Annotated in this window: 44 protein-coding genes and 5 tRNA genes; 18 read left to right on the forward strand and 31 right to left on the reverse strand. The window is 48.6% G+C overall.

What is annotated here, in order from left to right; genetic code table 11:
- The 6 genes from EBS36_03980 to EBS36_04005 form a co-directional block, all read right to left on the reverse strand.
- On the reverse strand, window positions 1-903 hold a 903-nt coding region (locus EBS36_03980; protein ID NBU32314.1), incomplete at its 3' end, for a 5-(carboxyamino)imidazole ribonucleotide synthase.
- Window positions 904-958: 55 nt separating this feature from the next.
- The gene (locus tag EBS36_03985; protein ID NBU32315.1) at window positions 959-1,702 is read right to left on the reverse strand and encodes a CPBP family intramembrane metalloprotease; all 744 of its coding nucleotides are present in this window, start codon (window positions 1,700-1,702) and stop codon (window positions 959-961) included.
- Between the two features lie 59 nt (window positions 1,703-1,761).
- Window positions 1,762-3,207, reverse strand: coding sequence for an adenosylhomocysteinase (locus EBS36_03990; protein ID NBU32316.1), 1,446 nt, complete (start codon window positions 3,205-3,207; stop codon window positions 1,762-1,764).
- 119 nt (window positions 3,208-3,326) lie between these two features.
- Window positions 3,327-4,460, reverse strand: coding sequence for an SIS domain-containing protein (locus tag EBS36_03995; GenBank protein NBU32317.1), 1,134 nt, complete (start codon window positions 4,458-4,460; stop codon window positions 3,327-3,329).
- A 1-nt stretch (window position 4,461) separates the two neighbouring features.
- A complete protein-coding gene (locus tag EBS36_04000; protein NBU32318.1) occupies window positions 4,462-5,856 on the reverse strand; it encodes a phosphomannomutase/phosphoglucomutase in 1,395 nt (464 codons plus the stop codon).
- 77 nt (window positions 5,857-5,933) lie between these two features.
- Entirely contained in the window at window positions 5,934-6,290 is a 357-nt protein-coding gene (locus tag EBS36_04005; GenBank protein NBU32319.1) for a DUF3499 domain-containing protein, read from the reverse strand.
- Window positions 6,291-6,322: 32 nt separating this feature from the next.
- Between EBS36_04005 and EBS36_04010 the strand changes: the two genes are divergently transcribed.
- On the forward strand, window positions 6,323-6,754 hold the full coding sequence (locus EBS36_04010; GenBank protein NBU32320.1) for a hypothetical protein: 432 nt from the start codon (window positions 6,323-6,325) through the stop codon (window positions 6,752-6,754).
- Window positions 6,755-6,757: 3 nt separating this feature from the next.
- Here the strand turns inward: EBS36_04010 and EBS36_04015 are convergent, their stop codons facing one another.
- On the reverse strand, window positions 6,758-7,018 hold the full coding sequence (locus EBS36_04015; protein NBU32321.1) for a WhiB family transcriptional regulator: 261 nt from the start codon (window positions 7,016-7,018) through the stop codon (window positions 6,758-6,760).
- Window positions 7,019-7,210: 192 nt separating this feature from the next.
- On the opposite strand from EBS36_04015, the gene EBS36_04020 reads away from it, so the two are divergent.
- Window positions 7,211-10,075: a hypothetical protein gene (locus EBS36_04020; GenBank protein NBU32322.1), complete on the forward strand. Its 2,865-nt coding sequence runs from the start codon at window positions 7,211-7,213 to the stop codon at window positions 10,073-10,075.
- A gap of 18 nt (window positions 10,076-10,093) precedes the next feature.
- Window positions 10,094-10,669, forward strand: coding sequence for a class E sortase (locus EBS36_04025; GenBank protein ID NBU32323.1), 576 nt, complete (start codon window positions 10,094-10,096; stop codon window positions 10,667-10,669).
- A 153-nt stretch (window positions 10,670-10,822) separates the two neighbouring features.
- On the opposite strand, the gene EBS36_04030 is transcribed toward EBS36_04025, so the two are convergent.
- The 3 genes from EBS36_04030 to EBS36_04040 all read right to left on the reverse strand — a co-directional run bounded on the left by EBS36_04030 (window position 10,823) and on the right by EBS36_04040 (window position 11,137).
- Window positions 10,823-10,896: transfer RNA gene (locus EBS36_04030), tRNA-Phe, on the reverse strand.
- Window positions 10,897-10,923: 27 nt separating this feature from the next.
- Window positions 10,924-10,997: transfer RNA gene (locus EBS36_04035), tRNA-Asp, on the reverse strand.
- A gap of 67 nt (window positions 10,998-11,064) precedes the next feature.
- Window positions 11,065-11,137 (reverse strand) — tRNA-Glu (locus EBS36_04040).
- A gap of 207 nt (window positions 11,138-11,344) precedes the next feature.
- Between EBS36_04040 and EBS36_04045 the strand changes: the two genes are divergently transcribed.
- Window positions 11,345-11,596 (forward strand): DUF3073 domain-containing protein, encoded by a 252-nt coding sequence (locus EBS36_04045; protein ID NBU32324.1) that lies wholly within the window; start codon window positions 11,345-11,347, stop codon window positions 11,594-11,596.
- Here EBS36_04045 and EBS36_04050 read toward each other — a convergent pair.
- Both EBS36_04050 and EBS36_04055 read right to left on the reverse strand, forming a co-directional pair.
- On the reverse strand, window positions 11,593-12,687 hold the full coding sequence (locus tag EBS36_04050) for a phosphoribosylformylglycinamidine cyclo-ligase (GenBank protein NBU32325.1): 1,095 nt from the start codon (window positions 12,685-12,687) through the stop codon (window positions 11,593-11,595). The two genes, EBS36_04045 and EBS36_04050, sit on opposite strands and share 4 nt — an antisense overlap.
- Window positions 12,684-14,201, reverse strand: coding sequence for an amidophosphoribosyltransferase (locus EBS36_04055; protein ID NBU32326.1), 1,518 nt, complete (start codon window positions 14,199-14,201; stop codon window positions 12,684-12,686). Before EBS36_04055 ends, EBS36_04050 begins: the two co-directional genes overlap by 4 nt.
- A 74-nt stretch (window positions 14,202-14,275) precedes the next feature.
- On the opposite strand from EBS36_04055, the gene EBS36_04060 reads away from it, so the two are divergent.
- On the forward strand, window positions 14,276-14,608 hold the full coding sequence (locus tag EBS36_04060; protein ID NBU32327.1) for a hypothetical protein: 333 nt from the start codon (window positions 14,276-14,278) through the stop codon (window positions 14,606-14,608).
- A 9-nt stretch (window positions 14,609-14,617) separates the two neighbouring features.
- Here the strand turns inward: EBS36_04060 and purL are convergent, their stop codons facing one another.
- The 6 genes from purL to EBS36_04090 all read right to left on the reverse strand — a co-directional run bounded on the left by purL (window position 14,618) and on the right by EBS36_04090 (window position 23,084).
- Window positions 14,618-16,915, reverse strand: a complete 2,298-nt coding sequence (purL, locus tag EBS36_04065) for a phosphoribosylformylglycinamidine synthase subunit PurL (protein ID NBU32328.1) — start codon at window positions 16,913-16,915, stop codon at window positions 14,618-14,620.
- On the reverse strand, window positions 16,912-17,604 hold the full coding sequence (purQ, locus tag EBS36_04070) for a phosphoribosylformylglycinamidine synthase subunit PurQ (protein NBU32329.1): 693 nt from the start codon (window positions 17,602-17,604) through the stop codon (window positions 16,912-16,914). The genes purL and purQ overlap by 4 nt, the downstream gene beginning before the upstream one ends.
- Window positions 17,601-17,846, reverse strand: a complete 246-nt coding sequence (gene purS, locus EBS36_04075; protein ID NBU32330.1) for a phosphoribosylformylglycinamidine synthase subunit PurS — start codon at window positions 17,844-17,846, stop codon at window positions 17,601-17,603. Before purS ends, purQ begins: the two co-directional genes overlap by 4 nt.
- A gap of 79 nt (window positions 17,847-17,925) precedes the next feature.
- Window positions 17,926-20,019 (reverse strand): acyltransferase, encoded by a 2,094-nt coding sequence (locus EBS36_04080; GenBank protein ID NBU32331.1) that lies wholly within the window; start codon window positions 20,017-20,019, stop codon window positions 17,926-17,928.
- A 26-nt stretch (window positions 20,020-20,045) separates the two neighbouring features.
- Window positions 20,046-21,332: a nucleotide sugar dehydrogenase gene (locus tag EBS36_04085; protein NBU32332.1), complete on the reverse strand. Its 1,287-nt coding sequence runs from the start codon at window positions 21,330-21,332 to the stop codon at window positions 20,046-20,048.
- Between the two features lie 36 nt (window positions 21,333-21,368).
- Entirely contained in the window at window positions 21,369-23,084 is a 1,716-nt protein-coding gene (locus tag EBS36_04090) for a glycosyltransferase (GenBank protein NBU32333.1), read from the reverse strand.
- A 126-nt stretch (window positions 23,085-23,210) separates the two neighbouring features.
- Here EBS36_04090 and EBS36_04095 point away from each other — a divergent pair, with 126 nt between their 5' ends.
- The 7 genes from EBS36_04095 (at window position 23,211) to galE (ending at window position 29,553) form a co-directional block, all read left to right on the forward strand.
- Window positions 23,211-24,293, forward strand: a complete 1,083-nt coding sequence (locus EBS36_04095; protein ID NBU32334.1) for a UDP-N-acetylglucosamine 2-epimerase (non-hydrolyzing) — start codon at window positions 23,211-23,213, stop codon at window positions 24,291-24,293.
- 41 nt (window positions 24,294-24,334) lie between these two features.
- On the forward strand, window positions 24,335-26,392 hold the full coding sequence (locus EBS36_04100; GenBank protein ID NBU32335.1) for a glycosyltransferase: 2,058 nt from the start codon (window positions 24,335-24,337) through the stop codon (window positions 26,390-26,392).
- A gap of 19 nt (window positions 26,393-26,411) precedes the next feature.
- Complete coding sequence (locus EBS36_04105) at window positions 26,412-27,278, forward strand: ABC transporter permease (protein ID NBU32336.1); 867 nt, start codon at window positions 26,412-26,414, stop codon at window positions 27,276-27,278.
- 13 nt (window positions 27,279-27,291) lie between these two features.
- Window positions 27,292-28,131 (forward strand): ABC transporter ATP-binding protein, encoded by an 840-nt coding sequence (locus tag EBS36_04110; GenBank protein ID NBU32337.1) that lies wholly within the window; start codon window positions 27,292-27,294, stop codon window positions 28,129-28,131.
- A tRNA-Arg gene (locus tag EBS36_04115) sits at window positions 28,131-28,203 on the forward strand. Before EBS36_04110 ends, EBS36_04115 begins: the two co-directional genes overlap by 1 nt.
- A 95-nt stretch (window positions 28,204-28,298) precedes the next feature.
- A complete protein-coding gene (locus tag EBS36_04120; protein ID NBU32338.1) occupies window positions 28,299-28,526 on the forward strand; it encodes a hypothetical protein in 228 nt (75 codons plus the stop codon).
- 40 nt (window positions 28,527-28,566) lie between these two features.
- Window positions 28,567-29,553, forward strand: coding sequence for a UDP-glucose 4-epimerase GalE (gene galE / locus EBS36_04125; protein ID NBU32339.1), 987 nt, complete (start codon window positions 28,567-28,569; stop codon window positions 29,551-29,553).
- Here the strand turns inward: galE and EBS36_04130 are convergent.
- Entirely contained in the window at window positions 29,534-31,807 is a 2,274-nt protein-coding gene (locus EBS36_04130; GenBank protein NBU32340.1) for a DUF11 domain-containing protein, read from the reverse strand. The genes galE and EBS36_04130 overlap by 20 nt on opposite strands.
- A 98-nt stretch (window positions 31,808-31,905) precedes the next feature.
- Complete coding sequence (locus EBS36_04135; GenBank protein NBU32341.1) at window positions 31,906-32,628, reverse strand: NlpC/P60 family protein; 723 nt, start codon at window positions 32,626-32,628, stop codon at window positions 31,906-31,908.
- 403 nt (window positions 32,629-33,031) lie between these two features.
- Here EBS36_04135 and EBS36_04140 point away from each other — a divergent pair, with 403 nt between their 5' ends.
- Together EBS36_04140 and pdxH are read left to right on the forward strand one after the other, a co-directional pair.
- Window positions 33,032-34,459 (forward strand): deoxyribodipyrimidine photo-lyase, encoded by a 1,428-nt coding sequence (locus EBS36_04140; protein NBU32342.1) that lies wholly within the window; start codon window positions 33,032-33,034, stop codon window positions 34,457-34,459.
- A gap of 62 nt (window positions 34,460-34,521) precedes the next feature.
- Window positions 34,522-35,178, forward strand: coding sequence for a pyridoxamine 5'-phosphate oxidase (pdxH, locus tag EBS36_04145; GenBank protein NBU32343.1), 657 nt, complete (start codon window positions 34,522-34,524; stop codon window positions 35,176-35,178).
- Between the two features lies 1 nt (window position 35,179).
- Here the strand turns inward: pdxH and EBS36_04150 are convergent, their stop codons facing one another.
- Window positions 35,180-44,233, reverse strand: coding sequence for a hypothetical protein (locus EBS36_04150; GenBank protein ID NBU32344.1), 9,054 nt, complete (start codon window positions 44,231-44,233; stop codon window positions 35,180-35,182).
- 167 nt (window positions 44,234-44,400) lie between these two features.
- Between EBS36_04150 and EBS36_04155 the strand changes: the two genes are divergently transcribed.
- The gene (locus EBS36_04155; GenBank protein ID NBU32345.1) at window positions 44,401-45,537 is read left to right on the forward strand and encodes a phosphoserine transaminase; all 1,137 of its coding nucleotides are present in this window, start codon (window positions 44,401-44,403) and stop codon (window positions 45,535-45,537) included.
- A 145-nt stretch (window positions 45,538-45,682) separates the two neighbouring features.
- Window positions 45,683-45,943 carry a DUF2530 domain-containing protein gene (locus EBS36_04160; protein NBU32346.1) on the forward strand — a complete coding sequence of 87 codons (261 nt, stop codon included), beginning with the start codon at window positions 45,683-45,685 and terminating at the stop codon, window positions 45,941-45,943.
- Here the strand turns inward: EBS36_04160 and EBS36_04165 are convergent.
- Together EBS36_04165 and EBS36_04170 are read right to left on the reverse strand one after the other, a co-directional pair.
- On the reverse strand, window positions 45,851-46,666 hold the full coding sequence (locus EBS36_04165) for a DUF3027 domain-containing protein (GenBank protein ID NBU32347.1): 816 nt from the start codon (window positions 46,664-46,666) through the stop codon (window positions 45,851-45,853). The two genes, EBS36_04160 and EBS36_04165, sit on opposite strands and share 93 nt — an antisense overlap.
- 15 nt (window positions 46,667-46,681) lie before the next feature.
- Window positions 46,682-47,065: a cold-shock protein gene (locus EBS36_04170; protein ID NBU32348.1), complete on the reverse strand. Its 384-nt coding sequence runs from the start codon at window positions 47,063-47,065 to the stop codon at window positions 46,682-46,684.
- 110 nt (window positions 47,066-47,175) lie between these two features.
- On the opposite strand from EBS36_04170, the gene EBS36_04175 reads away from it, so the two are divergent.
- On the forward strand, window positions 47,176-47,394 hold the full coding sequence (locus tag EBS36_04175; protein NBU32349.1) for a hypothetical protein: 219 nt from the start codon (window positions 47,176-47,178) through the stop codon (window positions 47,392-47,394).
- Between the two features lie 35 nt (window positions 47,395-47,429).
- Here the strand turns inward: EBS36_04175 and EBS36_04180 are convergent, their stop codons facing one another.
- The 6 genes from EBS36_04180 to EBS36_04205 all read right to left on the reverse strand — a co-directional run bounded on the left by EBS36_04180 (window position 47,430) and on the right by EBS36_04205 (window position 51,868).
- Window positions 47,430-48,494: a hypothetical protein gene (locus tag EBS36_04180; protein NBU32350.1), complete on the reverse strand. Its 1,065-nt coding sequence runs from the start codon at window positions 48,492-48,494 to the stop codon at window positions 47,430-47,432.
- Window positions 48,495-48,745: 251 nt separating this feature from the next.
- Window positions 48,746-50,362, reverse strand: coding sequence for a chaperonin GroEL (groL, locus tag EBS36_04185; GenBank protein ID NBU32351.1), 1,617 nt, complete (start codon window positions 50,360-50,362; stop codon window positions 48,746-48,748).
- Window positions 50,363-50,541: 179 nt separating this feature from the next.
- Window positions 50,542-50,748: a cold-shock protein gene (locus EBS36_04190; protein NBU32352.1), complete on the reverse strand. Its 207-nt coding sequence runs from the start codon at window positions 50,746-50,748 to the stop codon at window positions 50,542-50,544.
- A gap of 238 nt (window positions 50,749-50,986) precedes the next feature.
- Window positions 50,987-51,358 (reverse strand): LytR family transcriptional regulator, encoded by a 372-nt coding sequence (locus EBS36_04195; GenBank protein ID NBU32353.1) that lies wholly within the window; start codon window positions 51,356-51,358, stop codon window positions 50,987-50,989.
- A gap of 59 nt (window positions 51,359-51,417) precedes the next feature.
- The gene (locus EBS36_04200) at window positions 51,418-51,711 is read right to left on the reverse strand and encodes a DUF3263 domain-containing protein (GenBank protein ID NBU32354.1); all 294 of its coding nucleotides are present in this window, start codon (window positions 51,709-51,711) and stop codon (window positions 51,418-51,420) included.
- A gap of 81 nt (window positions 51,712-51,792) precedes the next feature.
- Window positions 51,793-51,868 (reverse strand) — tRNA-Thr (locus EBS36_04205).
- 224 nt (window positions 51,869-52,092) lie between these two features.
- Here EBS36_04205 and ugpC point away from each other — a divergent pair.
- Window positions 52,093-53,181, forward strand: coding sequence for a sn-glycerol-3-phosphate ABC transporter ATP-binding protein UgpC (ugpC, locus tag EBS36_04210; GenBank protein NBU32355.1), 1,089 nt, complete (start codon window positions 52,093-52,095; stop codon window positions 53,179-53,181).
- Window positions 53,182-53,235: 54 nt separating this feature from the next.
- On the opposite strand, the gene rlmB is transcribed toward ugpC, so the two are convergent.
- Both rlmB and EBS36_04220 read right to left on the reverse strand, forming a co-directional pair.
- Window positions 53,236-54,213 carry a 23S rRNA (guanosine(2251)-2'-O)-methyltransferase RlmB gene (rlmB, locus tag EBS36_04215; GenBank protein ID NBU32356.1) on the reverse strand — a complete coding sequence of 326 codons (978 nt, stop codon included), beginning with the start codon at window positions 54,211-54,213 and terminating at the stop codon, window positions 53,236-53,238.
- Window positions 54,213-55,274, reverse strand: a 1,062-nt coding sequence (locus tag EBS36_04220) for a cysteine--tRNA ligase (protein NBU32357.1), incomplete at its 5' end; no start/stop codon positions are given. The genes rlmB and EBS36_04220, both read right to left, overlap by 1 nt.

Raw genomic sequence — 55,274 nt, forward strand, 5'->3', positions numbered from 1 at the left:
GTGGGGTGCGATTGCCGCAGGCGAGCCCAGAGGCCAATTAAGCACCGCTCTCAGATGGTTTTCAAATTGGCTAGTTACTGCGCCATCCATTGACCAGTGCCCAGAGTTGTGCGGACGCATGGCAAGTTCGTTAACCAGTAATTCAGTACCGGTATCAAATAGTTCCACTGCTAGCATCCCAGTTACATCCAGTAACGCTGCAATCTTTAGCGCCAACTCTTGGGCCGCAACGGCACGCGCATCGGTTAGTTCGGGACAAGGGGCGATAACTTCATGACATATGCCATCCGTCTGTGTAGATTTAACAATCGGATACGCCACGCTTTGCCCATGTGGACTGCGAGCCACCTGGGCTGCGAGTTCTTGGACAAAGTCCACACATTGTTCAGCTAATACTTCCTGGTTGTGTGCATGAATGTCGGCCATTACTGACAGAGCTTCTATTTCATTCTCGACAAACCAAACGCCTTTGCCGTCATAACCGCCCTTTGCGGATTTCAAAATAATTGGCCAGCCTGCTTGCTGCACAAAGTCTTGGAGTCCTGCAACATCTTTGATGTGCGCCCAAAGCGGGCAGGAAATTCCAGCTTCGCTCAGGGCCGCCCGCATTATTAACTTATCCTGGGCAAATTTCAGTGCCTGGGGATTCGGTTGCAGATTTGCTCCACTGGCAACCAAGGCATCCAGGACAACTGGCGGTACGTGTTCGTGATCAAAAGTGATTACATCACAGTCCCGCGCAAATTCCAGAACTGCAGAAACATCGTCATGGCTACCGAAAACCGAGTCGGGGATTACCTGAGCCGCAGATTCCGTTGGGCTAGAACACAGCACTCTAAGTTTTATGTCCAAATTTATGGCGGCTGGTTGCATCATGCGGGCTAGCTGTCCACCGCCAACAATGCCAACTCGAGGAGCACTCACTTAGGTAAGCCTACCTTGCTGTATTGAGGCTGGGCTAATTCAAGAAGCCAAACATTAGCGCTACTGCCCCGGGTGCGTTGTTAACCATGTGCGCTACTGCACAGACAGCGGTGCTTCCTGAACGTCGGCGCAACTCGCCTAAAATTAAACCTGCAGCAAACAAAATTAGTAAGCGTTTTGGCTCAAAATGAAATAGCGCAAAAGTTCCCGCCGAAACCAAAACGGCAAAGCCCGATGCCATTTCGCGTTTAAGCAAGGAGCCTAGCAGTAGTCCACGAAAGACAATTTCTTCAACAATTGGCGCGCCAAACAATACGAGTAGGGCAAAGACCACTCTGACCAATCCGTGTTCTTTACTACCGATCTCACCCGCGAGTGAATTTATCGGACCGAAAATTCTTGTCGTTACTAATCCAACAAGTAGAGTCACGCCCAAGCAAACCGCGCCTGCAAGCAAGGAAAGCCGCAGTTTCGCTTTTGACAGTGTCAAACCGAAGTCAGCCCGAAGTCCATTGCCTTTGTATTTGGAGCTAACGAATGGATATAAAACCATAGGCAGCCAAGGCAAAGTTAGTGTGAGAATCAGTGGCCAACCATGTTTCGGGTCTACTCGACCAACAACCATGATGACACTTGCAAAGGCACTTACTACAACAGCGGCAACCAAGGTTCCAGCAAAGTCGCCGAGCCCCCAATTCGGGTACTTGAGTTTTACGCCTCGCAATACTTGCGCACGGTACAAGTCGCTCGCCCCCGGAAAGAGCAGGCCATCCTCCACAACCGCAGGTGGGACTTCTGGTTGCTGTGCCTGAGGAAATGAATCAGAAATCTTAAATCCTAATAACGGTATTGTTCTGACTTAAATGGGCCATTTACATCTACACCTAAATAATCAGCTTGTGGCTTGGTTAGTTCAGTCAAACGAACACCCAGTGCATCAAGATGTAGCCGAGCTACTTTCTCATCCAGATGCTTTGGCAACACATGGACACCGAGTTCATACTCATCACCTTTAGTGAAAAGTTCAATTTGTGCCAAGACCTGATTTGTGAATGAGTTACTCATGACAAAAGATGGATGGCCAGTAGCGTTGCCGAGGTTAAGAAGTCGTCCCTCGCTTAGCACAATGATTGAGTGTCCGTCTGGGAAGATCCATTCGTCTACCTGCGGCTTAATATTTCTGCGAGTAATGCCTGGGAATTTGGCCAGACCTGCCATATCAATTTCATTGTCAAAATGGCCAATGTTTCCAACTATCGCTTGATGTTTCATTTGACTCATCATCTCGACCGTAATTACATCCCGGTTACCTGTTGCAGTGATGAAAATGTCGGCAGTCCCTAGCACGTCTTCAATAGTTAGAACCTGATAGCCGTCCATTGCTGCTTGCAGCGCACAAATTGGATCAATTTCAGTGATGATAACCCGAGCACCCTGTCCGCGAAGTGACTCGGCCGATCCTTTACCAACATCTCCGTAACCACAGACGACCGCAACCTTGCCACCGATTAATGTGTCAGTTGCGCGATTAATGCCATCTATCAAGCTGTGTCGCGTGCCGTATTTGTTATCGAACTTACTTTTGGTAACGGAATCGTTCACGTTGATTGCCGGGAATTTCAACTTGCCGTCAGCAAACATCTCATAAAGCCGATGAACACCAGTGGTGGTCTCTTCGGTTACTCCCTGAATATCTGCAGCTACTCTTGTCCACCGAGTCTTATCCTCTGCTAGCGAGCGCTGTAGGAGTGAAAGAATCACGCCGAACTCTTCCGATTCAGCAGTAGCCGGATCTGGTACAAAATTCGCTGCTTCATATTCCGCGCCCTTATGGACCAGCAATGTGGCATCTCCGCCATCGTCCAAAATCATGTTCGGACCTTCATGTCCCGGCCAAATCAGTGCCTGCTCGGTGCACCACCAGTACTCTTCGAGGGTTTCGCCTTTCCAGGCAAAAACTGGAACGCCATTTGGTGCATCTACACTGCCTGTTGGCCCAACTACTACTGCGGCAGCGGCATGATCCTGTGTTGAAAAAATATTGCAAGAAACCCAGCGAACATCTGCACCTAATTCGACCAAGGTCTCAATTAACACGGCTGTTTGAATCGTCATGTGCAAAGACCCCATGATTCGAGCACCGGTTAGCGGCTTAGTCTTTCCAAATTCTTCGCGCATTGCCATTAAGCCTGGCATCTCATTTTCAGCCAATCGAATTTCATTTCGGCCAAACTCGGCTAACGATAGATCAGCTACTTTGAAGTCGTTAGGGGCAAGAGTCATTTAACACTCCTCGTGGGTGGATTAATTGCCGGCAAACAACACGAGGCTTCGCTAGTAGGCGGTTTTCCTATTGTGCCACGAATCATCAGCTGGAGCACAATTAAACCCCGGTGATTGAGTTACTGTAGCCCAGCCTTTAATTCATTGATCGGCTCAATTGGCGACGGGTCTATCCCCATAGCAATTGCGGCATAAACGCTCGCCCAATCCGTTGGCAGTATCAGCGAGGCAATGCGAGATAGGCGGTGTTCGCCTTGGGCAACAATCTCGGTAATGGGGATTGACCGCTTAGCTGTGATTTCTGTAACCAAATCAATGCGCCGTGCGATTGCTTCATGCTCCGTGCTGTCGCGCAGAAGCACTAAGTGGAGGTTTCGTGGGCTACCGTCAATGTGGGGGTCAGTAAAAATATCCGCGAGCGATGCTTGACCCGCTAGTGCTCCATCAAAAGTGACGATTTGATTGTGGCCAACTTCGGGCAATGCGCCGTAAGCGGCTGGCAGTTTTGCATTCTCAGCAAGTTGTGCCATAAATCGGCCAGCAGCTGATCTGCCAATTGCACCAGTTCCCCACACCATTGGCAGCGATTCAGCCAAAGCAACTCCCAGCAATTTTGCTGGGTTCTCAAAAACTTCAACTTGTGGACCGCACGAGACACTAAGTGCATCCATCAAGTCAGCTGCGCGATTAAATTCATCTTCGGAAATGTTCGTGAGTTCTAAAGCATTTGCTACGAGTAAAAGCGGGGTCGCTATCGTCCACAGCGATGCGCGTGGCATTCGCCCTTGCGCATCAATACCGATATGAACAGCACCTGCCGTCTGCTCACTAATTGCTGCTAGCGGACTGTTGTTAGCGCCAATTGTGACGAGTCGGGCACCACGGCGACTTGCCTGTTGCGCCACTGACAAAGTTTCTTCAGTTGTGCCCGAACAGGAGACTGCTATTACCAAGTCGATTGGTGAAACCCAGCCGGGAAGATCGTGGGTACGCTCAATCAAAATTGGTACTGGCGTACCTTCGCCAGCCACTGCGCTGAGCACATCGCCCGAAACGCCAGAGCCTCCCATCCCAGCAACCAGCAGGCCTCGAGGCTTACCATCTTGCGATATCTGAGCCAAGGCATCTCGGTTGATTAAGTCGAGGGCTTGACGAACTTGAGCGCCCGAACTGGCAACACATTCGAGCATTGCACTTTGATCCACTTTCGCCAAGTAATCCTGGCTGTTCAAATTTGTTTCATCGATAAGCACGTTAATAATCAGCTTTCATTAAGGCTAGGACTTCATCGCGAATTGATTCCATCGTGGCTGAATCATTACCCTCAACATTTAATCGCAAAAGGGGTTCAGTATTGCTAGCGCGGACATTGAACCACCAGTTATTTCCTGTGACAGTAAGTCCATCTAGGGTGTCAAAACTAGCGCCTCGAGCTGTAAAGACTTCACGAATTTTTGAGATTACCAATTGAGCGTCCGAGACCGTTGTATTGATTTCGCCGCTTGAGGCATAACGACTGAATGGAGCCAGTAACTGACTCAGCGTAGTTCCTGGCTGCGTCTCGCCTAAGGCTGCCAGCGCATGCATTGCAGCTAACATTCCAGAATCTGCTTTCCAAAAATCACGGAAGTAAAAATGCCCAGAATGTTCGCCGCCGAATACTGCATCGGTCTCAGCCATCGTTGCTTTAATGAATGAGTGGCCCACTCTAGTACGTACTGGCTTGCCACCGTTTTCCAGAACAATTTCTGGAACAGCTTTCGAGGTAATTAAATTGTGAATAATTGTGCTACCAGGATTTTTCGCTAACTCACGAGTGGCAATCAAGGAAGTCAAAGTTGAGGGGTCGACAATGTCTCCCTTTTCGTCGACAACAAAACAGCGATCTGCATCGCCATCAAAGGCAAGGCCAAGATCGGCACCCAATTCAAGAACCCGCTTCTGTAGATCTCGCAGATTTTCTGGATCAATCGGATTCGCCTCATGGTTTGGGAAAGTCCCATCAAGAGCAAAATACATTTCATCAATCTGAAGAGGAAGTGGAGGAAGTAATTGGCCGCCAAGCACAGCAGGAACTGTGAACCCACCCATGCCATTTCCGGTATCAATAACAACAGAGAGCGGTCTGATGTTCTCCAAGGGAACTAGATTGCGAAGGTGAGAGGCATATTCACTCAACAAGTCCTGTTCGGTAGCGGATCCAGTCGGCCCAGAATAGGTTGGAAATGATTCGCTTTCGAGCATCTTGCGTATGTCGGCAAGGCCGGAATCTTGACCCACAGGTGCTGCGCCAGCTCGGCACATTTTTATTCCGTTGTACTCGGCAGGGTTGTGACTAGCTGTGAACATTGCGCCCGGAAGAGCTAATCGACCAGATGCAAAATAAAGTCCATCGGTCGAGCAAAGGCCGATGTTGATCACGTCGACACCAGCAGAGGTAACGCCTTGAATGAATGCATTGACAAGTTCTGGACCAGTTGGTCGCATATCGTGACCAACAACAACTTTGCCAGCGCCACCATCGCTGACCCGAATGCCTAAAATTTCCACAAAAGCTATGCCAACTTCACGGGCTAAATCTGGTCCCCATTGGTCTGGCACAACACCGCGGACATCATATGCCTTAATCAAGGCTGACAGGTCTCTCACTCAACCAAGTTTAGGGGTAGAAGACAGTTATTTTTACTCGCGGGTAACTGCGGTCAAAAGTCGACTAGACCCAATAGTTACGAATTATCTTCTTGATTTTCAACGTTTCGCAGCACTCGCAGGTGTCCACGGCGGGCGACTTCTTCAACTGAATCTGATAGTGCTACCTGTCCAATTTCCCGAACTGCATTGGCCAGCGCCTCTAAATCATCTGGTGCAGGTTTTAGCGCTTGCGGATCAAGTTCTAAGCGAACTACTTCCCAACCGCGAGGGGCAGTCAGGCGAATGCTGTGTTCGTCGCATAAGTCGTAACAGTGCGGTTCGCGAAAAGTGGCAAGTGGACCGAGCACTGCAGTGGAATCGCTGTAGACGTAAGTTAACGTCCAAGTTGCAACTGCAGTGCAGGAAGGTTTTGTGCAGCGTCTCGTTCCCACATTGGGAACCTTAGCCCACCTATGCTGTATTTATGGCCAATGACTCGCGCCGACGGATTCGTCGAGACCTGCATGGTCGAGGAGTTGTTGGTCCAATTTGGCCACATTCGGTACCAAAACGAATTGGGCCTGATAAGAAGTTCCAGGCTCAGATTTCGGCTGCTCTTTCAGATTTGGATGAGGTTTTAGGCGAAGACTTAAACCGGATCACGGTAAAGGTCGAGCAAGTACCGGGCATCCGCGAGATTGTTTTGAGTTCGGGCACCGTGCCACTCGGACGGATTGAACGTGGAAATCCGAATGTAGTTGTGCTTTACCAACGAGCCATTGAATTAAGGAGTGCTAGTCGTAGTCGTCAATTTCGAATAATTAAAGATGTTCTAGCAGAATTACTCGGCTTGCTATTGGGCAAGCCACCCCAACAGATTGACCCAACTTATGAGGGGCCAGCCTTGCGCGGATAGTCGCTATCCGACTTGAGCCCGTTTTAGCCGTCGGCGCTCACGTTCGGATAGGCCACCCCAGATGCCGAATCTCTCGTCATTGGCCAGGGCATATTCCAGACATTCCGCTTTTACTTCACAGGATGAACATACGCGCTTTGCGTCGCGAGTTGATCCACCTTTTTCGGGGAAGAATGCTTCTGGGTCAGTCTGAGCACAAAGGGCTCGTTCTTGCCAAGAGAGTTCTTCTGATTCTGCTAATGGGAGCCAAAGCAATTCGCTCACTAGCTTCTCCTAACTACGGCGGGCTTTTGCAGCCAAAACGCCTTGCAATTCCCTAAATTACACGCTTGTAGTTAGGGTCCGTCAAGTGAAATGAGCAAAATAATTGGAAAAAGGGTAAAAAACCACTAAAACCTGTTGGAAATGGGGTAAATCTGAGGAATGGCTCTCATTTTTCGGGGGTAAACTCAGAAAATGACTTTGCTAAGAATTAACTACCTGGCCAGTAAAAATATCCGCAGTCTGATGGTCGGCGGGGTGCTTTTTGCCCTAATACTTTCAGTTCTAGTTGTAGCAGTTCCAAGTACTCCAGCAAAAGCCGCGGGTGGAACTGGCACCTGGGGGAATTGGACGATTGCCCGACCAAATGGCACCTTGAACCTAAATGTCGGTGGCTTCACCAGCCCATCAGCAAACTTCACCACAACCGCAACTGGTCTTTCTGTCTCATCGGGTGCCAGTGCTTGGCTAAATTCAGGAACTTTGCCTGGTGCTGAATACGGAACCTCACGCGGCTCTGGCTACATCTCGATGGGCACTGCAACTGGTGGCGCTGATTCAGTTACAACATTCACTTTTAATAACACTACGCCGACTAGCGGATGGTCTTTCTCATTGGGCGATATCGATGCAGATCAGGTAACAATCTCGGCTACTGACGCATCCGGAAATCCCGTAAATGTTGGTGCTTGGAATGTCACTCCATTTAATTACTGCAACAACACAGCGCCCCGACCTACTGCTTGTGCTGGAGTATCGAACGATTTGCCAACTTGGGATTTAACAACAGGAGTAATCAAAGGAAATGGCAGTGACACGGATGGGGCCTCAGCTTGGGTTAGACCTAATTCAGCAATAAAAACCTTGCGCTTGCAATTCAAAAAACTAATTGGCTTTCCAACATATCAACTTTGGTTTGCCGGAGATACTCCTGAAGAGCAGAACTACAAAGTGACCCTAGCCGCTAGGTTATGTCCGACATACTCTGACATCATGGCAAATAAGGCGCGAAACAACATTATGGAGTCGCTGCAGAATGTTGGGATAAATAGTCTCTACGCAAGTGCGCCGTATGCCGGTGCGGTACGACCAGAAGTCGAAGACAATCCAGCAAGTGGGCAGTCTGCCTGTACTCCACTTAGCAATTGGACTTTTGGCATGGCGCAAGGAACGAATGGCAAAGATTCTGGAACATTCGGTGCGCTATCAAAGGTGCGAAGTCCTTACCAGTGGGCAACAACAGTGTCCTCTGTGCCAGAGCTTGATGCTTTTGGCAATGACACCGGTCGGACAATCTCAGGCGCAATCACTTTTAATTTAACGCCCGCGCAGATAACAGGACTGGCAAACCGGTCTTCGTGGGTACAAGGTGGCGTTCCAGGTTCACCACTTAATGGCAACAGCAGCATCGCGTTCGGTACCTTGCGGTGCGCGATTGACAATGCCAACGCTGACAACATCGAATGGCTAGGCACTTCAGGTGGTTCACGACACATGTTTTGTTACGCCTATTACGTAGACACCACTGAAAAGAGTGGCACCATCATTGTTCGCAAAGTTGTTCCAAAAGGTGGATCAGGAGTTTCATTCGGCTTCAGCGGTGACTTGAGCTTCACTCCTGGCGGCGCGTTTAGCCTAAATGCAGGTGGATCGCAGAGCTTCATTCGGGCTGCAGGCGAAACTTGGAATGTTCTCGAAGACTCACCCAAAGAGCCATTTGAACTCACTGGCTTGGCATGTAATTCATCAAATGGTTTGTCTACTGTTGACACCAATTTGGTCACTAGATCTGCCTCAATCACACTCGGAATCGCAGATACTGTTACTTGCACATTTACCAATGAATCTAAACCGAAATCAAAACTGACTGTCTACAAAGTCGCTACCGGTGCGGTGGGCACTTTCGGCTTTGACTTAAGCCAAGGCGGCACAAGTAAATATTCCGGCAACACCGCAGTTTCCGAACAAGGCGAGGAAGCATTGGTCACGGAACAGGCTGGTCTGGCACCAGGTACCTACACCATCACCGAGACATCACGGCCAAGTACTCCAGGTGGAACGTGGGACACTCCGAGTATCACTTGCGTTGACAGCACTGGCGCTGAAGTTACTAGCACGGGAGATGTACTTACTGGCGCTTCAATCACACTTTCCGGCAGTGACACTAGTTGTATTGTGGTGAATAACTTTTCGCCTGATGCCAAGATAAACATAGTTAATAAAATCATTGGTGGTAGTGGCTCGATATCAGCCGATGCTAGCTTTGTGACGATAAACGGCTTAACTCGAAGTGAGCGTTCAGACACGCTTACCAACATTGTTTGGGGTGACGGCGGAGCTCAAACTAGTCAGCAATCTGGTCTTGCATTTGGCACCTATGAAATCACTGGTGCTGCACCAACTAATACCGACACTTCGACTTGGGAACTTGACTCGTTAGATTGCACTGGTGGTGCATCACATTCCATTTCCGAATCAAATGTGTCGCTTGAACTCGACCCTACCTCGGTCGGTACAACTGAAATAACTTGCACCTATGTCTGGAAGCTAACAAATCTGGCAGACATCACGGTTTCAAAAATCAGCCTTGGCGAGGTTGGTACTTTCACTCTAACTGCCGAGTTAAATGGCGAAATTTCTGAAGGAGTGGTCACAACAAATGAGGTGAACAGCGCGACTGAAGCGATTACCTTGACCACAATTCCAGAAGGTACCGTTATCACTTTGGGTGAATCCGATGTTCCGATCTCCACCGATGGTCAATGGAATGTCACTACCGGCGGAAGTCCAACTTGGACCTGCACTGACACCGCTGGCAATGATGTAGTTATAGATGATTCAGGTCAATTTACGTCTACGGCGCTAAATATGACTTGCGTGGCGACTAATACTTTCACTCTTGACCCTGATCCAGAGCCAACTCCTGACCCAAGCGAATCTTATGACCCAGAAATTGCATATTCGCGAGGTGGCGAATTGCCAAATACTGGTGGGTCCAAACACCCAATGTCGCTTTGGGCTACCTTGTGGAGCGCAATCACTTCCCCATTTCAAAATTAGGCCTGACTCAGTTTCATAATGAACCGGCGGCTGATTGAAGTTGTAGTGATTCTGGCGAGCTTGCTTTTTGGCTACCTGCTAATTTCTGGCATCCAAAAAAGCAGCAACTCATCGTTGGTAAATGACAAACAGGTCTCTGCTCTGCCGACTTTTCCTGCGCCGCAAATTGCACCTACCTCGTCTGAATCGCCAATAGGAAAGGTGATTGGTCTGCTGACAATTCCTGCAGCTGAGGTCCTAACCTTGCCAATTGCTCGAGGCGTCGACGAGGTAACTTTGAACACTGGAGTGGCAGGAGCCTATTCTTGGTCAGGTCCTGGTGAAAATGGAGTCTTCGCCTTAGCAGCTCATCGAGTTGGTGCTGGTGGGCCGTTTCGGCACCTTGACAGAGTTGAGATTGGTGACCGAATAGTTGTTGAATCAGGATCCAAGAAATTTAACTATCGAATTATTTCGAACATCACCGTCGATCCAACCGATACCAGTGTGTTAAACGGACCGAAAGATGACTCGCGAATTGTTTTAATTACCTGCACTCCATTGGATACTTTTGCCAAGCGCATTGTGGTAACCGGACAACTAATTCGAGACTAAATCACTGTGGCCAGGGACGTAGCACAAATGTGGCCAGGGACGTAGCACAAATGTGGCCAGGGACGGGATTACGCAAAGCGTAAACGCTTTGCGTAACGAGCAGTACTGATTGGTTCGATCCCGTCCCCTAAAAGGCTAGACGGTTCTAAAATGTGGCCAGGGACGGGATCGAACCGTCGACCTTCCGATTTTCAGTCGGACGCTCGTACCAACTGAGCTACCTGGCCTACCGGTATCACCGAAGTGATACCAAGCGACCCCGACGGGACTCGAACCCGCGACCTTCGCCGTGACAGGGCGACGCGCTAACCAACTGCGCTACGGGGCCATAAGCATCTACCTATTGTGGCAGATGTCTTGCGGCTCGCTAAGTCATAAGACTTATCGGTCTTGCGTACCCCCAACGGGATTCGAACCCGTGTTACCGCCGTGAAAGGGCGGCGTCCTAGGCCACTAGACGATGGGGGCTAGGGTGCCAGTTTGTGACAGGCACGAACTGAAAGCATACGGTAACTAACGGTATTTGAGCAAAAGCGGGGTGCCCGTTCCCCTATTGTTTGCCCCACAATTACCGCCCTGTCTCGGGGTCGGTTAGAATTATGAAGTGGCCAAAAGCAGGTTATGCCTAGGTTGCAGTAAATAGTTAGTTCTCACGGTGATTAAGGGGGCTGAGCCATGGGGCGCGGCCGAGCCAAAGCTAAGCAAACAAAAGTTGCTCGCGATTTAAAGTACAACACGCCAAATACCGACCTGAGTGCATTGCAGGCTGAACTTTCGGGCGGATCTGCGCTCGTGCCAAGTGGAGATGATGACTCGTACTCTGGCTCGGAAGAATTGGTAGACGATCCTTACGCCAAGTATTACGAAGACGAAGATGAGTCAGAAGAATCCCCTGAATCATCTGAAAGTTCTTCGCAAGACGACTAGATTCGGTAATTTCCGACTAAGTTAACGACCCCACCAGCTGTGCCTTTAGCAAGCGAATCTGAAATATCTTCTGCGGTGCGCTCGCGGACTGAACCAACTTGCCAAGCCACCAAACCTCTTTGCGCTAATAGCGCGATTGATTTATCCGCGTCTGCGACTGCAACGAAGGCCAGCATGCCTATTCCCATGTTGAAAGTTTTCTCAGCTTCAAGTTGTGCTAGATTTCCACGCATTTGTAGGAAATTGAAAACTGGCAGCGGCATCCAGGTGCTGCGATCAATTTCCAACGCTAAATTTTGTGGCATAACGCGGGCAACGTTTGCCGAAATACCGCCACCAGTGATGTGACTGATCGAATGTACCTCCACTGACTTTATGAGCGCTAAGAGATCTTTTGTGTAGATGCGTGTTGGTTCAAGTAGCTCTTCACCTAGGGTGCGGCCAAATTCTGATATGTGATTGTGTACATCTAAATGTGCAAGATTGAAAGCGATATGTCGAGCTAATGAAAAGCCATTAGAGTGAAGTCCACTCGCTTCGATTGCGATTGCTGCATCGCCAACTTGGACTTTGTGAGCACCTAAGAGATTTTCAGCATCAACTACCCCAGTGCCAGCACCAGCGATGTCGTATTCATCAGGGCCAAGTAGTCCAGGGTGTTCCGCTGTTTCACCACCAACTAATGCGCAGCCAGCTAACTCACAACCGGTTGCAATGCCGGTGACAATGGCAGCCACCCGCTCAGGATTTACCTTGCCCACAGCGATGTAATCAGTCATAAACAATGGCTCGGCACCGCAGACGACCAAATCGTCAACCACCATTGCAACTAGGTCTATACCCACTGTGTCATGAATATTCATGCGCGCTGCTACATCAATCTTGGTGCCAACGCCGTCGGTTGATGTGGCCAACAATGGTTTAGCCATGGACTTAACGGCACTGACATCAAATAAGCCGGCGAATCCACCAAAGTTACCCACCACTTCGGGGCGGTCAGTTCTGGCTATCGCAGCTCGCATCAAATCAACAGCTCGTTCGCCAGCTTCTACATCAACACCAGCACTGGCATATGACAATGGTTCGGTCACGGGCGGCGAATCGCTTCCTCAATGGCGCTTAATTGCGCATCAACAATTTCAAGGCTTTCTAGTGAATGCTTACCCAGAACTGATTCGGGAGGCAGTTCAACTGGATATTCGCCATCGAAACAGGCTCGACACAAACGATCTTTTGCAATTCCGGTGGCACTGACTAGTTCATCGAGTTCCACATAGGCAAGTGTGTCAGCGCCAATTGATCGTCGAATTTCATCGGTAGTCAAACCGTTAGCGATTAATTCAGCTTTGCTGGCAAAATCAATTCCATAAAAACACGGCCACTGGACTGGTGGACTCGAAATTCGGACATGCACTTCGGCAGCTCCTGCCTCACGTAGCATCTTGACGATTGCTCGCTGGGTGTTGCCGCGAACTATTGAATCATCTACTACGACGATTCGCTTGCCTTCAATCACTTCACGAAGCGGATTCAATTTAAGTCGAATTCCCAGTTGCCGAATAGTCTGACTAGGTTGAATAAATGTCCGTCCAACATAAGCGTTCTTGACTAAGCCCTGCGCAAATGGAATTCCACTTCCCTGCGCATAACCAACCGCCGCCGGTGTTCCCGACTCCGGTACTGGGATGACAATATCGGCGTCAATTGGATCTTTGGCTGCCAGACGACGGCCTACTTCAACGCGGACTGCGTGCACTGGTTGACCAGCAATGCTGGTGTCAGGTCGAGCAAGGTATACATATTCGAACAGGCAGCCTTTTGGTTTTGCTTCGGCAAATCGAGACGACCGCAAGCCATGCTCATCTATCGCAATTAATTCGCCTGGTTCGATTTCGCGTACAAAAGACGCACCCACAATGTCTAAGGCTGCCGTCTCTGATGCCAAAACCCAACCGCGCTCAAGGCGACCCAGAACCAAAGGGCGGATTCCCTGCGGATCGCGAGCACCGTATAAAGTTTGGTCGTCCATGAATACCAGGCTGAAGGCACCGTTAACTTTGGGCAATTCGTCTAATGCCGCCGCTTCCAGAGTGTTATCGGGGTGGGCTGCTAATAGTCCAGTCAAAATATCTGTGTCACTTGATGCGCCACGACCCATGTCAGCAAAGAGTTCGGCTGAGTCGGATTGAATTGCCTTAAGGCGTTGCGCAAGCTCATGAGTATTCGTCAGATTGCCATTATGAGAAAGTGCCAGATGTCCCGTTGCAGTTGCGCGAAAAGTTGGCTGAGCATTATCCCAACAACTTGAGCCTGTGGTGCTGTAGCGCGTATGGCCAATAGCCAGATAGCCATGCAGCGATTCGAGTGCCGCTTCAGTGAAAACTTGAGATACCAGACCCATGTCTTTAAAGACTGTTGTGTTGTGGCCATCACTAACTGCGATTCCAGCTGATTCTTGACCGCGATGCTGCAAGGCATAGAGTCCGAAGAAGGTAAGTTTGGCTACTTCTTCACCTGGTGCCCACACACCAAAGACGCCACATGCATCTTGGGGTCCTTTTTCACCAGGCAGTAATTCGTGTCCGAGTTTGCCATCGCCTGCCACTGCTTTAGTCTATCGCTGAAATTGGAAACACATCTTGTGGCGTGCCCGAAGTTATGAACTGACACAATTGCACTGTGGAGTTTTCCGATGAAGTCAACCAATTAGTTGCTCGAGCCTTAACTGCGGACGCTGACGGGCCGGTTTTGGCTGATGCCGTGCGCCAATCACTCGAGTTACTTGCCCGTGCCTATCCAGGGCGGGCAGTTGAAGTTCGGGTACCCCCTTATTGTGTGGTGCAGATTATGGGCGGCACCACACATCGAAGGGGAACACCGCCTGCTGTAGTCGAAATGTCAGCACAAACATGGTTGAGCTTAATTTCGGGTTCATTAGTTTGGGCTGATGGAGTTAGCAAAGGACGGATCCAAGCTAGTGGAATTGGTAGCGATTTGAGTTCACTGTTTTAAATTTGCTGACTAGGCGAATAATGCAGGAAGTGTTTTTTCGCTTATTTCTCGTAGCTCGGCTAGCGACACCACAACCTCGCCACCATAAACATTTTCAATTCGTAGGCCCTGTCCACTCAGGCCGGATTCAGTGCCAATCTGCGAATCAACCACCCCAATACGGGTGGCTGGAAAATTGCGCGCTTCACACATGGCTACGAACCGCATCTCTTCGCTTCTGGGGACAACCACAACTGCACGAGTCGCGGATTCGCTCCAAAGAAAGACGAACGGATCCAGTTGGTCAGGAACCCAAACTCGGGCACCGATATCTGCACGAAGCGCCATCTCAATTAGTGCTTGAATGGCACCGCCATCACTAACATCGTGAGCAGCACTTAACATTCCATCGCGTGAGCCTGCAACCAAAATTTCAGCAAGTGTTCGCTCATTAGCTAGATCCAAAACTGGTGGCAGTCCACCGAGATGACCATGAATTTCATGCGCCCATTCAGAGCCGGCTAACTCGTCAAATGTTTGGCCGAGTAAATAAATTAATTCACCGTCTTCGCGCCAAGCGATGGGAGTTCTGCGAGTAACATCGTCGATCACACCGAGAACTCCAATCACTGGAGTTGGATGAATCGCAACTTCGGCAGTTTGGTTGTAGAAAGAAACATTTCCGCCCGTAACCGGCGTTCCTAACTCCAGACACGCATCGGCTAGGCCAGTGACTGCCTGTTCAAATTGCCACATCACACCGGGATCTTCTGGAGATCCGAAATTTAAGCAGTTGGTAACTGCTAACGGAACAGCCCCGGTAGTTGCGACATTGCGATACGACTCGGCGAACGCTAACTGAGCGCCACGATATGGATCCAAGGCAGCAAAACGGGCATTGCAGTCTGTTGAGACGGCAACTCCGAGTCCAGTTGCTTCATCGACTCGAATCATTCCACTATCTTCTGGTTGAGCCAAGACAGTATTACCAAGAACATATCGGTCGTATTGCGAGGTAACCCAACTCTTGGCGGCTAAATTTGGTGCGCCAACCATTTTGAGTAAAGTCTCTTTTACCTGGTCGAAACTGCTTGGACGCTGCAGGCGCTGCGCTGTCGGCTCATCAGCTTGACGGGCTGTCAGCCACTCTGGGCGGGAGTAAGGGCGATCGTAAACTGGGCCATCATGCGCTACTGACCGCGGTGGTACATCAACAATTTGTTCACCGTGCCAGTCAACAGTTAGACGGCCGGTGTTATTAACTTCGCCAATGACAACCGCTTCAACATCCCATTTCTTGCAGACTTCCATGAAGTCATCAACTTTTTCGGGAAGTACAACAGCACACATACGTTCCTGAGATTCACTCATCAAGATTTCTTCGGGCGAGAGCGTATGGTCGCGTAGTAGAACGCGATCAAGCCAGACATGCATTCCGCCTTCGCCATTGCTTGCAAGTTCACTCGTTGCACACGAAATACCTGCGCCACCAAGATCCTGAATACCTTCAACTAGGCCAGCATGCAAAACCTCAAGAGTGCACTCGATAAGCAGTTTCTCCATGAATGGATCGCCAACTTGAACGCTTGGTCGTTTTGCTGGGCCCTGCGCATCAAAAGTTTCGGATGCTAAAACGCTCACACCACCAATGCCATCGCCACCTGTGCGCGCGCCATAAAGAATGACTGCATTTCCAACGCCTGATGCAGCCGCTAGATGAATGTCCTCATGTTTCATGGTGCCAACGCATAAGGCGTTTACAAGTGGATTACCTTGATAGCTCGGGTCAAAAACTATTTCGCCGCCAATGTTTGGCAACCCCAAACAATTTCCGTAGCCACCAATACCGGCAACAACTCCGGTTAACACTCGCCTGGTATCAGGATTTTTCGGATCACCAAACCGAAGTGGATCCATGACAGCAACGGGTCTGGCTCCCATTGAAATGATGTCTCGCACGATTCCACCAATACCGGTAGCGGCCCCCTGGTAGGGCTCAATGTAAGAAGGATGATTATGCGATTCGACTTTAAAAGTCACGGCCCAACCTTGGCCAATATCAACCACTCCAGCATTCTCACCAATGCCAACAAGTAGCGCATCACTATGCGGAGCCTTCGCGCCAAACTGGCGCAGATGTACTTTACTGGATTTGTAGCTGCAATGCTCAGACCACATAACCGAGTACATCGCTAGCTCAGATGAAGTCGGCCGACGATTCAAAATTTCAATTATGCGCTCGTACTCGTCTGGCTTCAGCCCCAGCTCTTTGAAAGGCTGCTCTTGATTGGGTGTCGCTCTAGCTGCTGAGACTGTGTCTACACTCATGCTGACACCACCTTGCCAGCAAGCAAACTCGTCAAAACAGAGGTGAAGAAGCCAAGTCCATCGGTTGTCGGTCCGGTTAATTCTTCTACCGCATGCTCTGGGTGTGGCATAAGTCCCACTACATTTCCAGCAGAATTGGAAATTCCAGCAATGTCTCGGCGACTACCATTTGGATTCACATCGACATAGCGAGCAATAATCTGACCATTAGATTCGAGACTATCGAGTGTGTAGTCATCGGCAACGAATGAGCCTTCACCGTTCTTCAGGGGAACAACTATTTCTTGCCCAAGTGAATAATCAAGAGTCCACGTTGAAACATTATTTTCAATTCTCAATTTTTGATCGCGGCAGATGAAGTGAAGATGGTCATTGCGCGTTAACGCACCTGGTAATAGGTGTGATTCGCATAAGATTTGAAATCCGTTACAAATGCCAAGAACTGGCATACCTGACTTCGCCCCATCAATAATTTTTCCCATGACTGGAGCAAATCGCGCAATTGCGCCACACCGTAAATAGTCTCCATACGAAAACCCACCCGGCAATACAACGGCGTCAACACCGTGCAGATTCGGATCGCCATGCCAGAGCGAAACTGCTTGCGCACCGGCAATGGTTACTGCACGAATAGCATCTCGGTCATCTAGTGAACCGGGGAAGGTTACAACGCCTACCCTTGCGGTCATTTCTCAACCTGCACAGTGAAATCTTCAATGACTGGATTACTCAATAAAGTTTGGGCAATTTCATTTATTTGAACCAATTTATCTTCAGTGATTTCACCATCGATTGTCAGAACAAATTGCTTTCCTTGACGGACATCAGCAACACCAGATAGCCCTAATCGACCAAGTGCACCAAGCACGGCACGGCCCTGTGGGTCTAAAATTTCGGGCTTTAATGAGACATTGACGGTGACTATGGCCATGATTCCCCACTTCAAAGCAAACTAATAATTTAAGTCTAACTTCTGCACAAAATGGCGGCGAGGCAAGGTCGTGCAATCGTTAATTGAGCACAATTTCGTGCTTGATAATTCCTGAGAAAATCGGGGTAAGTAAGTTGGCATAGGTGCTCGTTAAGTGGTGCGAATCCCGCCACACAATGTGCCCGTCACGCACCGCTGGACAAACTTTGTTCGTGCAGTAGGTGCGCGTTAAATCAACACCAACGACATTAGAAATTCCTGAAACTCCGCCAGAACTAAACTGCGCTGGCGTTAAAAATGGAACAAGTGGTTGAGTGCAGGCATTAGCAGTACGAGCCGACAAGCAGTCAAGAGCATTTGAGTCAAAGAATGGATTATCTCGGATAACCACAACCTTTATCCCAGCTTTAGCAAAGTTAGCAACCATTCTTCTAAATCCAGCGAGATACAATTCTTTTCCTCTTGCCGGAGTGACCGCAACTGCTCCAGTCTTAGGATCAATTACTGATGTCTTCAGAGTTGATGCCACAAACAAAACCGTTGGTCTAGCTTTGATAATCGCGGTTACGGCGTTCTTGCGCCAAGCATTACAGACTTCCCAGGACTTAGTGCCAAGAACGAAATCAACATCTGCAACGCTACAGCCACTTCGAGTTAGTGAGAGGACTTTGGCATCACTTTCTGTTGCGGCTGCAAGCACGCCTTCAAAGTATTGATTGGCGTGTGAGTTTCCAAACAGGCCAACAAGTCGCCCACTCTTTGAACTACCGAAAACGCAACCCTTGGGTAATGCAGGATCTGGCGAGCTTGTGTGGCAGCCATTTGAGTAAGTTCGGGGAAAATCTGATCTAGCAGATTTTATTTCGCCCGGTGTTAGCACTATTCCGTCAGTGGAAGTTAATTTTGGCGTGTGCGCAGAAATAATTGTGTTAACCCAATCCGGGTTGTTGATTGTGGCACTTTTTGCATTACTTAGGTCCGCAATTGGCTGGGAGTTCAGTCGACTTGATGGGTTTGCATAAGCAACCGTTGCTAACCCAGCTACAAGGACTGAGAGGCCTAATCCAACAGCTAGCGACTTCTTCGCGCTGGCTTTTAAACTCGGAGCATTGCGCAATGGATTTTCAATCCAACGGTATGTGGCAGCTGCAAACACTACGGATAGAACTACCGCTGGTACCGCAAAAATTAATTTAAGATCTTCAGGACTTTTCGCCCCTGGCTGCAAGAGGCGAGTCGCAAAGAACAAGAGTGGCCAGTGCCATAAGTAAATCGAGTATGACCAAGTTCCTATTCTTTGCACAAAATCCAATTCAAACAGTTTGGGTCCTTGATTCGCCGCCGCAACTTCAGATCCGCCTACCCAGAGCAACAGCATCGTTGAGAGCACTGGAATAAGGGTGTGTGGGCTAGGCCAAAGCACCTTTGAACTAAATGCAACTGCCGAATAAAGCAGGCCAAGTACGGCCACCAAGCGCGCTATTCGTACAAATTGCATTTTCCGCGGCTGAAAATCACGGCCCAGAATTGCCACTATTCCACCTAGAGCAAATTCCCAAGCCCGACTTAATGGACTATAAAATCCGAATTGATTTCCAACTGACATGTGACTTTGCATTAGTAAATATGAACCGACAGAAATAATGGCAAGTACCAAAACGAGAGTCCAAAGTTTCAAATTACGCCGAAGGATTATCAACAGTGCCATCAGCGCGGGGAACATTAGGTAGAACTGTTCTTCGACGCCTAATGACCAGAAATGAATGACTGGGCTGACCGACTGAGGTGCCCAATAGTCCATGGCTATTGCCGCAAATCGCAAATTTGCGAAATAAAACGAAGCTGCCCGGATATCTAGGGCAGCCCGCTGTCCTTCAAGTCCCGGGATGAATAGCCAACTTGCAACCAAGGTGAATATCAAAACTAAAGCAGCAGCTGGGATGAGCCGCCGGGCTCGTCGTGCTACGAAATTAAGTAGATGCAGGCTACCTGTTTTCACATATTCGGAAACCATCATTCCAATAATCAGGTAGCCGGAAATCACAAAGAAAATATCAACACCTATGAATCCAGAGCGAACCAGATGGTGACCAAAAATCGAGAAGCCAGCGTGATAAATGACAACGATGCCAACTGCGTAGGCGCGTAAGGCTTGAATGTCCTTGCGAATCACCTACGGCTCCTAACTTGAGCTAGAACTTAAAGGCGGATGACGTTTGCGCCTGAAAGTTTGCCGCGAGTATCCAGAATAACTTTTGCGCCGGCCTGTATTTCGCCCAAGTTGTAACTCTTGTGTGGTTGCAGAAGTACGACTATGTCAGCTTTTGGCAATTCGGCTTTTAAGTCGGAAACTCCAGTCAGAATCCGATCGTGCTCATGCTCACCGTGTTCAGAATCAATATTCCAAGAACTCACATACGGATCGTGATAAACCACATCGGCACCCAGGCTCATCAGTTCTCGGGCTATCGGACGAACCGGACTTTCGCGCTGGTCTGCAATGTCTGGCTTGTAAGTGACGCCGAGTAGGAGTACCCGTGACCCTTTAACTGCTTTGCCATCTTCATTAAGGGCATCTTGCACCCTTCGCCGGACGTACACAGGCATTCCAGCGTTGATTTCTTGAGCAAGTTCAACAAATCGGAATGGTCGACCAAGCACAGTTTTAACATGGTGAGATAAATAATTTGGATCAATAGGTATGCAATGTCCGCCAACACCGGGACCGGGATAAAAAGCCTGGTAACCAAATGGCTTAGTTGAGGCACATGAAATTGCATCCCACAAATCGATGTTTAACAGATTGCTGAACTCAACTAATTCATTCATCAACGCAATGTTTACATGTCGGTATGTGTTCTCTAGTAACTTGGCCATTTCGGCTTCTTTAGCACCTTTAGCTGGAACAACTTGTTCAACAAACCGTGAATAAAATTCTGCCGCACGCTTGGTGCCAACCTCATTAACGCCGCCAACAACTTTTGGTGTATTGGTCATTCCATAAACAGGATTTCCAGGATCTATCCGCTCTGGACTAAATGCCAAATCAAAGTCGCCAAGTTTAAGTCCATGAGCTTCAAGTAACGGGAGAACTACTTCTTCTGTAGTTCCGGGGTAGGTAGTTGATTCCAAAATAAAGAGTGACCCAGCGGATAGATGGGCAGCCACGGCCTTTGTAGCGCCAATAACTGCACCGAGGTCTGGGCCGCCTTCTTCAGAAAGTGGCGTTGGCACACAAACCACAATTGCATCTGCATTTGCCACAACTGAAGCATCGCTTGTGGCCAAGAAACCGCGATCAAGCATTTTCTGCACATCTGCATCACTTAAATCATCTACATGAGAGTGACCAGCATTAAGGCCATCCAGAACTGCCTGATTTAAATCAAGCCCTTTAACGGATAGTCCTGCCTCACTCGCCGCCTGAGCCAGCGGAAGCCCTACATAACCAAGACCAACAACTACTACATCAACTTTTTCCGACATAACCTCAAGAATAGTAGGGGTTAGATAGAACTGCAGTTAGGCAGGGCAGGCAAGGACACCAAACTCCCGATAGACCCGAGCAACCTCAGCGGTGATGGCTGGCCAGTTTCGATTTTCCACTACCCAAGCTCGGGCATTGCGACCTAGTCGGTCACGGGTATCTGGACTGTCAATCAATTCAGCAAGCACTCGCGCCAAGTCGCCAACATTTCCCTTCTCAAAGATGACTCCGATGTCCTCGGTGCCAATAATCTCTGCCATTGCGGAAACGCTAGACATAACTAGACAACGACCCATCGCCATAGCTTCGAACGGTTTTAGTGGCGAAACCTCTTCACAAATAGGCAGTGGCAAACGAGGTAGCGGACAAATATCCATGATTGAGTAATAGGAATTGACCTCACTGTGTGCCACGCGACCAACCAGGGTAATTAGTTCACGCGCTGGAGAATTTGCAATGTGCTTCTCCAGCTCAGGGGTATGTGGGCCTGATCCGACGATTACAACCTGAAAATCCGTCCGAGTTTTCTGCAATTCCTCGGCGGCATCCACCAGAAGATCTAGCCCCTCGTAATCAAGTACCGAGCCCACATATCCAATTATGGTTTTGTCGCTCAGACCTAATTTTTCCGTGAGCTCAACATCGCGAGGCATCTGAGAGAAGTTTTCAACGTTCACGCCATTAGGTAACAGGGAAGTTCTACTTGCCTGTGCGCCTCGCTTAACGGACCGCTCTATCAATGCGCCAGTGATGCCAAACACCCAATCCGCCTGCACTACTGCCTGAGTTTCGATTCCTCGAACTAATGCGTCTTGATCGCTGCCAAGTCGGTACTGAGTAAATGATTCATCGCGAAGTTCATGTAAGCCACGAACTTCAAATACCGCTCTAATATTTAGGCGGCGCGCAACTTCGGTGGCAACAATTCCATTAAGACCAAAACTTGCTGCATGGATTATTTCTGGTCTAAATTCCAAACACCATTGCTCTAACAGGTCAGCCCATTCACGTGCATAACTCAGATAGGTGTGTCTCGGGACGCTCACTTCGGGCAATCGATGGTAATGCACAGACTCAATTTGCAAGGGTGCTGGTACTGCAACGCCTTCTTCGGGAAGAATGCCCAGATCGTGGGGAAAGCCAGGTCTAGTAATGCCAAAAACTTCGTAGCCGTGGCTAGCGATTCCGGACATTACACCGTGACTGCGAGTTGCATAGCCACCGCTTTGAAAAGGTAGAGAGTTGTGCAAAATGTATGCGACTCGTCCAGGAATAGGTTCGTAATTTTTGTGATCCGGCCGATCTAAGAAAGTAATTCCCGATTGCAAAACTTCATTTGCTTCAGTGAGTCGGCGAATGTGGTTATTCCGCTTAATTCCATTTTGCCTCTTTGGACTCAATGCAGTAAAAAGTTTTACTGCAAGTTTTACATCGCCCAATCGCCAAAGGCGAACCAGCATGAATTCAATGTCTTTAACTGATGAATCAATAGGAAAATTCTCAAGTAAGCCCTGCGCGATAACTGATGCAGTTTTCCCACTCTCAGGATCGACAGTTGCAATATCGTTGCGCAGAATAAACCGATTAAGCCGCGCTCTTTCATTTCGATGCGTTCTGGTCCAAGGAAGGTGTTTCAAAAGTGCGCGTTTTTTTCGACGGAAAAGCAGAATCTGTTCGGCGAATCTACCTTCGGGAATAGTTTCATCGGCCCGCAAAACGATTGCCGGTGAATCAAAGTCTTCCACGGGCATCACCAATCTGTTTGCTTGGATTCTGACTTTATCCAGTCCTTGCTGGACACCTAAACGGGATTCCTAGTTGCAGGCTCTAGACTTTTAAATACTAGCCGACTCACTTAACGAAGGGCACCAACTCACATGCCACATGCAGTAACTCATGTCACCGGTGCACGACCCAATTTCCCAAAAGCGGCTCCAGTAATTGCAGCTTTAGCAAAGTTAGGGGTAAGCCAGCGACTGGTTCACACTGGTCAGCATTATGACGACAAAATGTCTGGGATTTTCTTTGAGGAACTAGATTTGCCACATCCCGACATAAATCTTGGCGTTGGCTCTGGCAGCCACGCTGCCCAAACAGCACAAACTATGGTTTTGCTTGAACAAGAATTTATCGAAAATCCCCCACAGCTTGTTGTGGTCTATGGAGACATCAACTCAACGGTGGCAGCTGCCTTAGTTGCTAGCAAATTGCACATTCCGCTTGCGCACGTAGAAGCCGGACTTCGCAGTTTTGATATGCAGATGCCAGAAGAAGTGAATCGCATAGTCACCGATCAATTATCTGAGCGACTATACGTAACGAGTCCAGAGGCCATCGGCCACTTAGCGCGCGAAGGCGTGAGCGACGACCGTATTGAGTTTGTTGGCAACCCAATGATTGACACTTTGCTAAAGAACTTGGACAAGACTGCAAAGGGCAGTCGACTAACTGAACTTCAGTTGCCTGAGAAATATTTGGTCGCCACGTTACATCGTCCATCAAACGTTGACGACCGAGATGCTTCATTGCGCATCATCAAGGTCTTACACGAGTTAGCTGACATCCATCCGATTTACTTGCCCTTGCACCCTCGTGGACGAGCAAGTCTCTTGGAACTTGGACTGGACCAGCACCCTGATGTGCACATTATCGACCCACTTGGCTATTTGGACTTCGTTTCGCTCATGCGCTACAGCGCCGGTGTTGTTACGGATTCAGGTGGTGTGCAGGAGGAAACCAGCATCCTAAAAGTGCCCTGCTACACACTCCGCCCGAATACGGAAAGACCAATAACTATTACCAGTGGCTCGAACTTGCTCGTTACTACTGAGAATGTGGTGGCACATGTGCGCAAGCAGGCGCAAACCCCCCGCACTTTCACCGTGACTCCACCACTTTGGGATGGGCATGCTGGTGAGCGAATTGCTCAGGGCATCAAGAACTTTTTAGCCAGCAAGTAGACTTTCAATTAATTAAGCTGAACTAACTTGAGGAAATTTGCATGTCTGATCGCGCTGGTCTAGGAGCAAAACTCATTGGCAGTGCTCGGGAAAAGGTTATTTCCGTTTTAGAACTCGGTCAGTCTGCTGGGTTAAGCCAAAGCAAACTTTTACCTACCAGGGCCAAAGGCTGGTTACATCGCAAATACCGAATGCTCGCTGGATTAAGTGCACCTAAGCGCAAAGGTTGGGAATTTGAAGTATTCAACCTTTTCTGGAAGGGGCAGTACAGCAAATTTCACGAGGCCATCTCAACTCGACTCAATGAGCAAAAGCCACTCAAGCTCGCACAATTGGAGATGGTAGTTCGCATGGTTTGGCATGCAGCTGCAAATGGGGTCCTAATCGTTGACGAGAAACTAGCTACTGGTTTTCAAAATCAACTTAAGCTTCTTAAAGAAAATGTTCCCAGCATTTATTTACAAGGGCAATGGTTGGCAGCCGAGCAACTGAGTAAGCCGAGCGAAACTAGTAGCAACTCCGAGGTAAACGATTTTGCTGCGCTAAGTCGGCAGGCAAACCTGCAGCTCAGTGAAGATCTAGCGCAATCGATAGCCGCCATCCGTTTTGGCCTACCCGAAAACTGGATATCTGGACACGAATCCGAGCCGCGTGAGGAACTTCAGCATGAATTGCGACTTTGGTTATCTTGGCTTCATCTCAGTAGCGACTCAGACACTTTGCGTCACGCTCGCAAAAACATGCTTAAATCCAAATCATTCAAGAGTGTTTTGGTGATTGATGAAGGCTACCCAAGCACCTCTAACTTGCCGCTAGTTAAGTATGGATTGCAGTTGGCCCCTTCCGGCCTAAGTAAATATCAACCAGTAGCAAAATCGGCGATTTATCTACTGCATAACTCGCTACCATGGGATTCACAGGGTTACGCAACTAGATCTCATGCCATAATCAAATCCACTAATTCACAAGGTTGGTCAGTAGCTGGCGTAACCAGACTTGGCTATCCATTTGATCGTCATACCAACACCAGGGCTGAGGAAATTCCAGAGATTTCCGTAATAGATGGCGTTACCTACCACCGGCTTGGAAAAAAACTCGGTGCTCTATCTGGCGTATCAAATTTCTTGAATGCCTACGCTGCACGAGCCGCAAAACTTGTTGGTGAACTTAAACCGCAAGTTATCCACGCAGCCTCAAGTAACTGGAATGGCATTGTCGGAAACCACTTAGCCAAGCAAGTAAATGTTCCTTCAGTTTACGAAGTGCGCGGACTCTGGGAAGTTACTGCACGCTCGCGAGAACCCGGGTACGAGTTTACGCTTCGACACCGATTGAGTGTTGCGCTGGAAACACAAGCCTGTAACGATGCATCACATGTTTTTGCACTAACCAACGCACTCAAAGCCGAATTAATTCGTCGTGGTGTTAATAGCGAGAAAATAACCATCCTGCCTAACTGTGTTGATGTGGATCGATTCTTACCTCGGCAACGCGACCTGGAACTCGAGGCTTCATTGGGCCTTGCCAGTAAAACAGTCATTGGGTATGTCGGCTCATTACTTGATTACGAAGGCTTGAATTTGCTTATGCTGGCAGCAAAGCAGCTAGGCGCTAACCGCGACGACTTCCATGTATTGATAGTTGGTGGCGGGGCTGAATATGAGAACTTGGTAAAGCAGGTCACTGACCTAGGAATTCAGAAACTTGTCACTTTCACTGGCAGAGTACCGCATGCAGATGTTGAACGTTATTACTCGTTAATCGATATCGCCCCCTTCCCCAGATTGGCTCTTCCCGTTTGTGAGATGGTCTCACCGCTAAAACCCTTTGAAGCAATGGCTATGGAAAAGGTTTGTGTTGTTTCCAGTGTTGATGCGCTGACTGAAATTGTGCAAGACGGAGTCACGGGTCGCGTTTTTGAAAAAAATTCAGCAGCGGATCTGGCAAGAGTCTTAGCCGAGTTACTAGATGATCCAGCACAGATTCGTGAGTTTGGAAAAACTTCGCGCAACTGGGTGCATGAGCAGCGAACTTGGGCTCGAAACGCACAAATCGTACATGACACCTACGAATCATTATTGTCACAGCACACAAAATGACCTGCGGTAGGCTATCTGCATGAGCTCAACCGCCGATTTATCTGAATTCGATATGGTTGACGATGTATCAATTCATAAACCTTTTCGGGCTGGATTGCCGAACTTAAAAAATTACTTCACTGATATGTGGCAGCGCCGAGAATTTGCGGTTGAACTCTCTCGAGCCACACTGCGCTCGCAGTCAGCTGCCACCTTTTTTGGACGAGTCTGGCTAGTCCTTAACCCTCTATTTCTGGCCATGGTTTACTACACCCTTGCCTACATTGTTTCCAGCGGACGCAATAAGGGGCCAGATTATCTGTGCCACCTACTCGCGGGCATTTTTGTCTACCATTTCTTTTCCCAATCTATGAATGGTGGCGCGAAAAGTGTAGTTAGTGTTGGCAAGTTGGTCACGAGCCAGTCGTTCCCTCGGCTAATCCTTCCGCTTTCGGCAGTGCTAGTAGCATTCAGAAGATTCCTGCCATCAATGTTGGTCTACTTGATCTTTCACCTAGTCACTCATCAGCCACTAAGTTGGCGCCAGCTCATGGCTATACCGGCGCTAATTATGATTTTCTTTTTCGCTCTAGGCGTGGCTTCACTAGTGGCCATGCTTCAGGTGTACTTCCGAGATTTACGACAGTTCTTGCCCTACTTAACGCGCATTCTGCTTTACATCACCCCCGTGTTGTACTACGCAGATGCAGTAAAAGGTAAATTGAGTGTTTTTCTATATTTGAACCCATTATTTGCAATGTTCGGCGCTTGGGGAGATGCCCTAGTGCGTGGTGAAATTGCACCGCTAAATTACTGGCTAATCGGTGCTAGTTGGACCATTGCTACTTTGTTGATTGGCAGCCTGTTATTTATGTCAAGGGAGCGTGAGTTCGCTGTCCGACTTTGATGTTGAAACAGATGTGGATCTAGATTCAACTGATGAATCTAGTGAAGCAGCACGCGCGCGCAAACTTTACAAAGAGAAAACTTCTCTGCCTGCCATCAAAGTTTCAGATCTTTGCTTGACTTATCGAACAACATTTGAAAAAGCTCCAACGCTGAAATCTACTTTGACCCGTTTTGGTCGCGGCGAGCGTGTAGTGAACACTGTTGAAGCGCTGAAAAATGTCTCATTTGAAATTCCGCATGGCACCGTATTAGGTGTCGTGGGCCATAATGGCGCTGGCAAATCCACGCTGCTACGGGCTATCTCTGGCATCATGCCGCCAACGTCCGGACAGATTTCAGTTCATGGAAAAGTGAGTACGTTACTTTCACTCGGTGTTGGGTTCAATACCGAGCTGTCTGGCACCGAGAATATCCTGCTGGCAGGACTGGCTATCGGCATGTCCCGTGCTGAAGTTGCCGAAAAGCAAAAAGACATTGTTGAGTTCGCGGAACTAGGCAAGTTCATTGACATGCCAACTCGAACTTACTCATCAGGTATGTCGCAGCGACTGGCCTTCAGCGTTGCTGTGCACATGAACCCAGACATCTTGCTGATTGACGAGGCGCTTTCGGCTGGTGACGCTCGGTTCAAAGTTAAAGCACAGGCCAAGATGAAAGAGTTGATGGAGTCAGCTCGTACCATGATTTTGGTCTCGCATGCGCTGAGTTCAATTCGCGATTTATGCAATGATGCAATTTGGCTAGATCATGGCCAGCTTATGATGCATGCTGATCCAAAAACTGTTACCGATGCTTACGCCGACTTTATGAAGGTAGGAAAAGACGCATCCGTAGTCAAAGAAGACCTGTAGGCCCCGTAGCTCAGGGGATAGAGCAGCGGTTTCCTAAACCGCGTGTCGGATGTTCGAATCATCTCGGGGCCACTGAAAATCTGTCGCAATTCCAACTCGCAGAATTCAAAATCTGCGGGTAAGTTCGAATTATCGGACCTTAATAAATAAAAGTGAGTGAAGTTAATATGTCAACCATCCCATTGCCGCATCCGACACGTCTATCTCCGGAGCGCGCCGACTATGCGTCAATTATTGCGGCCCACGAGGAAGCAGTACGAGCTGGTGCAGAAGGTTACCTAGATCCGACCAATGGCACTTTTGTTTTCACGGTAACGAAATTACAGGAACGCACATTTTGTTGTGAGACAGGCTGCCGGCATTGCCCATTTCTGGATATCCCAGCCCAGTGGTGACAATTCGCAATTTCACTGTTAGAAGCGCCACAATAGAGATATGACTTGGCTGATAACAGGCGGTGCTGGATATATCGGTGCTCACATTGTCCACCAGAGCATCTCTAGTGGTCGCGATGTAATAGTAATCGATGATCTGAGCACCGGAATCGCAGCTAAACTTCCTAGCGACATTCCACTTGTGGTGGCGAATTTAAATGACGCTAAAGCAGTAGAGCAGGTTTTCAACGACTATCAAATTTCTGGCGTACTTCACACTGCGGCAAGAAAGCAAGTAGGTGAATCTGTTGAACGCCCGCTGTATTACTGGGAAGAAAATGTTGGTGGGTTTACTAATTTGCTCGCCTCAATGCAACAGCACAACGTTAAGAATCTTGTTTTCAGTTCTAGTGCAGCAGTGTATGGACAACCAGAGTTAGATCTAAATGCTTCAATTTCTGAAAGTGAATTATGTAATCCAATTAATCCTTATGGGGCAACCAAACTTGCTGGCGAATGGATGGCAGCTGCTCTGGCCAAGTCAGATGGTTTCAAAGTGGTTTCCCTGCGCTACTTCAACGTCGCCGGTGCTGCTGCTAATGAACTTGGTGATACCTTTGCCCTGAACTTAATTCCGATTGTTATGCAGGCGATAAGTCGAGGTGAGCAGCCTAAGATCTTTGGCGCCGACTACCCAACGCCCGATGGAACATGTATTCGTGATTACCTGCATGTGCAGGATTTGGCTGAAGCACATGTGGCTGCCATGGACTTGGTGGATAACGGAAGTGCAGGATTTCAAGCGATTAACCTTGGTACCGGAAATGGAACAAGCGTTAAAGAAGTAATCGAAATAATCAGCGAGATAACTGGTCAGGTAATTACGCCCGAACTTGCGCCACGAAGAGCCGGCGACCCACCAGCTCTGGTAGCCAACCCCGGATTAGCAAGGGATGTACTCAATTGGTCCAGCAGATTTGAGCTAACTCAAATGGTGCAAAGTGCTTGGGCGGCATGGAGTAGTAAAGCTAGCAGCCCATGGCAATAAAACTGTGACATTTGGGCCTAGTGGAATCTACTGGTAACACGACAATTACTATTCGTGCCTTAGCAGATCTACCTTTGCCATCAAAAATCTTGTAATTAACAGTTGTAGTTCCAGTCCAATTTCGGTAAGGCTTGAACTTTAAGTTTGTACCCAAGAGCAAGAGGCGACCAACATCACTTGGGAGCTTTTCCATCTCGATTTGCAGCGAATCCTGATCGGGATCCGAAATATAGTCGGCTAAGTCTCTCGTTTGCCAGTTTGAATTTTGTCTAACTTCAAACCGAATCGATTTTGCATTAGGTGGGCGATTAACCAAAACTTCGGCAAAGGCAAAATTGTTTGTTGGGTCAGTATCACCGCCTGCCAATCCCGTCATTACTGTGCCGGTCACGCGAAATTTAGACTTTGCTGCATCTGCCCGCAACGTTAACTCCAATGCAGCGGCGCTTCCAGGCTCCAATCCTGAGCCACTCTTGATTCCTAAGCCAGCAGACTCGCAGTTAATCACACGGCCTGATTGGGCACATCCAGTAGGTAGCACTGACTTTCTGGTCAATCCTGTAGGCAATGTGAGGCGTATTTGTATCGAGTCATCACTAATTGGGCCAAGGTTATTTACGGTGGCAAGCAAGTCGATGTCACTTCCTGCTTGCACTATTTGATCAGCAAATTTCAAGGTTAGGGATAGATCAACTGACCGAACTGCATATTCGACTGTGACAATGTTTGAGATTGTTGTTGTTAATCCTTGATGCCCTGAATAAGTCGCTGAAGCAAAGTTGCTAAAAGTTCCCGAACCAGATGAGACTTCAGCCAGCGCAGTAATTGTGATTGCGGATTGACCAGGAGATAGTGATCCTAAGTCTGGGCAACTAAGTAGGTTCAAGGAAACTGTGCAACCGCTTGTTGGTGTGGAAATATTTATGAGGTTTGCAGGAAACAGATCTGACAAATCAATTTTTGAAGCAGAGGAAGTGCCGATGTTAGCTATTTCAATTTTGTATTCGATAACATCGCCTTGGGTAACAGTCAGATTGCTTCCAGCTCCGCCCTGCGTTATTGCTGAAACATATTTTTTCAATTGCAACTCGGACTTACCCAGTGGCGATGCCCAAATTATTGCGGGGAGATAAAAGCTTTCGGCTGCGGAATTAAGTGTCAGCCGGACTGATTGAGCACCGTGGGAAATGGCATTCGTAACGGTAAATCGATCCACATCAACGCCGAAAGTATTTTTCGACTTACCTACCGACTGCCCGCTGAGGTATGAGCTTCGTAATCCATCAATTGAAACCGAGCTATTCATTATGTTGTTTGCTTCATTTATTGAGTTTGCTAAGAGCGTCGGGTTTGTTCCTCGCAAAGTCAGTGAATCACCTACAGTTCCAGCGTCGCCATCGATGCCAACTAAACCAACTAGGGACTCGATGTCACCGCTAATTGGCGAGTCAAAGCCAGTTATTTCAAAGTTGTGTGCCGAGCGCGGAGCAACAAGTGTCAGTCCTGACTTAAATTCAATATGTTGCAATTGTTCAGCTGCGCTCTCGTAAATTAGAACAATTGCCCAACCAGCACTCGTACCCAAACCCTGCGCGCCCTGGACATTCGCTACAGTGAACTGCGCATTCCTGTGCCCAGAACTAGATGACCATAATTCGGGATAGTTTTGCTTAATTCGGGTTGTGACATCGGCATGGGATACATAAAAGCCGCTCTCACCAGCGCCAAGTGATTCGGTGTACTGAGTGCCAGTTACAGTGCAAGAAGTAAGGGGCGTGCAGTCTTCTCCAGGCCCGGCCAAAATGACCTCATTAGCCTTACTCGCTACTAATGGTGCGACGCCAAATTCTTGTGCACTCGGAGTTTCCAAGGTGCCAAACCAGAATAGATACGCTTTCTTGATTTGCGAGCTTGCAGGGATTTTAATTTCATTGATAGATGAATTAAAGATTTTTGACGAATCAACTGCGGCTACTGAAACTTCGGTATTTCGCATCACATGTGCATCATTGTTTAGTTCATTTGCGACTCCAGTAAAATTTCGCGCCAAGTAGCAGGAGTCTGAATTTGGACCCAGATTTGTTGAACAAGTCTGATTTGAATTTCCGGTTAAGGTAAAGGATCCAGTTAAATTCTCAGAGTACAAGGTTTGAAAAGTTGCTAGCTCGGCAGATTCAGCGCTCGGAATACCTATCACTGTTGCACTGAGAACTGAAATAATGAATGCCAAATTTACTAACCTAAATTTACGCATCGTCCCCTGCTAAAAGTGTTGCGAATTAGTACCTAAAGGTTAGTAGAAAAATTCACAAAGATTAATTATTTCGACAGGTAATGGTAAAAAGGGTAAGATTACCGACCAGGAGATTTTGCCAAAATCCCCAATTGTTTTTCGAGTCGCTTCAACTCAATTTGCAGCCCTGGCGTTATGGCACTGGCAGGAATGCGACCATAGGCCATCTTGTGATTGCGAATTTTGACTTTGACGACGCTGGTTCCAGGGTGTGGTGAGTGCCATATCATGCCATTACCTGCATATATTGCTGCGTGGTAGGCGTAGTTGCCAGTTAGGTAGAAGGCGAGATCGCCTGGTCTAGCATCTTTGGCCGAAATCCGATTGGACCAGTCCAGTTGATCTTGCGCAACGCGAGGTAGCTCAATTCCAATTTGGCGATATACAAACTGGGTGTAGCCCGAGCAATCAAAGCCCTTCGGAGTTGTACCACCAGAACGATACGGAACGCCTTTGTACTTAGCCGCGATTTTCAATAGGCGTTTCGCGTCAACCCGAACATTCTTTAACGAGTGTCTAACCACCGATATCTGCTTCGTTATCGCACCCATTTTACGGGCACGGGAAGCCGAAGTTTTATTCAACCGATCGGACAAATAAGTTGCTACTGCTGCAGCCTCTGCCGAAGAGTGTGGACTCGGCTTTGGTGACGGTCTTGAGTCAGCTCGAACTTGAGAACTAGCAATAGGTAGCACCAGAATTGCCGACATGATTGGCAGTAGCACTTTTCTGGCAGACCAAGTAAACGGTTTATCACTAACTCGTCGTCCGGATTTGGACATAAAGTTCTCCTAGCGCCGATGAAGTGAGCTGTCGGATTCGGTTGGAGAAGCAACCGGTCAGTTTCCTGACTTCACCCCTAGGTCAATTAAGACCACTTACTTATTGGGTCCCCCACTCTCACCACGGGTTTGTTGGCGCTGACAGTTGGTGAGATTTGGCGAACTACCAGCGTTGACTTTTTAAGTCTTATTGAATTTTACCGAAAAAGTAGACAGGTAGCGGTAGCAGCAAAGGCTCAAGCTATCCCCCAATGGCGAAAACTCTAGATAAATCAAGGATTTAATGAAGATTTTGCACTTTGACTTGGGCAAAGTGCGACTTATGACACATTTATCCGACGGGCACTGCTGGCGCTTTACTCCCCAATATGCGCATGACTGCAATGCCCAATACCTTTGGAATATGACCCAAATTATGTGGTTCCGGCGAGATTTACGCCTCGCAGACAACCCGGCCCTACTTGCTGCCATCAATTCGGCGGCCGATGGCGAGGACGTTCTTGCCCTATACATAGTTGGGCCTCGAACCTGGGCCACTATGAGTCCTGTTCAACAGCATTACCTAGTGGCTTCTCTGGCAAGTCTAAATGAATCTCTTTCGGGAAATTTGGTCATCAAATACGGGGACGCTAGAGAGATAATTCCAAACTTGGTTCAGAGTCTTAAGGCTTCAGTGGTACACGCTGGTGAACTTCACACTCCCAATGCAATAGCTCGAGATCTTGAGATAGCGCGGAAATTATCTGGGGTTGGCAGTGAGTTGAAGTTTACTGGCTCAGCATACGCCGTCGCGCCGGGACGAATTACTAAAGATGATGGCAGCTTCTACAAGGTGTACACGCCGTATTACAAGAATTGGCTAAAGCACGGTTGGCGACGGCCGGCCGAATATCCTGACCTAAACCAAGTCTGGTGCACCTCAGTTAACTCGGACAAACTTCCTGAGCGAGCAGAGCTATCGGCATTTGACCATCCGATAGCAGGCGAGGCGGCGGCCTTAAAGCGCTGGGAGCGATTTAAGCAAACTGCGTTGGCTGATTATGCCGATAACCGAAATCGACCCGACCTAGATGGCACTTCAATGCTCAGTGCTGCCCTGCGTTTTGGTGAAATTCATCCGCGCACATTGCTAGCCGACTTAGAAGATTCATCTGGACATGAAGTGTTTAGAAAGGAGATAGCTTGGCGTGAATTCTATGCCGACATACTTTTCAATCGACCAGACACCGATACTGGCTATTACAACCGGGCTTATCAGGCAATGGAATATGACACCGGCGAAAAAGCCCAGGAACGCTTCACTGCCTGGGTTACTGGCACCACAGGCTACCCACTAGTTGACGCTGGAATGCGACAGCTCCGGACAACCGGATGGATGCACAATCGAGTTCGAATGGTTGTAGCTTCATTTCTAATTAAGGATCTACATCTGGAATGGACACTGGGCGCTGAACATTTTGCTCAATGGCTAACAGATTTTGATATTGCCTCCAACAGCCATGGCTGGCAATGGACTGCTGGGTGTGGAACCGATGCATCGCCGTATTATCGAGTTTTCAACCCAATCGGGCAGGCAATTAGGTTTGATCCCCATGGAGATTATGTCCGCAAATTTATTCCTGAACTAAGGCATATTCCAGGTCCAGCAGTACATGAACCTTGGCTTGTTGCTGATGGCTTGGCACACGGCTATCCAGAACCAATTGTGGATCATGCAAGCGAACGTCTTGAAGCGTTGTCCCGCCTCGAGAAGTTGCCAAAAGGTAAAGTTCAGAGCGCACACAATCCCCGCGAGAATGATCAAAAGAGGCTCATTCAGAGTTTCGAGTAGTACTCTTTGTCCGAATGCAGGACACTTAACCTATGGAGCATCAGAATCCCGAGTTGTCCAAAATGCGAGTTTCGTATGAGAAATTCGAATTGAATGAGAGTGGCCTCCAAGCAACTCCCCTTGACCAGCTCAATCTGTGGCTACGAGAAGCAGTTGATGCTGGGCCCGATAAAATTCCAGAACCAAATGCCATGGTGCTTTCTACTGTTAACGACCTTGGCGACGCTCATTCACGCACCGTTCTGCTCAAAGGACTTGACAATCAAGGATTAACTTTTTTCACGAACTACCAATCTCAAAAAGCAAACGATCTCGCCAGCAACCCCAGTGTGAGCGCCCTATTTCCCTGGTATTCGTTACACCGACAGGTAATTGTTTCAGGAACGGTTACAAAGGCTAGTCGAGAGATTTCAGAAGCGTATTTCTCAACTAGGCCACATAAATCTAAACTCGGTGCACACATCAGTATGCAGTCTGCTGAAATTTCAGGTCGCGAAGTACTTGAAGCAGATATGGCGCAACTAGAGGAAAAGTTCCCAGAAGGTGCAAATGTTCCACTGCCAAATCATTGGGGCGGATACCTAATCCAAGTTTTCGCTATTGAATTCTGGCAAGGTCGTCGATCGCGCCTACATGACCGCATCAAGTTTGTGCGTAAAAGTGAAGGCGGGTTACTCGACCAAGCTGATGCCTGGCAAATAACCCGCCTATCGCCCTAAGTTACTTAACTTTTAGATTGGTAACTGGTGGTGTTGGCGGTGCGGGCTTTGCTACAGTAATCGCATAGCCATCAATCTGAACACCATTTCCGGCCTTCGCAACATTAATCGCAATCTTGGAGTTGGCCTTAATTGCCGTGGTAAAGCAAATTGACTTAATCTGACCTGCTTTGCCCGCGGTCGCAATCGGCTTGCCGAGCTTCTTGCCATTAACAGTGACCGTAAACGAGCCAAACTTAGGCCCAGTTGCGTAGTAGATGCACAAAGATTTACCTGCGGCAGCCTTCGTGACATTTAGTACCGCATTCTTTGAGTTCTTCTTAGCCATTGTGACCTTGCCAAGGAACGATCCCTTTACGGCAACTTGTGACCAGAGCTTTGTTTTCGCTGGTTTCATGGCCGTATCATCCATAGCGACTGTGGAACATGATGGTGCAGTATATGCCGATGCATTTCCTGACTTATCAAGCATGCTTACGGCAAAGCAGTAGGTCGTACCACGGACACCCATGATGCTATAACTGGTTCCAGTTACATCAATCGGAGCGGACCAAGGGCCCATCGCCTTTCCATACGCTGCCGAAGCAATCACGACCTGCGAACTCAGTGCCTTGCCGTCAATGCCATCATTGCCGGTCCACTGCCATGTTGGCGTGACCAAGGTAGTTGCTGTTGGTGACTTGCTGATTTTCACGCCGGTTGGTGCCGAGTTATCAGTTGCACCGAGTACTAGCGTAATGTTTGTCAGGGACTGAACATCTTTACTGGTATTAACTACCAAAGCGTCGGCGGGCTTAGCAACTGCGCAGCCAGACTTAGGATCTGGCAGATTATCACTGGTCACACACTTGTCATTGCCTAGATATGCTGGCGTGAAGTCACTATCCAAGCCATCGGCGAAGAATGCGTAATTACCCACTTCAGCATTGAATTCGGCGCCATCAAATGTCCATTTTCCTTCGGCATCCGTGTAAACGCTCAATACATCGTCGGAATTTACATCAAGTTTGGTGCCCGCTACCCGATAGATGTTCACCAGAGCTTCGGCTCGTGGGTTTCCATCCGCATCAAGGACTACGCCACCAAATTGGACTGAGTAGTGCTGAATAAAGTTAATTTCCAATTTGTCACCACTGCGGCCAGTGAAGTCTGCATCGCCATCAACAACCAAGAAGCCAGATTCTGGCTCACTGTTTACTGTGAAGTGGACACCAAGTGGTAGGTCAGTAAATGAATACTTACCTTCGCTATCGGTATCCGTTGATGCATACTCGTCACCTTCATCAGTTAACAAGGTTACTGTTTGGCCAGCAATTGCAACCCCATCAAGGGTTTTAATCGATCCAGTTAAGGCAGCCAAAATAGCAACTTCGTTGAACTCGAGTTGATTAGTTTCTACATTGCCAGTCGGCGCTGCTGCATTCCAAGTCCATGACTCTTCTGCAGAATTACCGCTGGTACCGGTAACGCTTATTGGGAAAAGGCTAACTGGAACTCGATTGAAGGTAACAGATCCCCAGGCATCAGCCTCTAGTGTTCCTAACACCTGTGAGTCAACTTCTGGCCCTTCACCCTGAGCATTTACCTTTACCTTGAGATGTACAACTACATTCTCGAGAGCAACGGGCCTACCATTCTTGACAGGAACTGTTACCTGCACTGCGGAATTTAGTACCACGGCAGGCATAGTTGGTGCTGCTCCAGTTGCGGGGACGGTGTATGAAGTTGCGTCAGCCACAGATAGTGCGTTTGCGTTGCCCACCCAACCGACGGAAGTGTTCAAATCATCTGGAACAACCTGTACGCGATAACTCTCACCGCGGACTGCGCCGAAAGTGTAACTTCCGGTGAAGGTGGAACCACCTAAGTCTGGCTGGATACTCCAAGACTTGCCTTCTTGTTTGTATACATTAATGGTCGCAGGCTGTGTATAAGCGGAAGAACCAGATTTCACATTAACCGTAAATTTTGGCAAGGCCACAGCGGTGAGTTTTGCAGCAGTAACCGCTTTGTCACGAACTTTAACCAATACGGTGGCTGGATCGGAAACCGACTTTGTGCCTCCGATAAATGTCAAAGCGTAGCTACCTGGTAGTTCATAACTCACCTTGTAATCACCGCGAAGGCCATCAATATTGAATGTACCGCCAGTTGCCACATCAGTGTAGGCCACTACAGCTCCAGCTCGGTTGTATACAGTGACGGTACCTTCCGTTAATACGGTGTTGCCATCAACGACCTGAACTTGAAGTGAGCCACCAATAGAGGCCAAATCTAATGGATCGTTCATTAAGTCAAGACTCGTGGTGAATGCTGCAGAACCATTAGCAATGTTCAAGATGGTTGCATTTGCAGCAATTGAATCGAGGATTACTCCTGTTTCTGTGTCGCTAATGAAACCACTTGGGTAACCAGGAGCAGAAATCTGAACGAGGTAAGCGCCATCTGGTGCAAATACTGAGAAGAAGCCATCCGCATCAGTCTGACCAGCGAAAGAGCCACCACCTGATGTTGAGGTCAGCGTCACGGTTGCCCCAGAAATTGTAGACAACCCTGCCTTTAGCAGGCCATCGAATACAGTCCAGAACTTCAATGGTGCTGGATCAATATCTGTGACCAATTCACCACGCTTTGCTTCAATAGTGGTTGCTGTTGCAAATGATGATGCATTAATCTCGCCGCTTGCATACCAAGTGCGCTCGGCCGGTTTGGCGGCAACAGTGCCGTCAATTCGCATCCGGTACGAGCCAGGAACCAATCCAGAGAAGTTGAAGTAACCATCCTCATCAGTGATTTCTGTTCTAACCGGCGTGAGTCCATTGCCAGAAGCAAGGTACAAACCAACAACTGCTCCAGCAACCGGCAGGTCAGTTGGCGTAACAACATCCAAGCCTCGGCGATTGAAGCCAACAATCTGCAATGACTGTTGCAGACCTGATCCTAGAACTCGGCCAGAGATACCCGATGCAGAGTCAAGAACTGCGTCTTGTGTTGCCGATTGACCAGCAGTCAGATTTACCGACGCTGATTTATCAGCGAATCGCTCTAGCGAGAACTTAAGTTTGTACGAACCTGGAATTAGCTGAATGAATGTGTAGGTTCCATCTTCAAGGGTCGTAGTTTGCGCAACTACATCCCCGTTTGAAGCGAGCAGGTCAACAGTAACTCCAGCCATCAAGGTTTGGAAGCTATCTGCTACCTGGCCACTTAAAGTTGCTGCGGAAACATTAACTACGCCAGTTACCGGAGTAACTGCGCCAGCAGCCGGAATCAAAATTGATTTAGCTAAATTCACAGTTAGCGCCGACGAATTTGCACCTAGCCACACAGGGGCTAGCGCTGGGTTAGCTGGGACTAACCTAATTCGATACTGGCTGGAATTGATCACACCAAATGTGAGTGCTCCGTCAGAAGTTTCTTGAGTTAGTCCTTGATCTAGGACCCATTGCCCATCTTCTTGGGTATAAACCTCTACCAAGGTTGGCTGCTTGTAGGCAGAAGACCCACCGTTAATGTTCACAGTAAGTTTTGGCAAGGACTTTACCTTTATTGCAGCAGTGATACTTGATCCGTCAGTTACTGTCACGGTCTTAGTGCCGGTTGCGCCTAAAGAAGTAGTATCGCCGAAGAAGGTTTCAGCAAAAACACCATCTAGTTGGTAACTGATTCGGTAATAGCCAAGTAGGCCCGAGAGACTAAATACTCCGCCGACACTTGAACTATCCTGGGCAACGATCTTTCCAGTCTTGTCATATGCACTAACAAGCCCTTCAGTAACTGCCTGACCCAGGTCATCTTTAATAGAGACGGTTACCTTTCCACCATTAGCGCCAAGGTCGAGCGATAACGCGGTTTCGGTCAGGCCACTATCAAATGAAAGGTTGCCCGCGGAGATAAAAAGTACCGCGGCAGTTGCAGCTGAGGCCGTCAAAACGGGGGTACCCACTTCAGAAGCATCCACATAACCGATCGAATATCCTGGCGCGGCAACCTTGATGCGGTAAGCGCCATCTGGTGCATAGATTGCGAAGTTACCCCGCTCGTCCGTGACGCCAGTCAGCAAGGCATTGCCAGCCAGGGAAATCAAACTAACCGAAACTAACGACACCGAACCGCCAACGACCGACCATTGTCCATCATGGACATTGCCAGTGAATAGGGTCCATGCACTTGCTGGAGCAGGATCAATTCCCGAGGCATAACTGCCAAGTGTTGCGGTGACTGACTGGCCCACACGGAAAGTTCCGGCATTTTCTTCGCCGCCGCCATACCAAAATGAGTCGGCAGGGACTTCGGCAATGCTGTTATCAAAATAGAGTTTGTAACTGCCAGCTGGCAGGCCAACAAAGTTGTAGTTACCATCTGCATCCGTCTGCACAGTCTGCAGTGCAACATTTCCAGTTCCCGTTGCCGAATAGACAGAAACAGACCCGCCAACAACTGGGCTACGCAATTGGCCATCAAGTAGCACTCGACCAGAGATGCCAGTAGCTGGAGTTAACTGAGTAGAAATCGGCGTTATCGTATCGGCAACGACCGACTGCGACTTTAAATACTTTATTGCGTATCCATCTGCCATAATCTTGATTGTGTAAACACCAGGCACTTCTTGACTGAAACGATAGCTGCCATCTGCTCGAGAAGTTGTTGAATCAACCACAGACCCAGAATTGTCAATCAGTGAAACTGAGGCATTTGCAATGCCAGCGGCATCCTGATCCAAAACGCTTCCTTGAATCACACCAGCCACAGAGTTCATAACCACATTGCCCAGCGCAGGTGCAGAGCCAGTTGCAGGGATAGTGATTGTTGAGGCAAAATTAACCGACTTTGCTAACCGTGCTGAACCAACCCAAACTGGCGTCAGCAACTCAGAGTTCGGAACAACCCTGATTCGGTACTGATCGCCTTTTGAAACACCAAATGAAATGGTGCCCTCCGATGTTTCTCGGGACAATCCATCGTTTAGGGTCCAGGTACCGTCAACTAGCGAGTAAATCTCTACCATTATCGGTTGCTTGAAAGCGGATGCTGGAGTTGAGCCGGTTACAACGTTGACGGTGAGCTTTGGCAAAGCTTTCACATTGATTGTCACCGATGGCTTTTGGGTCTTACTTACCGTGACTGGTTGGGTTTTAGGATCGCTGATGTCAGAAGTTCCACCGTAGAAAGTCTTAGCAAAGACACCATCTTGCTCGTAACTCAAGCGGTAGGAACCGCTCAAGCCAGAAATCGTGAAAGTGCCAGACTGTGGCTTGTCGTCATAGCCAGCAATATTGCCGGCTGAATCATAGGCAGTTACAGCACCATCAGTAATTGTCTTGGAGTTATCGTCTTTAACGGTAATCGTGGCTGTACCACCTGTACCTGAAAGGTCTAGGGTTAAATCATCCGCCTTTAGTCCACCTTCAATCACGGCCACATGGTCATTGACTGATACGACAGCAGCGCCAACTGCCGAGGCAGAAAGTGTTACATCACCACCTTCAGTGGCATCAATAAAACCGCTAGCGAATCCAGTTGCCTGAACCTGAATTTGATATGAGCCATCTGGCGCATACAGAGCAAAATTGCCATTCTCATCAGTGAGGTCGGTGGCGATAACCTTGCCGGTCAAAGTAGCCAAAGAAACGGTAACCAAAGAAATTGCTGCGCCAGACACAGCGCTAGCACTGTCAAGGATCGTTCCCTTAATGAGCGCCCATGACTTAGTTGGTCGCGAATCTATGTTTTTCAGGTACTCGCCAAGTTTTGTCGTGACCGTAGCCCCAGACTTAAAGGTTTCAACATTTGCCTGTTCTCCGTACCAGAAGGAATCGGTCGGCACATCTGCTGTTGTGCCATCAAATCGGATTTTGTACGAACCAGCTGGAAGACCAATTAGGTTGTAAGCACCGTCATCTTGAGTCTGAACTGAGTTGATTGGAGTTACTCCCGAGCCGCCTGCCGCAAATATCGAAACTGTCGCGCCAACAACAGGTGAGCCATCTTCAGCAAGCATTAGGCCGGTAACACCAGAAGCAGAATTAAGTGTCATTGGCACAGAGGCCGTCTGGCCACTTTGCACCTTTACATTATTGGCATACTTAATTGCTAGTCGTTCAGCGATAAATTTCAGAGTATAGGTTCCTGGTGCTACACGGTAGATGTTATAAATGCCGTCCTCACGAGAAGTTGCTGTCTGCAAGATATTGCCATCAGTATCAAGAAGTTGAATTTGGGCATTTGCCACCTGGCCAGCAAAGCTGTCGCTAACTGCCCCTCGAATTCCACCAGTTCTGACATTAAGTACGACATTGTCTAGAGTAGGCGCTTTGCCGGTTGTCGGGATCGTTATCGTCGATGCATCTTTAACCGTGGTAGCGAATGGCACAGAACCAAGCCAAATGGGCGCAAATTCCGGAGCGTCGGTGACAACCCGAATACGATAGGCGCCACCATTTGAAACACCTAACGACACGGTGCCATCACCAGCAGATGTAGTCAGATCGTCGTTTATCGACCAAGCGCCAGATTTTAAGGTGTAAACCTCTACAGTTACATCGTCAGTGTAAAGAGCGGCGTTGGTTCCTGAATCAACAACCAACTTTAGGTTTAAGTTCGGCAGATTAACGGTACTCAACTTGTAACTGTAAGACTTGCCATCAGCAACTGGGACGACGGTTGTGCCGGCATCAGAGAGTTTCGTGGTGCCGCCAACAAAGCGTTTTGCATACTGTCCTGGTGCCTCGAAACTAAAAGTGTGATTGCCACGCAGTCCACTTAAGCTAAAGGTGCCATTTTCATCACATTGGTCGGTAAAGGCAACAGAATTCCCTTGGCTGTCATAGGCCACTAAGACACCGTCAGAAACTGGCTCCTGCGCCTCATCCGTTACTGTAACTTTTACGGTTCCGCCAGAGGCAGATACATCAACTGAGCCAACATCTTTGGCCAGGCCATCCTCAATCGTGACCTTTACTGCGTCTGCGAAATTCTTGATTAGTGTCGGCAGGCCATTAGTTGAGCCGAGGTATCCCGTTGTGTAGCCGGTGGCAGCAATCTTGACGCCATAAATGCCATCGGGAACTGAAATTTCGAAATTGCCATCGGGATCTGTTTCAGCAGTCTGAGCGATTAGGCCATCGGTACTTACCAAAGTCACCGTGGCATTTTCCAAGCCAGCAACTACCTGCTCGCCATTTTCATCCAGCACCTTGCCTCTAACATTTCCGGTTACAAGTGCCCATGGTGTTACGGGCGCCGGATTAACATTTGTTGTGACCAAGCCGGGTCGAGTGATTACATCAGCTGCTTGGCCAAATGATTTTCCGTTGGCACCAGTGCTTAGTTGCCAGAAATTGCTAGTTGGCGGATTTGCAGTTGATCCGTCGTATTTGATCCGATAGGAGCCGGCCGGCAGGCCGCTGAAGATGTAGGTTCCGTCAGCCTGGGTGATCGTTGAACTGACAGCAATTAAGCCTGAGCCAGAAGCTGAGTAGGCCGAAACGCGAACACCGTCTATTCCTTGGCCAGATTTTGTCGTAATTACCTTGCCAGAAATTCCAGATCCAGAATAAAGAACCATGTCCTGGGTGCTTAGCTTGTTCACCGCCGCCGTGAAGTCATCTGAATATGCTGTTCGGTAATTTTCGTTAGTGAATTTTAATGAATATTTTCCGGCACCGACTCGAGTGATTCGGTACTGTCCTTTATCGTCTGTAGAGGTGCTAGTAACGGTATCGCCGTATGCGCTAATCAATTCAACTGTGGTGTAAGCAACGGCACTGCCTTCGCTACTAGTTACTTTGCCAGTTACAACTGCTGCGCTGGGCAAAGCTACATTCTGCTGCGTAACGTTAGTAGTCCCAACGACGACACCGAGAATTGAGTTAGAAAGGCGGTAGTCTTGCCAGTCACTTGATTCGTCATAGAAGTACAGGTTGTAAGTTCCAGCGCTCAATCCGTTTGTTGAGTACTTTCCATCAGTACCTGTTTGTGCCGGTGATACAGGGGTTTCATTTCCATCGGCATCAACTGCAGCGACTTCAATTCGCACATCCGCTACTGGGGCACTGCTCACCTTATCGGTGGCCGCAGTCACGGTGCCGGAAATGGTTAGTCCACTTACTAGCACCTGAGTAGTGCTTGTTGTCTCACCCTCATTGATTGTTACGGCCTTCGGATCAGAATCACGAAGCACGCTACCCAACGGGCCACCAACCCACATTGTGTAATCCCCAGGCGCTATGCCCTTAATTACCGCTACACCTTCACTATCGGCAGTGGCCAGTCCAATTTCTTCATCGGAATTCAAAAGGTGAACTACTGCGTTTGCAGCCTTACCAAACCTTGAAGATACAGTCACCGACAAAATTCCACCGGCAAGTGGCGTGTAAGGAGTTGGGTTTGCCAAATTTGTTGTGAGCGAAGTGAATGACTTCTCAACAAGCAAATCCTGATGTAGGCCAGCTGGATCTACAATCTTGAGGCTGTAGCTTCCGATCGCAGGAATCGGAAAAGTTGCAAGCCCGTCCTTATTTGGTGCGATGAATGAATCGAAGGTTGCATCTGCCCCATTGAACTGACCGGTCAAAGTGATTATCGCATCTGCAATAGGTTGATTAGTTTTTGAATCCATTGCTTTGACGGCAAACTTTCCAATTGCGGAAAGTTTGAAATCGGGAATGGTTAGCGCAGCCTTATCCTCTACTAGCAATTTGCCGTCTAGAACGGAAAAGGTTTTAGAAGTGGAAACACCTAATTTTGCAGTCGGGACCTCGGCAAGGGTTAAGGGGTTGGAAATCCGATAAGTACCGTCTTCAACATTTTCAAATTTGTAAGGCGCACTAGTCGAAGTAGGAGCAGGCGAAGGTGCAATGGTTGCAGTTGCTACCTGGGTGAACTTATCCTGGTCTGCGTCGTACTGCTCAAGTTGCAATGTGGCGCTAACAAAAAGTTCTTTGGCAAATGTCACTTTTCCAGCAACTGTCGCACCTGCTGCCTTGGCTGGTATTGCCATGCCCGTCACAGCAATTGTCGCTGCTAGCAGAATCTTTACAATCCGAGAATGCATTAGAACCCCTAAATTCGCCTTGTCTAGAGGACATTATCCCACTAAAACTATGCTTTTAGGTAACAGGATTCAGGAATTTGTAGCAATCTTGGATTTTGCTTGTGCGTTACTTCTTGCGAGACACTCCCTGAAAGTGCGAGAAAATTTCCATCTTTTACACTTGTCACATGGCTGAAAATCTTGAAATTACTATTCCTGTTGACTTTTTACCCAAAGACGGGCGCTTTGGCGCTGGGCCGTCAAAAGTGCGTGAAGAGCAAATATCCGCTCTATCTAAGGTTTCTCGGTCATATTTGGGTACTTCTCACCGGCAAAAGCCGGTGAAGAATGAGGTCGCTCGCCTGCGCGCCGGTGTTGCAGAACTGTTCAATTTGCCACAGGGTTACGAGGTCGTAATTGGCAATGGTGGCTCAACGGCATTCTGGGAAGTGGCAGTTTTTGGCCTCATTCGAGATCGTGCCCAATTCTTGTCATTTGGGGAGTTTGGTTCAAAGTTTGCTAGTTCAGCAAAGAGTGCCCCATTTCTGGGGGAACCTACTGTTCTAAAAGGCGAGCCCGGCGATGCGCCATCATTCATAGCTGAACCTGGCATTGATGCTTATTGCAGCCCACACAATGAAACTTCCACTGGTGTGGCAGTGACCCCAGTGCGTCCAGTTGGTGCGGATGAAGATGCCCTCGTAATTATCGACGCGACTTCAGGGGCAGGCGGCCTCGCGGTTGATTTGGCAGAGGTAGATGTCTACTACTTCTCGCCACAAAAATGTTTTGGTTCTGATGGTGGGCTGTTCATCGCACTTATGTCTCCTAAAGCGATTGCTAGAGCCGAAGAAATTAAAGCAAGCGGTCGTTACATTCCTGCGTTCCTTGATCTGATGACTGCGATTGAAAATAGTCGACTCGACCAGACCTACAACACTCCAGCGCTGGCAACTATCTTTATGATGGCTGAGCAGGTGGATTGGTTTAACGCAAATGGCGGACTTAACTGGTGTATTGCCAGATCAACTGAATCTTCTGATGCTATTTACAATTGGGCCGCAGCAAGTAACATTGCAACACCATATGTATCTGATCCAACTAAGCGATCGAAAGTTGTTGCCACAATTGACTTTGATGAGTCGATAGACGCAACAATAATCGCAAAAAATCTGCGGGCGAATGGAATTGTGGATGTTGAGCCATACCGTAAACTCGGCCGAAACCAATTACGAATTTCAGTTTTTCCAGCAGTAGAACCAAGCGATGTTCGTCAGCTTCTGAAAAGTATTGACTACGTAGTGGGCCAGCTCGCAGGAGACTAACTTCCTAAAAAGGCTGAAACGACTACCGCCAAAAACATTCCGATAAGCACGGCAATAGTTACAAACCTGCGAATATTTGGGCTCATATCTAAAAGCATAATGCCGATTTGGTATGGCCGGTTTTTAAGGTAGTACGCTTTGCCACATGGAATCTGAAAAGCACAGCACTGCACCCGAGCTTCAACCTATTGCGGTTGATGGAATTCGCGAAGTAACTATCGGCACGATGATTTGGGCCATAGGTTTGTTTGTTTGCTTACTCTTCAATGAACATCTGACTTCGCGCGGATATTCAGATGCAAAATGGATCTGCTTAGCTGGCGTCGTCCTCGGTCTGCTCGGACAGATCTACACCCGGCGACGGGTCAACCGGCTCAATCTCATCGGCAAAGTCATCGACCGCTAAGTCAACGACTGGCACCGGAGAATTTTGAGTAACCTCAACAGCAGAATGCGCCCCACAACCAAAGTTCATGGCAACAACACGACCATCAGCTGCGCCATATTCATTGCCGCACATTCCAAACGCCTGACCAAGCGATCCGCCAACCGGAATTAAGAATCCACAAGTGCTGCAATCGGCAGGTGCCGACTTAGCCATCAAACTTCTTGGGCCAGTTTGGCCACTCATCCAGCGATTAACCGCTTGTTCGAGTCCGAGCTCGCTCAGGATTTTTTCGCGACCTAGTCCAAGTTCCCATTGCATGGGGTGTAGCTCGGCTAATTCAGACTCGAGTTCAGCTAAGCCAGTGAAGCCAGCCGTGAGTCGGGGATCATTTGCTGGTGCCGGGAGTAAATCACCAACTCCTAAGTCACCAGCTTGAACCCGCTCAGCCCATGGATGCCAAGCAGGAGGAACTAGCGCATCTGGACCAGGTAGCAAATTAATTTCACTAACTGTTCCGTAATCTTGATCACTTATTGCAATAACTGAAACTGCCCAGTACCAACCAGGATATCCAGGAGCCAAACATTCGAAGGTATGGATTGCGACAGCAAAATCTTGTTCGCCGGTATCTTGCAAACTCACATCAAGTGATTTGCCAAGTTCACTTGCTGGCACAGCCTCGCTGAGCGCAGCTAAAGCTAGTGCGCCTGAGTTTTTGGCTAACGCTGAAATTTTCACAATAAAAGTTAATCTGACTTAAACATCAATTTGATCGGCAACAGCGCGCAATACGGCTGCGGCTTTCTGGCTCTGGCGATCATCTGGGTAGCGGCCACGACGCAGACTGTTTGCAAATGAATCAAGAAGTTTGATGACATCTTCTAACACGATTGCCATATCTTCCGCACCCTTGCGGCCAGATTTAGCAATGCTTGGCGGCTCTTCTAGAACTCTTAGCGAAAGTGCTTGAAGTCCTTTACGACCCTCTGCAACACCAAACTCAACGCGCGTTCCATTCTTGAGCGAAAGGACCCCAGCTGGAAGCGCGGAGGCATGAAGAAATACTTCATCACCTTCATCTGTTTGCAAAAAGCCGTAGCCCTTTTCACTGTCGTAAAACTTCACTTTGCCAGTTGGCATGGTCTTGCTCCTTGATCAATTCCTTATGTTAGGTTGCCCACAACACTTACCTAAGCGTAAGGGAGATTGTTCATCCGCCAAAATGCAGCAAACATGCCTAAAATTGGTCTATGCGCGGAGATCGAATCATGCAAGCAGGGATAATCGCTCTGGCATTAGGAATGATTTGCGCTGGTATCGCCATTTCGCCATTATTTATTGCGAATTTAATTCTGCCCAGTTACTGGTGGGGGCTCTCAATGCTTACTGTAATAGGGCTGGGGCTAATTCTCCTTGGGTTGCGCAGCTCAGCAAAAACTCGGTCAAAAGCAATGCGAGATAAACCGTGAGCGGTAATTTTCCTGCCCAAGTCTTGCCTCAATCATTAGCGCTTAGTTACCGCTATCGGATTCGTGATAACAGTGAGCGGCAAGTAGGTTGATTTGGTAACGACAATGCGCACCGAAATGTACTTCTTGTAATCTGCCGCAGACAACTTGTAGGCGCTCTTTGTGCCGCCAGGTATCGCTTTGTTATTTCGAAGCCACTGATACGCGATCTTTGCCGAAGTCGGCGAAGGATTGAAATTAGCAATGCTTAGTTTTGACCCGACTTTGCCTATTCCAGAAATACTTGGATAACCCGAAAATTTAAAGGTTTTGAAGTTAACGGACGTTTCATCCTTCGACTTATCCAGGCTCCACCAATTCTTTGGCCGGAAAACTGCCTTATAAGTGTGAGCGCCAGTTGTCTGCCCGGACGCGATTAGCGTGAAGACACCCTCAGCGCCTTGGTCAGCTAGGCCAAGACTTGTGCTTCCGTCAAAAAATTCAACTAAGCCTTCTGCTGGCGAACCCAAAGTAGCAATTAGTTGAACTTCCACCGAGCCATCAAAAAGTGATGATGGTTTAGTCGTCAAATCCAGACTAGTTGCCGTACTACTGATGCCGCTCAATGTAATGGTTGCCGTTGAATTACTTTTCTGATTTTCGTCAGCTGTAAACTCAACGGTATTTTCATCGATTTTTCTAGCGCTGCCAGTAACCTCGCCGACTGTTCCCGGCAGTTTGATTGTGGTGGTTGTGAACATCAGCGAGACGCCAGTTAGCGAAAATGGATTGTCGATGTCTTCGGAACCAGAAGTAGATGTCTGGGTAATTACTAACTGGTTAGCTTCGCGATCAAAGAGCAGATTCCCTGAATCAGTAATGGATGATGCCTCACCGAGTATCGTGATGTCTCCTGACAAATCACAGGTGTAAAGCCACTGACCTAGTTCGCGATCTTCACCAGGCGCGCAACTGGCACTCGGTGCTGGCGACGGAGAAGCTGAGTCATCTGGACTGGGGCTTGGAAAATTGTTGCTAGTAAGCACTTGAGCCCACTGCTCAACGGTACTTACATTTCGTAGCGCCGACTTGGGTACGCCAAAAGTGGTTGTGCCCGACACTGTCCCTGAACTGCTGATTGTGTAAGTAGAACTAAGCGCGCACCCACTCAGTAACGAGACTGCGGTGGCAATTATTAGTATCTTCTTCATTAGGCAGTGTCCTTCGGGTAATCGTTATTCTCACCCTATGCAACCAGTGGCCCCATTTGCGTATTATTTAAGTTAATTCTTTGACTCATCGGTCACTAGATGCTCCAATCAAAAATTGGCCCCCACATCCAAAGATGCAGGGGCCAAAAAAGTTTTGAACTTTAGAAGTCCATGTCGCCGCCACCTGGCATTGCTGGAGCAGCCTTCTCTGGCTTGTCCGCAATTACTGCTTCGGTGGTTAGGAACAGCGCAGCAATAGAAGATGCATTCTGCAATGCACTTCGAGTTACTTTCGCTGGATCAATGATGCCGGCCTTAATTAGGTCCACATATTCGCCAGTTGCCGCATTAAGGCCAAATCCTGATTCAAGATTGCGGACCTTTTCAGCAACAACGCCGCCTTCAAGACCTGCGTTGGTAGCAATCTGCTTTAGCGGCGCTTCAACAGCGACCTTGACGATATTTGCACCAACAGCTTCTTCGCCCTCAACAACTAAAGATTTGAATGCCTTTTCAGATGCTTGAAGAAGTGCAACACCGCCCCCGGCAACGATGCCTTCTTCTACTGCAGCTTTGGCATTACGGACTGCATCTTCGATGCGGTGCTTGCGCTCTTTTAGCTCAACTTCAGTTGCGGCTCCCGCTTTGATGACTGCAACGCCACCAGCAAGCTTTGCGAGGCGTTCTTGCAATTTCTCGCGGTCGTAATCACTGTCGGTCTTTTCAATTTCATTGCGGATCTGAGTTACTCGACCAGCAATCTGATCTGCATCGCCAGAACCTTCAACGATTGTGGTTTCGTCCTTGGTTACAACAACCTTGCGAGCCTTGCCCAACAATTCAATGTCCGTATTTTCCAGTTTGAGGCCAACCTCTTCGCTGATTACTTGAGCGCCAGTCAAAATTGCAATGTCTTGCAACATTGCTTTACGGCGATCGCCAAAGCCTGGTGCTTTCACTGCAACGGAACGGAAGTTTCCGCGAATCTTGTTCACAACTAGAGTCGCAAGGGCTTCGCCTTCGACATCTTCAGCGATGATGGCAAGTGGTTTGCCACTCTGCATTACCTTTTCCAAGACAGGAACAAGATCTTTCACTGATGAAATTTTTGAGTTAGCAATCAAAATGTATGGGTCCTCAAGTACTGCCTCCATACGCTCTGGATCAGTTACGAAGTAGGGCGAGATGTAGCCCTTGTCAAAGCGCATACCTTCAGTAAGTTCTAGTTCCAATCCAAAAGTGTTGCTCTCTTCAACGGTAATAACACCTTCTTTGCCGACTTTGTCCATAGCCTCGGCAATCATTTGTCCGATTTGTGGATCTGCAGCTGAGATAGATGCTGTTGCAGCAATCTGTTCTTTTGAATCGACTTTTTGTGCCATTGCTAGAAGTTCGGCACTGATGGCAGCAACTGCCTTTTCAATACCGCGCTTTAACACCATCGGATTTGCACCGGCCGCAACGTTACGCAATCCTTCACGCACTAGCGCCTGAGCAAGGACGGTTGCAGTAGTAGTTCCGTCACCTGCTACATCATCGGTCTTCTTGGCGACTTCTTTAACGAGTTCAGCGCCAATTTTCTCGTATGGATCTTCTAGTTCGATTTCTTTTGCAATAGAAACGCCATCATTGGTGATGGTCGGAGCGCCCCATTTTTTCTCGAGCACAACATTTCGACCCTTTGGGCCAAGTGTGACGCGAACTGCGTCAGCAAGTGTGTTCATTCCACGCTCAAGTGCGCGACGGGCTTCCTCATCGAAAGCGATCATCTTTGACATGTGTGATTCCTTTTGTGCCAAACGGTTTTGGAGCTTGAGCTCCCGGTTTATTATCACTCGGGGCTACCGAGTGCTAATCCTATTGTTGGCACTCTGACCCCTAGAGTGCAAATCGGGGCGAGAATCTGGGCATAAATAAAGGGCCCCAGATTAAACTGAGGCCCTTTATTCGCTAAAAATTAAGCTGAAACCGGGCGGACGTGTTCTGCCTGTGGACCCTTTGGTCCTTCGCCAATTTCGAACTCAACTCGCTGGTCCTGTTCGAGCGTCTTGAATCCGTCACCCTCAATTGCTGAGTAATGAACGAAGACGTCGCGGTCGGTGCCATCAACTTCAACGAAGCCGTAGCCCTTTTCCTGATTGAACCACTTAACAGTGCCTAACATGGCATCTCTTTCTTTTGGGGGCGAACTAACGTTTGTTAGTCCGGGCCTTGCTCCCTGCCCACCAAAGTGAGAGTTCGCAGCTTGCTCGCGAATCTGTGTCTTCGAGTCTTGCTCTCTAACTGCCTTGCGCTTGCGGTCGACCAAAACCAACTCTATTGCACAAATTTGGATTCAAAACGCCAAAATTGTCGATTTTAAGAAAATTGTTCACATTCATAACGAAATTTGATGAAGCAACCTACTTGGTTAAAACCAAGGTGAGATTATCTTGACTCAAATTGCTTGGAGCCAGAACTGCAGCTCCGCCAGTTTCAATTGCAAGTGAATCGGCAAGTTCGGCGAAGCCTGCTGGGTAATAAACGGTTGTTTGCTGTAATTGCTCGCCAGGCCAGTTGCCGATCTGATTAATCTGCCAGCCTCGGCTAGCTAAAACATTGCTAACTTGACTGGCCAACCCAACTGTGGTCGTGCCATTTAATACATTAACGCCAAGTCGCAAACTTGCGGAGGCGAATGGACTCGGCTTAGTCGATGCCGAGGCGGTGGAGCTTGGCCGCAGTTTAGTTAGAGTTAGCCCAGCGCCGGCAAGAATGCTCACGGTAATAAGCATGACTAAAAGTGGTCTAGTTACTCGATGGTTAAAGGACTGCCCAGCGGACAACTTAAGCCTCAGGAAAGTTCAATGCCGAGGCGACGTGCTGACCGTGCTCGCTGACGAGAAGCACGCATGCGCTGCAGGCGCTTTACTAACATCGGATCAAAAGCCATAGCTGCGGGCTGATCAAGGAGTGAGTTTAGAACTTGGTAGTAGCGAGTAGCCGACATGTCGAACTGTTCGCGGATTGCCTGCTCTTTGGCGCCAGCAAACTTCCACCATTGGCGTTCAAATTCAAGAATGCGTTGGTCGCGTTCCGATAAAGAACTAGCTTCATCGGAAGATGCTACGCGAGCTGGATCAATCACTCTTCAATGTTATTGGTAGACCCTGACGAACTTGCAGTTACCCCAAAGTTTTGCTGCGGTATGTCGCTCATTACTTTTACCTGGGGCCAGCGAGGGGACTTGAACCCCTAACCCCCTGTTTACAAGACAGGTGCGCTACCAATTGCGCCACGCCGGCATCGGGTCATCAAAGTCTGGCTATGAAAACCACGCCCCCACAGTCTAGAAAATTTGTCCCGAAATCCCAAAATTGGGGTCGAATAATTCGGCCGGAAAGCACTATGCCAACCGACAAATTCATGGCAGACTTAAGGGGTTGCTCACAGCAACGGCTGTAGTTAACTACTACAGACCTTTACAACGGATCGTCCGACACGTACCTGTCGGTGAAGGAGAAACATAATGGCGACTGTCCGCTTTGACCTAGCAACTCGCATTTACCCCGGTGGCACCGTTCCTGCCGTGGACAAACTTGAACTTGAAATCGCTGATGGCGAATTCCTAGTTCTCGTTGGTCCATCAGGTTGCGGTAAAACCACATCACTTCGCATGCTTGCTGGTCTAGAAGAAATCGATGAAGGTCGTATTTGGATTGGTGACCGTGATGTTACCAACGTGGCGCCGAAAGATCGCGACATCGCGATGGTGTTCCAGAACTATGCGCTGTACCCACACATGACCGTTGCCGAAAACATGGGCTTTGGTCTCAAGATTGCTGGTGTCAACAAAGGTGAGATTGCCAGCCGTGTAGCCGAAGCTGCAAAGATTCTTGACCTAACCCCATACCTAGAGCGCAAGCCAAAGGCACTTTCTGGCGGTCAGCGTCAGCGCGTTGCCATGGGTCGCGCGATCGTGCGTAACCCTCAGGTGTTCTTGATGGACGAACCGCTTTCAAACTTGGACGCAAAACTTCGCGTTCAGACCCGTACTCAGATCGCCTCATTGCAGCGTCGTCTAGGTGTGACCACTGTTTATGTGACTCACGATCAGACCGAAGCTATGACCATGGGTGATCGCGTTGCTGTTATGAAAGACGGTCTCTTGCAGCAGGTTGACACTCCGCAGAATCTATACGACAAACCACGCAATGCGTTTGTTGCCGGATTCATTGGCTCTCCTGCGATGAACTTGATTGATGTAGCAATCACAAATGGTGGCGTAGATCTAAACGGACACCATGTTCCACTTTCCCAAGATGTATTGGGTAAAGCTGCCTCTGAAGGTTCATCGACTTTGACTCTTGGTCTTCGTCCAGAAGATCTACACCTAAGCAACGATGGCTTTGAGATGCTGGTCGATCTTGTTGAACTACTTGGCGCTGATGCTTACATTTACGGTGAGGTAAAGGATGCTAATGGCGAAACCAAGATGATCACAGTTCGCGCAGACGGACGCATCACCACTCAGCGTGGCGAGACCGTACGCATTGCTTTGAACCCAGAAAATGTTCATGCATTCAGCGTGTCAACTGGCTTGAGCTACATTTACTAAATTTCTAAATAAAAAAGTCCGAGCAGTTGCTCGGACTTTTTTATTACCTAATATTTATGGGCGGCGTAACCTAGCGATTTCATAAAGGGCAATGCCAGCGGCTACGCCCGCATTTAGTGACTCGGTTTCATCAAACATCGGGATTGAGATGATGTTGTCGCAAGTATCGCGCACTAGGCGTGACATGCCAGTGGCTTCGCCACCAACCACTAGCACTATTGGTCCGGTGGCAATACTGGCTGAAAACTCACTTAACTCGAGGTCGCCATCAGCATCTAGGCCAATGATTGTGCAACCTGCTTTCCGATAGGCAGTCAGCGTGCGGGTTAAGTTCGTTGCTCGAGCTACTGGCACACGCGACGCCGCGCCCGCTGATGTTTTCCACGCCGATGCAGTCATCCCCGCTGCCCGGCGTTCTGGGACCACAACCCCGTCTGCGCCAAATGCTGCTGCGCTACGAATAACCGCGCCAAGATTACGCGGATCAGTAACACCATCAAGTGCAACAATGAACGGTTGAAATTTGTTGGCGATGGCATCATCATAGATGTCCTGTGGGTCAGCGTAAGCATAAGCAGGTATTCTTAGGGCTACACCTTGATGTACTGCACCATCTGTCATGCGGTCTAGTTCACCTCTCGGTGATTCAAGCAAACTCATACCTTGTTGATTTGCGAGTAACAAAATCTCTTTTAAGCGATCATCAGTTTCTACGTACTGCTGAACATACAATGCTGAAGCCGGAATTTCGGCTCGCAAACATTCGAGGACCGAGTTACGCCCAGCCACCCATTCGATTCCATCACGATCTTTAGGGCGACTAACTCGCTTACTCGCTGCTGCACGCCCACCTTTGATAGCTGATTTTTCAGCGGCGCGCTTGCGTTTAGCGGCCGGATGCTTTGTCCGCTCTTCGGCTTTTGGAGTTGGGCCGCGACCTTCTAAGCGCTGTTTGCCTCTACCACCGGAGCCAACTAATGGCCCCTTGCCACTTTTACGAATTGCACCTTTGCGCTTGGAATTGCCGGCCATCATCGCTCCACATTCCAGCGCACACCATCGGCGCTATCTTCTAAGACAACTCCGATGTTTTTCAATTCATCTCGAATTGCATCAGCGGTTGCAAAATCTCTTTCTGCCTTAGCTGCAGTGCGGGCTGCTATGCGCTGTTGAACAAGTGAATTAGCAATTTCAGCCAACGAATCGCTGCTAGTTGCACTGGACCAGTTCGGACTCAATGGATCAACACCCAAAACATCGAGCATCAATCGGGTCTGGGCCAATGAACTGGATGTGACCGATCGATTATTGGTCGCTAGGGCAGAGTTACCCTGCGTCACAACTCCTTGAAGTACCGCTAGAGCTGCCGGTACGTTTAGGTCTTCATTCATGGCAATAACAAACTCAGTTGGTAGCTCGGTACCTACATTCTCTGTACCGGCAACTTCACTTGCCCTGCGCACAAAGTTTTCAATCCGACCAAAAGCTACTGCTGACTCCTGTAGTGCGTCGTCAGAAAATTCGAGATTGCTCCGATAGTGCGCACTGGCTAAATACCAACGAAGTTCAATTGGGCGCACTCGTTTAACGACTTCAGTCACTAGTAAGGAATTGCCCAGTGATTTACTCATCTTTTCGCCAGATGTAGTAACCCAGGCATTGTGTAACCAGAAGTTTGCAAAATCTGAACCAGCCGCCTTCGATTGGGCAACTTCGTTTTCATGATGCGGGAAAACTAAATCAAGCCCGCCGCCGTGAATGTCGAATGCCCTTCCTAAATATGCCTGCGCCATCGCCGAACATTCCAGGTGCCAGCCTGGCCGGCCGTCACCCCAAGGAGTTGGCCAAGATGGTTCACCTGGCTTAGCTGATTTCCATAAGGCAAAGTCGCGTGGGTCTTTCTTGCGACTATCAGTTGCTGAGTCTGCGGCTGGCAATAAATCATCAATGCGCTGGCCTGATAATTGGCCATAATCGGCAAATGAGCGCACATCGAAATAGACATCGCCATCAGCGGCGTATGCATGTCCACGATCAATCAGCTCTTGCATCATAGTAACCATCTGCGTGATGTGACCAGTTGCTCGTGGCTC

The organism is Actinomycetota bacterium, from assembly GCA_009923495.1.
Classification (GTDB): domain Bacteria; phylum Actinomycetota; class Actinomycetes; order S36-B12; family UBA5976; genus UBA5976.

Coding starts and splice junctions, on each gene's coding strand:
- EBS36_03990 (NBU32316.1), bottom strand. CDS start 3,207: ATGACTCTTGCCCCTAACGACTTCAAAGTAGCTGATCTATCGTTAGCC.
- EBS36_04010 (NBU32320.1), top strand. CDS start 6,323: ATGGCCAATGACTCGCGCCGACGGATTCGTCGAGACCTGCATGGTCGA.
- EBS36_04020 (NBU32322.1), top strand. CDS start 7,211: ATGACTTTGCTAAGAATTAACTACCTGGCCAGTAAAAATATCCGCAGT.
- EBS36_04025 (NBU32323.1), top strand. CDS start 10,094: ATGAACCGGCGGCTGATTGAAGTTGTAGTGATTCTGGCGAGCTTGCTT.
- EBS36_04045 (NBU32324.1), top strand. CDS start 11,345: ATGGGGCGCGGCCGAGCCAAAGCTAAGCAAACAAAAGTTGCTCGCGAT.
- purL (NBU32328.1), bottom strand. CDS start 16,915: ATGAGTGTAGACACAGTCTCAGCAGCTAGAGCGACACCCAATCAAGAG.
- purQ (NBU32329.1), bottom strand. CDS start 17,604: ATGACCGCAAGGGTAGGCGTTGTAACCTTCCCCGGTTCACTAGATGAC.
- purS (NBU32330.1), bottom strand. CDS start 17,846: ATGGCCATAGTCACCGTCAATGTCTCATTAAAGCCCGAAATTTTAGAC.
- EBS36_04085 (NBU32332.1), bottom strand. CDS start 21,332: ATGTCGGAAAAAGTTGATGTAGTAGTTGTTGGTCTTGGTTATGTAGGG.
- EBS36_04090 (NBU32333.1), bottom strand. CDS start 23,084: ATGCCCGTGGAAGACTTTGATTCACCGGCAATCGTTTTGCGGGCCGAT.
- EBS36_04095 (NBU32334.1), top strand. CDS start 23,211: ATGCCACATGCAGTAACTCATGTCACCGGTGCACGACCCAATTTCCCA.
- EBS36_04100 (NBU32335.1), top strand. CDS start 24,335: ATGTCTGATCGCGCTGGTCTAGGAGCAAAACTCATTGGCAGTGCTCGG.
- EBS36_04105 (NBU32336.1), top strand. CDS start 26,412: ATGAGCTCAACCGCCGATTTATCTGAATTCGATATGGTTGACGATGTA.
- EBS36_04120 (NBU32338.1), top strand. CDS start 28,299: ATGTCAACCATCCCATTGCCGCATCCGACACGTCTATCTCCGGAGCGC.
- galE (NBU32339.1), top strand. CDS start 28,567: ATGACTTGGCTGATAACAGGCGGTGCTGGATATATCGGTGCTCACATT.
- EBS36_04130 (NBU32340.1), bottom strand. CDS start 31,807: ATGCGTAAATTTAGGTTAGTAAATTTGGCATTCATTATTTCAGTTCTC.
- EBS36_04135 (NBU32341.1), bottom strand. CDS start 32,628: ATGTCCAAATCCGGACGACGAGTTAGTGATAAACCGTTTACTTGGTCT.
- EBS36_04140 (NBU32342.1), top strand. CDS start 33,032: ATGACCCAAATTATGTGGTTCCGGCGAGATTTACGCCTCGCAGACAAC.
- pdxH (NBU32343.1), top strand. CDS start 34,522: ATGCGAGTTTCGTATGAGAAATTCGAATTGAATGAGAGTGGCCTCCAA.
- EBS36_04150 (NBU32344.1), bottom strand. CDS start 44,233: ATGCATTCTCGGATTGTAAAGATTCTGCTAGCAGCGACAATTGCTGTG.
- EBS36_04155 (NBU32345.1), top strand. CDS start 44,401: ATGGCTGAAAATCTTGAAATTACTATTCCTGTTGACTTTTTACCCAAA.
- EBS36_04160 (NBU32346.1), top strand. CDS start 45,683: ATGGAATCTGAAAAGCACAGCACTGCACCCGAGCTTCAACCTATTGCG.
- EBS36_04170 (NBU32348.1), bottom strand. CDS start 47,065: ATGCCAACTGGCAAAGTGAAGTTTTACGACAGTGAAAAGGGCTACGGC.
- EBS36_04175 (NBU32349.1), top strand. CDS start 47,176: ATGCGCGGAGATCGAATCATGCAAGCAGGGATAATCGCTCTGGCATTA.
- groL (NBU32351.1), bottom strand. CDS start 50,362: ATGTCAAAGATGATCGCTTTCGATGAGGAAGCCCGTCGCGCACTTGAG.
- EBS36_04190 (NBU32352.1), bottom strand. CDS start 50,748: ATGTTAGGCACTGTTAAGTGGTTCAATCAGGAAAAGGGCTACGGCTTC.
- EBS36_04195 (NBU32353.1), bottom strand. CDS start 51,358: ATGCTTATTACCGTGAGCATTCTTGCCGGCGCTGGGCTAACTCTAACT.
- ugpC (NBU32355.1), top strand. CDS start 52,093: ATGGCGACTGTCCGCTTTGACCTAGCAACTCGCATTTACCCCGGTGGC.
- rlmB (NBU32356.1), bottom strand. CDS start 54,213: ATGGCCGGCAATTCCAAGCGCAAAGGTGCAATTCGTAAAAGTGGCAAG.